52 protein-coding genes and 3 pseudogenes (1 of these 55 only partly in view) are annotated in these 56,938 nt (G+C 69.6%); 34 read left to right on the plus strand and 21 right to left on the minus strand.

All coding sequences use genetic code 11. From position 1 onward, the window contains the following. The first annotated feature begins 14 nt into the window (after positions 1–14). The 5 genes from rplM to B9D87_RS27260 all read left to right on the plus strand — a co-directional run bounded on the left by rplM (position 15) and on the right by B9D87_RS27260 (position 3,868). Positions 15–458, plus strand: coding sequence for a 50S ribosomal protein L13 (gene rplM / locus B9D87_RS23780; protein ID WP_007773455.1), 444 nt, complete (start codon positions 15–17; stop codon positions 456–458). A gap of 74 nt (positions 459–532) precedes the next feature. Further along, the gene (gene rpsI / locus B9D87_RS23785; protein ID WP_167540339.1) at positions 533–994 is read left to right on the plus strand and encodes a 30S ribosomal protein S9; all 462 of its coding nucleotides are present in this window, start codon (positions 533–535) and stop codon (positions 992–994) included. A 149-nt stretch (positions 995–1,143) separates the two neighbouring features. Then, positions 1,144–2,481, plus strand: coding sequence for a phosphoglucosamine mutase (gene glmM, locus B9D87_RS23790; protein WP_007773451.1), 1,338 nt, complete (start codon positions 1,144–1,146; stop codon positions 2,479–2,481). Positions 2,482–2,524: 43 nt separating this feature from the next. Continuing rightward, on the plus strand, positions 2,525–2,854 hold the full coding sequence (locus tag B9D87_RS23795) for a hypothetical protein (protein WP_007773449.1): 330 nt from the start codon (positions 2,525–2,527) through the stop codon (positions 2,852–2,854). Between the two features lie 3 nt (positions 2,855–2,857). Beyond that, on the plus strand, positions 2,858–3,868 hold the full coding sequence (locus B9D87_RS27260; protein WP_254425543.1) for a hypothetical protein: 1,011 nt from the start codon (positions 2,858–2,860) through the stop codon (positions 3,866–3,868). Positions 3,869–4,233: 365 nt separating this feature from the next. Here the strand turns inward: B9D87_RS27260 and B9D87_RS23810 are convergent, their stop codons facing one another. The 3 genes from B9D87_RS23810 to B9D87_RS23820 all read right to left on the minus strand — a co-directional run bounded on the left by B9D87_RS23810 (position 4,234) and on the right by B9D87_RS23820 (position 6,439). Further along, positions 4,234–5,274 carry an LLM class F420-dependent oxidoreductase gene (locus B9D87_RS23810; protein WP_007773447.1) on the minus strand — a complete coding sequence of 347 codons (1,041 nt, stop codon included), beginning with the start codon at positions 5,272–5,274 and terminating at the stop codon, positions 4,234–4,236. Positions 5,275–5,332: 58 nt separating this feature from the next. Then, on the minus strand, positions 5,333–6,172 hold the full coding sequence (locus B9D87_RS23815; RefSeq protein ID WP_007773446.1) for a dienelactone hydrolase family protein: 840 nt from the start codon (positions 6,170–6,172) through the stop codon (positions 5,333–5,335). A 69-nt stretch (positions 6,173–6,241) separates the two neighbouring features. Further along, positions 6,242–6,439, minus strand: a complete 198-nt coding sequence (locus tag B9D87_RS23820; protein WP_007773445.1) for an Rv1535 family protein — start codon at positions 6,437–6,439, stop codon at positions 6,242–6,244. 537 nt (positions 6,440–6,976) lie between these two features. Here B9D87_RS23820 and glmS point away from each other — a divergent pair. The 15 genes and pseudogenes from glmS (at position 6,977) to B9D87_RS23895 (ending at position 22,610) form a co-directional block, all read left to right on the plus strand. Continuing rightward, complete coding sequence (gene glmS / locus B9D87_RS23825; RefSeq protein ID WP_007773444.1) at positions 6,977–8,851, plus strand: glutamine--fructose-6-phosphate transaminase (isomerizing); 1,875 nt, start codon at positions 6,977–6,979, stop codon at positions 8,849–8,851. A gap of 120 nt (positions 8,852–8,971) precedes the next feature. After that, on the plus strand, positions 8,972–9,889 hold the full coding sequence (locus B9D87_RS23830; RefSeq protein ID WP_007773443.1) for a DUF4436 domain-containing protein: 918 nt from the start codon (positions 8,972–8,974) through the stop codon (positions 9,887–9,889). Between the two features lie 69 nt (positions 9,890–9,958). Continuing rightward, positions 9,959–10,675: a rhomboid-like protein gene (locus B9D87_RS23835; protein WP_372494557.1), complete on the plus strand. Its 717-nt coding sequence runs from the start codon at positions 9,959–9,961 to the stop codon at positions 10,673–10,675. A gap of 126 nt (positions 10,676–10,801) precedes the next feature. Then, on the plus strand, positions 10,802–12,223 hold the full coding sequence (locus B9D87_RS23840; RefSeq protein ID WP_007773439.1) for an NAD(P)H-hydrate dehydratase: 1,422 nt from the start codon (positions 10,802–10,804) through the stop codon (positions 12,221–12,223). A gap of 48 nt (positions 12,224–12,271) precedes the next feature. Continuing rightward, a pseudogene (gad, locus tag B9D87_RS23845) lies at positions 12,272–13,644 on the plus strand (glutamate decarboxylase). Positions 13,645–13,972: 328 nt separating this feature from the next. Further along, the gene (alr, locus tag B9D87_RS23850; RefSeq protein ID WP_007773437.1) at positions 13,973–15,139 is read left to right on the plus strand and encodes an alanine racemase; all 1,167 of its coding nucleotides are present in this window, start codon (positions 13,973–13,975) and stop codon (positions 15,137–15,139) included. A gap of 52 nt (positions 15,140–15,191) precedes the next feature. Beyond that, a complete protein-coding gene (locus B9D87_RS23855) occupies positions 15,192–16,241 on the plus strand; it encodes an alpha/beta fold hydrolase (protein WP_007773436.1) in 1,050 nt (349 codons plus the stop codon). Positions 16,242–16,284: 43 nt separating this feature from the next. Further along, positions 16,285–16,740, plus strand: a complete 456-nt coding sequence (gene tsaE, locus B9D87_RS23860) for a tRNA (adenosine(37)-N6)-threonylcarbamoyltransferase complex ATPase subunit type 1 TsaE (RefSeq protein ID WP_052002552.1) — start codon at positions 16,285–16,287, stop codon at positions 16,738–16,740. After that, positions 16,737–17,360 carry a tRNA (adenosine(37)-N6)-threonylcarbamoyltransferase complex dimerization subunit type 1 TsaB gene (tsaB, locus tag B9D87_RS23865; RefSeq protein WP_007773434.1) on the plus strand — a complete coding sequence of 208 codons (624 nt, stop codon included), beginning with the start codon at positions 16,737–16,739 and terminating at the stop codon, positions 17,358–17,360. Before tsaE ends, tsaB begins: the two co-directional genes overlap by 4 nt. After that, complete coding sequence (gene rimI, locus B9D87_RS23870; protein WP_007773433.1) at positions 17,357–17,824, plus strand: ribosomal protein S18-alanine N-acetyltransferase; 468 nt, start codon at positions 17,357–17,359, stop codon at positions 17,822–17,824. The genes tsaB and rimI overlap by 4 nt, the downstream gene beginning before the upstream one ends. Then, complete coding sequence (gene tsaD, locus B9D87_RS23875) at positions 17,821–18,858, plus strand: tRNA (adenosine(37)-N6)-threonylcarbamoyltransferase complex transferase subunit TsaD (protein WP_007773432.1); 1,038 nt, start codon at positions 17,821–17,823, stop codon at positions 18,856–18,858. The genes rimI and tsaD overlap by 4 nt, the downstream gene beginning before the upstream one ends. A 249-nt stretch (positions 18,859–19,107) precedes the next feature. Beyond that, positions 19,108–19,410 carry a co-chaperone GroES gene (gene groES, locus B9D87_RS23880; RefSeq protein WP_007773431.1) on the plus strand — a complete coding sequence of 101 codons (303 nt, stop codon included), beginning with the start codon at positions 19,108–19,110 and terminating at the stop codon, positions 19,408–19,410. Between the two features lie 135 nt (positions 19,411–19,545). After that, entirely contained in the window at positions 19,546–21,165 is a 1,620-nt protein-coding gene (gene groL / locus B9D87_RS23885) for a chaperonin GroEL (RefSeq protein WP_007773430.1), read from the plus strand. Next, the gene (locus tag B9D87_RS23890; protein ID WP_085382827.1) at positions 21,166–21,357 is read left to right on the plus strand and encodes a hypothetical protein; all 192 of its coding nucleotides are present in this window, start codon (positions 21,166–21,168) and stop codon (positions 21,355–21,357) included. Positions 21,358–21,401: 44 nt separating this feature from the next. Then, a complete protein-coding gene (locus B9D87_RS23895) occupies positions 21,402–22,610 on the plus strand; it encodes an FAD-dependent oxidoreductase (protein WP_274517474.1) in 1,209 nt (402 codons plus the stop codon). 7 nt (positions 22,611–22,617) lie between these two features. Here B9D87_RS23895 and B9D87_RS23900 read toward each other — a convergent pair whose 3' ends face one another. The 3 genes from B9D87_RS23900 to B9D87_RS23910 all read right to left on the minus strand — a co-directional run bounded on the left by B9D87_RS23900 (position 22,618) and on the right by B9D87_RS23910 (position 24,318). Further along, the gene (locus B9D87_RS23900) at positions 22,618–23,019 is read right to left on the minus strand and encodes a styrene oxide isomerase (protein ID WP_007773428.1); all 402 of its coding nucleotides are present in this window, start codon (positions 23,017–23,019) and stop codon (positions 22,618–22,620) included. A 148-nt stretch (positions 23,020–23,167) separates the two neighbouring features. Further along, positions 23,168–23,929 carry a superoxide dismutase family protein gene (locus B9D87_RS23905; protein WP_007773427.1) on the minus strand — a complete coding sequence of 254 codons (762 nt, stop codon included), beginning with the start codon at positions 23,927–23,929 and terminating at the stop codon, positions 23,168–23,170. 80 nt (positions 23,930–24,009) lie between these two features. Beyond that, complete coding sequence (locus B9D87_RS23910) at positions 24,010–24,318, minus strand: WhiB family transcriptional regulator (protein ID WP_007773426.1); 309 nt, start codon at positions 24,316–24,318, stop codon at positions 24,010–24,012. A 359-nt stretch (positions 24,319–24,677) separates the two neighbouring features. On the opposite strand from B9D87_RS23910, the gene B9D87_RS23915 reads away from it, so the two are divergent. The 3 genes from B9D87_RS23915 to B9D87_RS23925 all read left to right on the plus strand — a co-directional run bounded on the left by B9D87_RS23915 (position 24,678) and on the right by B9D87_RS23925 (position 26,928). Further along, the gene (locus B9D87_RS23915) at positions 24,678–25,502 is read left to right on the plus strand and encodes a hypothetical protein (protein ID WP_007773420.1); all 825 of its coding nucleotides are present in this window, start codon (positions 24,678–24,680) and stop codon (positions 25,500–25,502) included. 90 nt (positions 25,503–25,592) lie between these two features. Beyond that, positions 25,593–26,171, plus strand: coding sequence for a sigma-70 family RNA polymerase sigma factor (locus B9D87_RS23920; protein ID WP_040630965.1), 579 nt, complete (start codon positions 25,593–25,595; stop codon positions 26,169–26,171). Beyond that, on the plus strand, positions 26,158–26,928 hold the full coding sequence (locus tag B9D87_RS23925) for an anti-sigma-D factor RsdA (RefSeq protein ID WP_174320944.1): 771 nt from the start codon (positions 26,158–26,160) through the stop codon (positions 26,926–26,928). The genes B9D87_RS23920 and B9D87_RS23925 overlap by 14 nt, the downstream gene beginning before the upstream one ends. A gap of 1 nt (position 26,929) precedes the next feature. Here the strand turns inward: B9D87_RS23925 and B9D87_RS23930 are convergent, their stop codons facing one another. Further along, positions 26,930–27,343, minus strand: a complete 414-nt coding sequence (locus tag B9D87_RS23930; RefSeq protein WP_007773416.1) for a DUF5319 domain-containing protein — start codon at positions 27,341–27,343, stop codon at positions 26,930–26,932. A 151-nt stretch (positions 27,344–27,494) separates the two neighbouring features. Here B9D87_RS23930 and guaB point away from each other — a divergent pair, with 151 nt between their 5' ends. The 4 genes from guaB (at position 27,495) to B9D87_RS23950 (ending at position 33,112) form a co-directional block, all read left to right on the plus strand. Next, positions 27,495–29,090 carry an IMP dehydrogenase gene (gene guaB / locus B9D87_RS23935; protein WP_007773415.1) on the plus strand — a complete coding sequence of 532 codons (1,596 nt, stop codon included), beginning with the start codon at positions 27,495–27,497 and terminating at the stop codon, positions 29,088–29,090. Between the two features lie 7 nt (positions 29,091–29,097). Then, positions 29,098–30,225, plus strand: coding sequence for a GuaB3 family IMP dehydrogenase-related protein (locus B9D87_RS23940; protein ID WP_007773414.1), 1,128 nt, complete (start codon positions 29,098–29,100; stop codon positions 30,223–30,225). A 47-nt stretch (positions 30,226–30,272) separates the two neighbouring features. Then, positions 30,273–32,015 carry a GMC family oxidoreductase N-terminal domain-containing protein gene (locus B9D87_RS23945; protein WP_007773413.1) on the plus strand — a complete coding sequence of 581 codons (1,743 nt, stop codon included), beginning with the start codon at positions 30,273–30,275 and terminating at the stop codon, positions 32,013–32,015. 107 nt (positions 32,016–32,122) lie between these two features. Continuing rightward, complete coding sequence (locus B9D87_RS23950) at positions 32,123–33,112, plus strand: IS481 family transposase (RefSeq protein WP_007770691.1); 990 nt, start codon at positions 32,123–32,125, stop codon at positions 33,110–33,112. 52 nt (positions 33,113–33,164) lie between these two features. Here B9D87_RS23950 and B9D87_RS23955 read toward each other — a convergent pair whose 3' ends face one another. Then, a complete protein-coding gene (locus B9D87_RS23955) occupies positions 33,165–34,067 on the minus strand; it encodes a TauD/TfdA dioxygenase family protein (protein ID WP_007773412.1) in 903 nt (300 codons plus the stop codon). A gap of 60 nt (positions 34,068–34,127) precedes the next feature. On the opposite strand from B9D87_RS23955, the gene B9D87_RS23960 reads away from it, so the two are divergent. After that, the gene (locus B9D87_RS23960) at positions 34,128–34,703 is read left to right on the plus strand and encodes a TetR/AcrR family transcriptional regulator (RefSeq protein WP_007773411.1); all 576 of its coding nucleotides are present in this window, start codon (positions 34,128–34,130) and stop codon (positions 34,701–34,703) included. Here B9D87_RS23960 and B9D87_RS23965 read toward each other — a convergent pair. The 5 genes from B9D87_RS23965 to B9D87_RS23985 all read right to left on the minus strand — a co-directional run bounded on the left by B9D87_RS23965 (position 34,697) and on the right by B9D87_RS23985 (position 41,072). Next, complete coding sequence (locus tag B9D87_RS23965) at positions 34,697–37,078, minus strand: glycoside hydrolase family 65 protein (protein ID WP_007773409.1); 2,382 nt, start codon at positions 37,076–37,078, stop codon at positions 34,697–34,699. The genes B9D87_RS23960 and B9D87_RS23965 overlap by 7 nt on opposite strands. Next, the gene (locus B9D87_RS23970; RefSeq protein WP_040631117.1) at positions 37,075–37,815 is read right to left on the minus strand and encodes a beta-phosphoglucomutase family hydrolase; all 741 of its coding nucleotides are present in this window, start codon (positions 37,813–37,815) and stop codon (positions 37,075–37,077) included. The genes B9D87_RS23965 and B9D87_RS23970 overlap by 4 nt, the downstream gene beginning before the upstream one ends. 76 nt (positions 37,816–37,891) lie before the next feature. Continuing rightward, complete coding sequence (locus B9D87_RS23975) at positions 37,892–38,704, minus strand: class I SAM-dependent methyltransferase (RefSeq protein WP_007773405.1); 813 nt, start codon at positions 38,702–38,704, stop codon at positions 37,892–37,894. Next, positions 38,701–39,531, minus strand: a complete 831-nt coding sequence (locus tag B9D87_RS23980; protein WP_007773403.1) for a methyltransferase domain-containing protein — start codon at positions 39,529–39,531, stop codon at positions 38,701–38,703. Before B9D87_RS23980 ends, B9D87_RS23975 begins: the two co-directional genes overlap by 4 nt. Continuing rightward, a complete protein-coding gene (locus B9D87_RS23985) occupies positions 39,528–41,072 on the minus strand; it encodes an MFS transporter (RefSeq protein WP_007773402.1) in 1,545 nt (514 codons plus the stop codon). Before B9D87_RS23985 ends, B9D87_RS23980 begins: the two co-directional genes overlap by 4 nt. A gap of 81 nt (positions 41,073–41,153) precedes the next feature. On the opposite strand from B9D87_RS23985, the gene B9D87_RS23990 reads away from it, so the two are divergent. The 4 genes and pseudogenes from B9D87_RS23990 to B9D87_RS24005 all read left to right on the plus strand — a co-directional run bounded on the left by B9D87_RS23990 (position 41,154) and on the right by B9D87_RS24005 (position 45,944). Further along, on the plus strand, positions 41,154–41,792 hold the full coding sequence (locus B9D87_RS23990; protein WP_007773400.1) for a winged helix-turn-helix transcriptional regulator: 639 nt from the start codon (positions 41,154–41,156) through the stop codon (positions 41,790–41,792). 45 nt (positions 41,793–41,837) lie between these two features. Further along, positions 41,838–43,430 carry a glutamine-hydrolyzing GMP synthase gene (gene guaA / locus B9D87_RS23995; RefSeq protein WP_007773395.1) on the plus strand — a complete coding sequence of 531 codons (1,593 nt, stop codon included), beginning with the start codon at positions 41,838–41,840 and terminating at the stop codon, positions 43,428–43,430. Between the two features lie 192 nt (positions 43,431–43,622). After that, positions 43,623–44,363 (plus strand): DnaE2-dependent mutagenesis accessory factor ImuA', encoded by a 741-nt coding sequence (imuA', locus tag B9D87_RS24000; RefSeq protein WP_085382828.1) that lies wholly within the window; start codon positions 43,623–43,625, stop codon positions 44,361–44,363. A gap of 49 nt (positions 44,364–44,412) precedes the next feature. After that, positions 44,413–45,944, plus strand: a pseudogene (locus B9D87_RS24005) (DNA polymerase Y family protein). On the opposite strand, the gene B9D87_RS24010 reads toward B9D87_RS24005, so the two are convergent. From B9D87_RS24010 to B9D87_RS24025, 4 genes are all read right to left on the minus strand, one after another. After that, positions 45,935–47,113: an alpha-hydroxy-acid oxidizing protein gene (locus B9D87_RS24010; protein WP_007773392.1), complete on the minus strand. Its 1,179-nt coding sequence runs from the start codon at positions 47,111–47,113 to the stop codon at positions 45,935–45,937. The pseudogene B9D87_RS24005 and the gene B9D87_RS24010 overlap by 10 nt on opposite strands. 71 nt (positions 47,114–47,184) lie before the next feature. Next, positions 47,185–48,444: a 3-oxoacyl-ACP synthase KasB gene (gene kasB, locus B9D87_RS24015; protein WP_007773391.1), complete on the minus strand. Its 1,260-nt coding sequence runs from the start codon at positions 48,442–48,444 to the stop codon at positions 47,185–47,187. Positions 48,445–48,499: 55 nt separating this feature from the next. Further along, on the minus strand, positions 48,500–48,952 hold the full coding sequence (locus B9D87_RS24020) for a hypothetical protein (protein ID WP_007773389.1): 453 nt from the start codon (positions 48,950–48,952) through the stop codon (positions 48,500–48,502). Further along, positions 48,949–49,983, minus strand: a complete 1,035-nt coding sequence (locus B9D87_RS24025) for a nucleoside hydrolase (RefSeq protein WP_007773388.1) — start codon at positions 49,981–49,983, stop codon at positions 48,949–48,951. The genes B9D87_RS24020 and B9D87_RS24025 overlap by 4 nt, the downstream gene beginning before the upstream one ends. A 39-nt stretch (positions 49,984–50,022) precedes the next feature. On the opposite strand from B9D87_RS24025, the gene cmaA1 reads away from it, so the two are divergent. Continuing rightward, positions 50,023–50,910 (plus strand): cyclopropane mycolic acid synthase CmaA1, encoded by an 888-nt coding sequence (cmaA1, locus tag B9D87_RS24030; RefSeq protein ID WP_040631113.1) that lies wholly within the window; start codon positions 50,023–50,025, stop codon positions 50,908–50,910. Here the strand turns inward: cmaA1 and B9D87_RS24035 are convergent. After that, positions 50,911–52,916, minus strand: a pseudogene (locus B9D87_RS24035) (SDR family oxidoreductase). A 70-nt stretch (positions 52,917–52,986) separates the two neighbouring features. After that, positions 52,987–53,700: a histidine phosphatase family protein gene (locus B9D87_RS24040; protein WP_007773383.1), complete on the minus strand. Its 714-nt coding sequence runs from the start codon at positions 53,698–53,700 to the stop codon at positions 52,987–52,989. Between the two features lie 139 nt (positions 53,701–53,839). Between B9D87_RS24040 and B9D87_RS24045 the strand changes: the two genes are divergently transcribed. After that, complete coding sequence (locus B9D87_RS24045) at positions 53,840–54,712, plus strand: MaoC/PaaZ C-terminal domain-containing protein (RefSeq protein WP_007773382.1); 873 nt, start codon at positions 53,840–53,842, stop codon at positions 54,710–54,712. A gap of 24 nt (positions 54,713–54,736) precedes the next feature. Here B9D87_RS24045 and otsB read toward each other — a convergent pair whose 3' ends face one another. Both otsB and B9D87_RS24055 read right to left on the minus strand, forming a co-directional pair. Then, on the minus strand, positions 54,737–55,888 hold the full coding sequence (gene otsB, locus B9D87_RS24050) for a trehalose-phosphatase (RefSeq protein WP_007773378.1): 1,152 nt from the start codon (positions 55,886–55,888) through the stop codon (positions 54,737–54,739). 40 nt (positions 55,889–55,928) lie between these two features. Beyond that, positions 55,929–56,938, minus strand: partial view of a wax ester/triacylglycerol synthase domain-containing protein gene (locus tag B9D87_RS24055; RefSeq protein ID WP_007773375.1) — the 3' portion only. The gene runs 319 nt beyond the window's last position; only the last 1,010 of its 1,329 coding nucleotides appear in the window; its start codon lies off the right edge, out of view; the stop codon is at positions 55,929–55,931.

Below are 56,938 nucleotides of genomic sequence, written 5' to 3' on the forward strand. Positions count from 1 at the left end.
AGAAGGTAAGCGCTGTGCCTACGTACACGCCAAAGGCGGGTGACACCACGAGGTCGTGGCACGTCATCGACGCCACGGACGTGGTGCTTGGCCGCCTTGCCGTCGCGGCAGCCACCCTGCTGCGCGGCAAGCACAAGCCGACGTTCACCCCCAATGTCGACGGCGGTGACTTCGTCATCGTCATCAACGCCGACAAGGTCGCCTTCAGCGGCCAGAAGCTGGACAAGAAGCTGGCTTACCGCCACTCGGGGTATCCCGGCGGTCTGAGCAGCCGAACCATCCGCGAGCTGATGGACAAGCACCCCGACCGCGTCGTGGAGGACGCGATCGTCGGCATGCTGCCCAAGAACAAGCTGGCCCGCCAGATCGCGCGCAAGCTGCACGTCTACGCCGGCCCGACGCACCCGCACGCCGCACAACAGCCCGTTCCGTACGAGATCAAGCAGGTGGCCCAGTGACCGAAACGACCGAGGCCGTGGAGAACCCCGAGAACCCGGACACTCCAGAAGTCGCAGAGACCGTCGAGGAGACTGTGGCCGCCGCCGAGGAGACCGAAGCCCCGGTCGAGGCCGCCGCGGCTCCCGCGCCCGCCGAGCCGTTCGTGTTCGACCGGCCCATCCAGACCGTCGGCCGCCGCAAGGAAGCCGTGGTCCGGGTGCGCCTGGTGCCCGGCACCGGCAAGTTCAACCTGAACGGCCGCACCCTGGAGGGCTACTTCCCCAACAAGGTGCACCAGCAGCTCATCAAGGCCCCGCTGGTCACCGTCGACCGGGTGGACAGCTTCGACATCTACGCGCTGCTGCACGGCGGCGGCCCGTCGGGGCAGGCCGGCGCGCTGCGTCTGGGCATCGCCCGGGCGCTGATCCTGGCCCAGCCCGAGGACCGGCCCCCGCTGAAGAAGGCCGGCTTCCTCACCCGTGACCCGCGTGCCACCGAGCGCAAGAAGTACGGCCTGAAGAAGGCCCGCAAGGCGCCTCAGTACAGCAAGCGCTGATCAGCGATCGCTAACCGGCCACAACTTGGCATCACGGTGCACAAGTTGTGGCCGGTTGCGGCGTGTCTGCGCCCGGACGCAGCCCGTTTCGTCCACAAAGGAACGGGCACGTTAGGTGCTAGCCCGACAACTGTGAGAGGTTTGGTCGCATGGGTCGACTATTCGGCACCGACGGTGTCCGTGGGGTCGCCAATCGCGAGCTGACAGCCGAGCTGGCGCTGGCGCTGGGCTCCGCGGCGGCGCGGCAGCTGGCGAGCGCCCCGGCCCCGGGCCGGCGGGTAGCCGTGATCGGCCGCGACCCCCGGGCCAGCGGCGAAATGCTGGAGGCCGCGGTGATCGCCGGGCTGACCAGCCACGGCGTCGACGCGCTGCGCGTCGGGGTGCTGCCCACCCCCGCGGTGGCCTACCTGACCGGCGCCTACGATGCCGACTTCGGCGTGATGATCTCGGCATCGCACAACCCGATGCCCGACAACGGCATCAAGATCTTCGGCCCCGGCGGCCGCAAGCTCGACGACGGCACCGAGGACCAGATCGAGGCGCTGCTCGACATCGATCCCGCGCCGCGTCCGGTCGGCGCCGGGATCGGCCGGGTCATCGACGCCGAGGACGCGGACGACCGCTACCTGCGCCACCTGAGCAAGGCCAGCACGCTGCGCCTCGACGGGCTGACCGTGGTGGTGGACTGCGCCCACGGTGCGGCCTCCGCGGTGGCCCCGCGCGCCTACCGTGCCGCCGGCGCCCGGGTGATCGCGATCAACGCCGACCCCAACGGGCTCAACATCAACGACAACTGCGGCTCCACCCACCTGGATTCGCTGCGCGCGGCCGTCGTCGCGCACCGCGCGGACCTGGGCCTGGCCCACGACGGGGACGCCGACCGCTGCCTGGCCATCGATGCCGACGGCAACCTGGTCGACGGTGACCACATCATGGTGGTGCTCGCCCTGGCGATGCACGAGGCCGACGAGCTGGCGTCCAAGACGCTGGTCACCACCGTGATGAGCAACCTGGGGCTGCACCTGGCCATGCGCTCGGCCGGAATCACGGTGCGCACCACCGGCGTTGGCGACCGCTATGTGGTGGAGGAGCTGCGGGCCGGCGACTACAGCCTGGGCGGCGAGCAGTCCGGCCACATCGTGATGCCCGCCCTGGGCTCGACCGGCGACGGCATCGTCACCGGCCTGCGGCTGATGAACCGGATGGTGCAGACCGGCTCGTCGCTGGCCGGGCTGGCCTCGGCGATGCAGACGCTGCCGCAGGTGCTGATCAACGTCACCGTCGCCGACAAGGACACCGCCGCGTCTGCGCCCGCGGTGCAGACCGCCGTCGGGCAGGCCGAGGCGGAACTGGGTGACACCGGACGAATCCTGTTGCGCCCCTCGGGAACCGAGCCGATGATCCGCGTCATGGTGGAGGCGCCCGAAAAGGAGATCGCTGCGCGGATCGCCACCCGGGTCGCCGAAGCGGTCAGCGACGCGCTGTAGATCTGCCCGGAACCCCACCGCGCCCGCGGGCGTCGGATAAGGCATGAAATCCGTTGGGGGAACACGCCCGGTAGCCACCGCCGGCACGCAGATCGACGTGCCTGCGGCGCAGCGGGTCGCCAACCAATTCTCGATGGCGGCCGAATTCCTCGACCGCGCGGTCGGCGACCACCTGTGCCGGCTGGCCTTCGGCGGGGCCGGCGCCGGGCGGGCGCACGCCGCGCGCGGCGAGGCGCTGCGTGCGGAGTTGGAGCGGCTGGTGGCGCAGGTATCGCAGTGGTCGCGCGCGTCGGGCGAGATCGCGGCCGCGCTGCGGTCCAGCGCCGAACGCTACGCCGACGCCGAACTGTATGCCGCGGCGCGGATCGCCTAACCCATGGCCGACCGACTGGATGTCGCCGCGCGCCTCGCCGAGGGCCGGGCGGCCGTCGAGCACACCCAGGCCTACGTGCAGGCCTGTCATGCGTTGGGCTACCAAAACCCCGATCTGACAACGTATCCCGCACAAGTTCGCGAACTGTATGCGGCGGAGAACGGCCTGGACCTGCGTGCGCTAGACCGCGACTGCGCGGAGCTGCGCGCGGCGGGTGTGGTGGCGGCCGAAGCGCTGCGGATGCAGCGGGCCCAGGTGGCCGAGCTGGCCGCGGTGTGGACGGGGCCGGGCGGGGACGCCGCGGTGCAGCTGTTGCAGCGGCACTGCGACACCGCGGACGCCGTCGCCACCGAACTGCGCGCGGCGGCCCAACGCTGCGAGTCCCTGCGCGACAACCTGTGGTATCTGGTCGATTCGGAGGTGGCGACCGCCATCGCCGTCGACGACCGTGTGCGCGCTCAGCGGGTGGCGTGGCTGCCCGCCGCCGCCGCGGTCACGGCGGGAGACCGCGACCGCGCCGCCGACGTGGTGCGCGAGCAGGTAATGCCCTACGTGGACAACGACATTCGCAATGACTGGCTGACGGCGATGCGTTCCACCTCCGACGGGGTGGAGACGTCCTACGCCATGGTCATCGACAAGATGACCGCCGTCCCGACGGCGTGTTTCGAGTTTCCCGGTGATCTCGGGGCCGGCGTCGTGCCGATGCAGCTCGCCCCGCCGGTGGCCGCCGCGCCAATCCCGGCGGCCGCACCCGCGCCCACGTCGACGGCCGCCGTGCCCGGTCCGGTTGCTGCCGCGCCGCCCGCGGACTGGGGATCGACGCTCGGCGACGCGCTGGGCATGCCCGCGGGGATTTGGGTGCTGGACTCGGCGGTCTCGGGGGAGGCGATCTGGGCGGCGGCCTCGGCGGCCTCGGCGGCGGCGGGCTCGGAGGCGGCCTCGGCGGCGGCGGGCTCGGCGGTGGCCTGCTCGGGCTGGCGGGCCGGATCGTCGATGCGGTGGGCGGGCTGATCGGCTCGGCGGGCGACGGGCTGGACGGCGCGGACACGCTGGACGGTGGCGGGGATGCCTTTGACGAAAAGCCGTTCCGCGCAGACCATTCCGAGGACGAGGTCGCCGAGAAGACTGTCGATGACCCCGGCGATGCCGCCGAAGCCGATCAGGCCCGGCCGGTCGACGAACCCCAGCCGGGGCCCGACGGCGTCATCCAACCGGTCGGGACGCCCGCGCCCGCCGACACTCCAGCACCGGACTCGCCGCCGGCACCGGAACCGCCGCCCGCGGCCCCGTCGCCCAACCGGCCCCCGCGGCCGACCCGGCGAAAACGCCGTGCGAGATCGCCGCCGACCAGCTTCCGCAGGCGGGACAGTGAGACCTCAGGCCTTGAGCTTCAGGGCTTCCTCGACGAAGCGGATGGATTCGGCGCGGTCGGTGGACAGCGGGTTCACCAACAGGGTGGTTACTCCGGACTCGGCGAAGGCGGCCATGCGTTCGGCGACGTATCCGGGCGGGCCGATCAGCGACATGCCGCGCACCAGCTCGTCGGGCACCGCGTCGATGGCCTCCTGCTTGCGGCCGGACAGGTACAGCTCCTGAATGCGGTCGGCGACCTCACCGAACCCGTAGCGCGTCGCCAGATTGTGGTAGAAATTGCGGCCTTTGGCGCCCATCCCGCCAATGTAGAGGCCCAGCTGCGGCTTGACCCACGCCAGCCGCTCGTCGAGGTTCTCCCCGATGGCCAGCGACGCGTGCACCATCACGTCCAGCGGCCCCAGCGCGGGATCACGCTTGGCGGCACCGGCCGCCAGCGCCTCGCCCCAGATTGAATCAGCCTTGTCGGGCAGGTAGAACACGGGCTGCCAGCCCTCGGCGATCTCGGCGGTGAGTTCCACGTTCTTGGGGCCCAACGCGGCGATGCTCACCGGAATACGTTCGCGCACAGGGTGATTGATGAGCTGCAGCGACTTGCCCAGGCCCGTTCCGCGGTCCGCGGGCAACGGCAGCTGGTAGTGCTTGCCGTCGTATTGCACGCGTTCGCGGCGCCACACCTTGCGGCAGATCTCGACGATCTCGCGGGTGCGGCCGATCGGGGCGTCGAATTGAACGCCGTGGAACCCCTCGATCACCTGCGGCCCGGAGGTGCCGATGCCCAAACGGAATCGCCCGTCGGACACGTAATCCAGCCCGGCGGCGGTCATCGCCAGCAGCGACGGGGTGCGGATGTAAATGGGCAGCACGCCGGACGCCAACTCGACGGTGTTGGTCTTGGCGGCCAGATAACCCAGCTGGCTGATGGCGTCGAAGGCATACGCCTCGGCCACCACCGCGACCTCGATGCCGGACTTCTCGAGTTCGACCACGCGGTCCACGGCGTCGTGAAAGCCACCCGAATAATTCAGAGCGATCCCGATTCGCATCCATGACACTTACCACGCCGCCGCGCGGGCCGGGACCCTCAGCCCACGCGAAGCATGCTCACTTCAGCAGGGCGACGATCTTGTCCTCCAAGGGAATCGCCTCGGCCTCGGGGTCGATCGCGTCCGTGCCCGGCAGATGCGCGTGCGGGTCGGCGAAGTCGCGGTACTTCTTGTCGCCGCCCAGGGTGTAGAGCAGGTAGCCGGTCAGCAGCGCCCGAACCGACCGCTGGGTGCGCCGGTGCGGACCGGGCAGCCCCAATACCTTGGTCAGCCGTCTGCCCTCGACCAGGCCACCGGGCTCGGCCTTGCTGACGATGCGCAGCGTCGCCGCATCCCACGCCTCGGCGAGCGCCGACGCGTGCGAGTTCAGCGTCGTCGGATCGCCCGGCGCGGCGAAGACCACCCCGGGAACCTGCAGCGACGCGGCCGGCTCCTGGGCCGGCGGGCTGGTGACGCTCGGGAAGATCGCGGCCACCGCCGCGGGCTTGGCCGGCATCCCGGCCGCGGCGAACACCGCGGCCGAGCCGCCGAAGCCGTGACCGGCCACGCCGAGCTTGGCCGGGTGCACGCTGATCTTGCCGGGGCCCAGGCGCACGCCCGACACGATGTCCAGGGCGGTGCCCAGGTCGAAGGCGAAGTTCAACACCGAGGGGGCCACGCCGCGCTGGGTGTCGGGAGCGCCGGCCACGATGCCCCACGACGCCAGGTGCTCGAGCAGGTTCGCATACCGGGCCGCGCCGGCGAGCCAGTCGTGGCCGAACGCCACGCCCGGCAGGTTCAGCCCCTCCTCGGGGGTGTACACCACGCCCGGCAGGCCGGCGAAGGCCAGCTCACCACGCAAAACCCGATGCGGACCACGGCGGCTGAGAGCTGCGACGAGCTTGCGGATGCGGGCCACGCGTTGACGTTAGCGCATCGCAATCGGGCGCCGGGGGACAAGGAACGCCGGCCGCGGCGCGGGCGCTATCTAGCCCCTGACCTCGATGACACCCATCCGCCACAGCGCCGCGTAGAGCTGGTGCAGCGGGATGGACAGCAGCTGGGCGGTCATGTCCATCAACGGGTTGCCGGAACCGGCCGGCGCCTGCGGCCGGGCCTGGGGCACCCGCCGGGGCGCCGGCGCCAGGGGGGCGGGCACCACATCGTCGTAGCGAACTGCGGTCATGATTGCCTCCTCATGGCGCCCGGCGGGCGGTCCAGAAAGTTACGCATCTCAATACGACCCGTTGCACAATTCCCGGTTAACAACCACTGACGATAAGAATTCTTGGTTCGGCTAAAAGCGTGGTCCCAGGTAGCCAGAATATCTGTCCTATGCCCAATAACCACCGGATTGCTCATCGTTGACCACGGCTTTGTAGCTGATACGCTGTGTGATCGTGATCGGGCGGGCTTCAAGCAGCCCGTCCCTGCGCTGAATCCGGCCTTTTCCCAGTCTCTGCTGATATTTCGAATGTAATGCGACATGTCCGTCGTCCCTTGTTGCGACACGAAAACGTCGCAAATACATCAGATGAAAAACATTTCCGTCGTTTATGACGATTGAGTGAATGACGGAGGGTTCAGGACGCCGGGCCGGGACGCGTGGGATGCGGAATTGGCGCGGTAGGGGAAGCTCACAGTGGGCCTTTGCGCAGGTGGGCGGCCTAACCCCGACCGCGGAGTGCCGGGGCGGTGGTCCACCTGCACTACCCTGTTCAGAATGTGCGGAATCGTCGGCTATGTCGGGCAGCAGCCTGCCTGTGAGGTCGTCATGGCCGCGCTGCGCCGGATGGAGTACCGGGGCTACGACTCGTCGGGCGTCGCCCTGGTCAACGGGGACGGCACCCTGACGGTCAGCCGCCGCGCCGGCCGGCTGGCCAACCTGGAAGAGGCGGTCGCCGAGATGCCGGCGTCGTCGCTGACCGGAACCACCGGCCTGGGACACACCCGGTGGGCCACCCACGGACGTCCCACCGACCGCAACGCCCACCCGCACCGCGACGCCGCCGGCACGATCGCCGTGGTCCACAACGGCATCATCGAGAACTACGCAGGGCTGCGCCACGAGCTGGAGGCCGACGGCGTGGAATTCGCCAGCGACACCGACACCGAGGTGGCGGTGCACCTGGTGTCGCAGGCATACCGGCACGGCCCCACCGCGGGCGATTTCGCCGCGTCGGTGCTCGCGGTGCTGCGCCGCCTGGACGGCCACTTCACGCTGGTGTTCGCCAACGCCGACGACCCCGGCACCATCGTCGCCGCCCGCCGCTCCACCCCGCTGGTGATCGGCATCGGCGACGGCGAGATGTTCGTCGGCTCCGATGTGGCGGCGTTCATCCCGCACACCCGCAATGCCATCGAGCTCGGCCAGGACCAGGCCGTGGTGATCACCGCCAACGGCTACCGGATCACCGACTTCGACGGCAACGAGGACCTGGGGCCCGGGGCATACCGCGAGTTCCACATCGACTGGGACCTGGCCGCCGCCGAAAAGGGTGGCTACGAGTACTTCATGCTCAAGGAGATCGCCGAGCAGCCGGCCGCCGTGGCCGACACCCTGCTGGGGCACTTCGTCGACGGCCGGATCGTCCTCGACGAACAGCGGTTGAGCGATCAGGAACTCCGCGAGATCGACAAGGTTTTCGTGGTGGCCTGCGGCACCGCGTATCACTCCGGCCTGCTGGCGAAGTACGCGATCGAGCACTGGACGCGGCTGCCGGTCGAGGTCGAGCTGGCCAGCGAATTCCGGTACCGCGACCCGGTTCTGGACCGCAGCACCCTGGTGGTCGCCATCTCGCAGTCCGGCGAGACCGCGGACACCCTCGAAGCGGTCCGGCACGCCAAGGAGCAGAAGGCCAAGGTGCTGGCGATCTGCAACACCAACGGCTCGCAGATCCCGCGCGAGTGCGACGCGGTGCTGTACACCCGCGCCGGCCCGGAGATCGGGGTGGCCTCCACCAAGACGTTCCTGGCGCAGATCACCGCCAACTATCTGGTCGGGCTGGCGCTCGCGCAGGCCCGCGGCACCAAGTACCCCGACGAGGTGTGGCGCGAATACCACGAGCTGGAAGCGATGCCCGACCTTGTCGCGCGGGTCATCGCGACGATCAAGCCGGTGGCCGCCCTGGCGTATCAATTCGCCCAGTCCCCGACGGTGCTGTTCCTGGGTCGCCACGTCGGATACCCGGTGGCGCTGGAAGGCGCGCTGAAGCTCAAGGAACTGGCGTACATGCACGCCGAGGGATTCGCCGCCGGCGAGCTCAAGCACGGCCCCATCGCGCTGATCGAAGACGATCTGCCGGTCATCGTCATCATGCCGTCGCCCAAGGGGTCGGCCGTGCTGCACGCCAAGTTGCTGTCCAACATCCGCGAGATCCAGGCCCGCGGCGCGATCACCATCGTCATCGCCGAGGAGGGCGACGACACCGTGCGGCCCTACGCCGACCACCTGATCGAAATTCCCTCTGTGTCAACACTTCTGCAGCCGCTACTGTCGACCATCCCGCTTCAGGTGTTCGCGGCGTCGGTGGCGCAGGCCCGCGGCTACGACGTCGACAAGCCGCGAAACCTGGCCAAGTCCGTCACCGTCGAATAGCCGGCGAACAGCCTGCGCCGCTTCGCCCGGATACCCGGCGGACGCGCGGCTGATCCATTACATTGCCCTGGGACAGCATTTGCGGCAGGTGGGTTGGGCTCAGTCGGTACGGGAGGAAGTATGCGATCGGCCGGCACGAAATTCGGTGTCGTGGGACTCGTTGTCCTCGTCCTCGCGGCGTACGTGGTAGCGGTCGGCTTGTACGCGCAAAGCGGTACCGGCCGGCGTCTGGACGCGAGCGCCCAGACCGCCGACGGCGACAAGCCGTCGGCGACGATCAACGTCGAAGACATCCAGTCCAACAACAGCGTGCTGGCGGTCAATCTGGCGTTCAATCCCGGATCGGCGTTGCTGGACCCGAAAACCCACCACCTCAAGGACGATCTCAGCCTGCGCGTCAGGTCCTCCGCGATGCCGTCCCGGCACACCTGGACCAAGGGCATGCTTCCCGGCCTGATGGCCGTCCCGCTGACCATCGCCGGCCAGATCGAGCGGTGGCCCTTCGACCAATACCGCTCGGGGCCGATCGAAGTCGAGATCTTCTACGGACCCGACACCGACCGGGCGCCCGACCACGTGCCGGTCACCTTCGTCGATCACCTTTCGGGGTGGCGGCTCTCCGCCACCAGAACCCAGGCGGACGGTCCCTACCGGCTGAACGTGCACCGCTCGCTGAGCACCGCGGCGTTCGCGATCGTCATCCTCGGTGTGCTCATCACGATCGCCAGTCTGGCTCTGGTGGTTGCGATCCAGACGGCGCGCGACCGGCGGCCGTTTCAGCCCCCGATGACCACGTGGTACGCGGCCATGCTGTTCGCGGTGGTGCCGCTGCGCAACGCGCTGCCCGGCTCGCCGCCGTTCGGCAGCTGGGTCGACATCACCGTCGTCATCTGGGTGCTGGTCGCGCTGGCGGTCTCGATGATTCTCTACATCGGATGCTGGTGGCGGCATTTGAATCCGGTGCCCGCCCCCGCACCGGCGCAACCCGTGCCGGCGCCGGAACCCGCCCCCGCATCGGAACCCGCGCCGTCGAAGTAGCCGATCGCCGGCGGCGTGTTTGCCACCGAAGTTGTCCGGCGCCCCGTCGCGCGTGCGAAGGTTGATGTCGTGGCGCATCCCTCAGTTCGCAGACGAGTGCGCAGCATGACGCTGGCGGTCTGGCATTTCGTCATCAGCGCGCCGCTGACGTACGGCTGGCTGTTGGTGCTGATGATCACGACGATCATCCAGACCCATCTGACCGGCCGCGAGCTGCACTCGGTACTGCTGCACCGCTCCACCAACATTCACGAGCTGGGCCGGGATCCGCTCGACGTCCTGTTCTCCAGCCTGCTGTGGATCGACGGCAAAAACTTCGAGCCCTACCTGCTGCTGTTCACCCTGTTTCTCGCGCCGGCCGAACACTGGCTCGGCCAGCTGCGCTGGCTCACTGTGGGATTGAGCTCGCACATCCTCGCCACCTACATCAGCGAAGGCATCCTCTACTTCGCGATCGAGGAACACGACGCCTCGCAGCGGCTGGTGCACGCCCGCGACATCGGGGTCAGCTATTTCCTCGTCGGCGTGATGGCCGTGCTGGCCTATCACATCGCCCCGCCGTGGCGCTGGGGCTATCTCGGGGTGCTGTTCATCATCTTCGGTTTCCCGCTGATCACGATGGGCAGCGAACTGAACTTCACCGCGATCGGGCACTTCACCTCGATCCTCATCGGCTTGTGCTTCTACCCGATGACGCGTACCCGCTCCAAAGGCAGCCGGCAGCTGAGTCCGGCGCGCCTGCGGGCGATGGTGCGACGCAATGTGCCGCCGGAGACGCCGACCTGATGCCGGCGCCGGCCGGCACCGAAAGACTCTGGGCGCCAAGGCGCTTTCTTGCGGTGCGCGCCGTGCGGCATGTCGTTGCGGCGAGCGCGGCTGTACACGGCGACGCTGACACGTAATCTGACTCTGATGCGGCATTACTACTCCGTAGACGCGATCCGCCAGGCCGAGGCGCCGCTGCTGGCCAGCCTGCCCGACGGCGCGCTGATGCGGCGCGCGGCCTACGGGCTGGCCGCCGAGATCATCGGCGAGTTGGCCGCCCGCACCGGCGGGGTAGCCGGGCGGCGTGTGTGCGCGGTCGTCGGCTCCGGAGACAACGGCGGTGACGCGCTGTGGGCGGCCACCTTCCTGCGCCGGCGCGGCGCGGCCGCCGACGCGATCCTGCTCAACCCGGAGCGCACGCACCGCAAGGGGCTGGCGGCGTTTCGCAAGGCGGGCGGTCGCGTCGTCGAAAGTGTCTCGCCGGCAACCGATCTCGTCATCGACGGCGTGGTGGGCATCTCCGGCTCCGGGGCGCTGCGACCCGCGGCGGCCGAGGTGTTCGCCGCGGTCGACCACGCGAGAATCCCGGTGATCGCCGTCGACATCCCCAGCGGCATCGACGCGGCGACCGGGGCGACGAGCGGTCCCGCGGTGCACGCCGTGCTCACCGTCACCTTCGGTGGGCTCAAGCCCGTGCACGCCCTGGGCGACTGCGGGCGGGTGAGGCTGATCGACATCGGGCTGGACCTGCCCGACACCGACGTGCTGGGGTTCGAGGCCGCCGACGTGGCCGCCCGCTGGCCGGTGCCCGGGCCGCACGACGACAAGTACACCCAGGGCGTCACCGGGGTGATGGCCGGCTCGTCGACGTATCCCGGGGCCGCGGTGCTGTGCACCGGGGCCGCCGTCGCGGCGACCTCCGGCATGGTCCGCTACGCCGGCAGCGCGCACCGCGAGGTGCTCGCGCACTGGCCCGAGGTGATCGCCTCGCCCACCCCCGCGTCGGCCGGGCGGGTGCAGTCCTGGGTCGTCGGGCCGGGATTGGGCACCGACGACGCCGGGGCCGCGGCGCTGTGGTTCGCGCTGGAAACCGACCTGCCGGTGATCGTGGACGCGGACGGGCTGACCATCCTGGCGGCACATCCCCAGCTGGTGGCCGACCGCGCCGCACCGACGGTGCTCACTCCGCACGCGGGTGAATTCGCCCGGCTGGCGGGTAACCCTCCCGGTGATGACCGGGTGGGTGCGTGCCGCAAGCTGGCGGACGCGTTTGGCGCCACGGTGCTGCTCAAGGGCAACGTCACGGTCATCGCCGACCCGGGCGGCCCCGTCTATCTCAATCCGGCCGGACAGTCGTGGGCGTCCACCGCCGGCTCCGGCGACGTGTTGTCCGGCATGATCGGCGCGCTGCTGGCGTCGGGCCTGCCACCGGCCGAGGCGGCAGCCGCCGCGGCCTTCGTGCATGCGCGCGCGGCGGCCGCCTCGGCCGCCGACCCTGGCCCGGGCGAGGCGCCGACCTCGGCATCGCGCATGGTGCCGCACATCCGGGCCGCCCTGGCCGCCCTGTAGCAGCAGTAGACCTTCAGAAAGGATCTCGTTGTGCCGCAACACCCTTCCATGCCCGCGCACTCCATCGCACCCGCCTACACCGGCCGCCTGTTCACCGCGCCGGTGCCCGCCCTGCGGATGCCCGACGAGTCGATGGATCCCGACGCCGCCTACCGCTTCATCCACGACGAGCTGATGCTCGACGGGAGTTCGCGACTGAACCTGGCCACCTTCGTCACCACCTGGATGGACCCCCAGGCCGGGCGGCTGATGGCCGAGACATTCGACAAGAACATGATCGACAAGGACGAATACCCGGCGACGGCCGCCATCGAGCAGCGCTGCGTGTGCATGGTGGCCGACCTGTTCCATGCCGACGGCCTGCGCGACGACGACCCGTCCAGCGCGTGCGGGGTGTCCACCATCGGGTCCAGCGAGGCGGTGATGCTGGGCGGCCTGGCGATGAAATGGCGCTGGCGCGAGAAGGTCGGCTCCGGAAAGGACGGCTGGAAGGCGCGCACCCCGAACCTGGTGATGGGCTCCAACGTCCAGGTGGTCTGGGAGAAGTTCTGCCGCTACTTCGACGTCGAACCGCGCTATTTGCCCATGGAGGAGGGGCGCTACGTCATCACCCCCGAGCAGGTCCTCGACGCCGTCGACGAGGACACCATCGGTGTGGTGGCGATCCTGGGCACCACCTACACCGGTGAGCTCGAGCCGATCGAACAGATCTGTGCGGCGCTGGACAAGCTGGCCGCCGGGGCGGGGTGGACGTCCCGGTGCACGTCGACGCCGCCAGCGGGGGCTTCGTGGTGCCGTTCCTGCACCCCGAGCTGAAGTGGGACTTCCGGCTGCCCCGGGTGGTCTCGATCAACGTCAGCGGCCACAAGTACGGGCTGACCTATCCCGGCGTCGGATTCGTGGTGTGGCGCAGCAAGGAGTACCTGCCCGAGGACCTGGTATTCCACGTGAACTACCTCGGCGGCGACATGCCGACCTTCACGCTGAACTTCTCCAGGCCCGGCAACCAGGTGGTCGGCCAGTACTACAACTTCCTGCGGCTCGGCCGCGAGGGCTATACGCAGGTGATGCAGACGCTGTCGTCGACCGCGCGGTGGCTGGGTGAACAGTTGCGGACCGGCGAGCATGCCGAGTTGATCTCTGACGGTTCGGGCATCCCGGTGGTCAGCTTCCGGCTCGCCAAGGACCGCGGCTACACCGAGTTCGACGTCTCCCATGAGCTGCGCGGCTACGGCTGGCAGGTGCCGGCGTACACCATGCCCGACAACGCCACCCACATCTCGGTGCTGCGCATCGTGGTGCGCGAGGGCCTGTCCGCGGACCTGGCCCGGGCCCTGCACGACGACGCCCGCAGCGCGCTGGCGTCGCTGGACAAGCTCAAGCCGGGCGGGCACTACCGGGCCGAACACTTCGCGCACTAGCCCGGATTTTGTCACGCCGGGGGCTTTGTCACGCCGGCAACACCGGCCACACTGGTCCCGCGCCGCGGAGGCATGTGCGTGATGCCCGCCTCATAGCGACAACGCGGTTCCCTGGAGGCGGACCTCGGGCCGAGGCGACGGTTTGTCGCTGAAAGGCGGGCAATTCTGCCTCCACCTGCGGCCCGGGCGCGTGTGGCGGCTGTGACCATTGCGGCAACGCCGCCCCGGGTGTGAGCGGTCCGCCCGCCGTCGGCGAACGGGGTATCCGGCCGGTTCTGGGACAATGGCTGCTGCGAACTGACAGACATACGAGTGGAGCGCAACTTCCTTGGCCGTTACGCCGATATCCCTGACACCGGGCGTCCTCGCCGAGGCCCTGGTCGACCTGGGCGCGATTGAGCACAACGTGCGGCTGCTGTGCGAGCAGGCCGGCGGCGCGCAGGTGATGGCCGTGGTCAAGGCGGACGGCTACGGCCACGGCGCCCCGAGGACGGCGCGCGCCGCGCTGGCGGCGGGCGCCACCGAGCTGGGCGTCGCCACCGTCGCCGAGGGTCTTGCGCTGCGCGCGGCCGGAATCACCGCTCCGGTGCTGGCCTGGCTACACCCGCCCGGCATCGACTTCGGGCCCGCGCTGCTGGCCGACCTCCAGATCGCCGTGTCGTCGGAACACCAGCTCGACGAGCTGCTGGACGCGGCCCGTCGCACCGGCCGGACCGCGACGGTGACCGTCAAGGTCGACACCGGGCTGAACCGCAACGGGGTACCGCCGGGGCAGTATCCCGCGATGCTGACTGCGCTGCGCAAGGCGGTCGCCGAGGAGGCCATCGTGCTGCGGGGTCTGATGTCGCACATGGTGTACGCCGACCAGCCCGCCAATCCCGTGAACAACCTTCAGGCCCAACGATTCAGCGACCTGCTGGCCCAGGCGCGCGAGCAGGGTGTGCGGTTCGACGTGGCGCACCTGTCGAACTCGTCGGCCACCATGTCGCGTCCCGACCTGGCCTTCGACATGGTGCGCCCCGGCGTCGCGATCTACGGGCTGAGCCCGGTCCCCGAGCGCGGCGACATGGGACTGATCCCCGCGATGACGGTGAAATGCACTGTGGCGCTGGTAAAGTCGATTCGCGCGGGGGAGAGCGTGTCCTACGGCCACACCTGGACCGCGCAGCACGACACCAACCTCGCGCTCATCCCGGTCGGCTATGCCGACGGCGTCTTCCGGTCGCTGGGCGGCCGGCTGGAGGTGTTGATCAACGGCAAGCGGCGACCGGGCGTCGGGCGGATCTGCATGGACCAGTTCGTCGTCGACCTCGGCCCGGGCCGCACCGACGTCGCCGAGGGCGACGAGGCGATCCTGTTCGGGCCGGGCGCCAGTGGCGAGCCCACCGCGCAGGACTGGGCCGATCTGCTCGGCACCATCCACTACGAAGTGGTGACCAGCCCCCGCGGGCGGATCACCAGGACTTACCGCGAGGCGCACACCGTTGACTCCTGAGGAATCCCGCAGGCGCCGCAGGGGCAGGGCCTGGCTTGCGGGAGGTGCGGGGGTGACCGCCGTCGCCACCATCATCGGAGCCTCGGCCCGCCGGTCGATGACCCAGCGCGCCACGGTCGAAGACCCTTATGCCGATGAGGATTTCAACCGGCTCGAGGACGACGCCAGCCTGGTGGTGACCACGCCCGACGGGATACCGCTGGCGGTCCGCGAGGCCGGCCCGGCCGATGCGCCGCTGACCCTGGTGTTCGTGCACGGATTCTGCCTGCAGATGGGCGCCTTTCATTTCCAGCGCACGCGACTGCCCGATCAGTTGGGCCCCGACGTGCGAATGGTCTTCTACGACCAGCGCGGGCACGGCAGGTCCGGCGAGGCCGACCCGGAGACCTACACGCTGACCCAGCTCGGCCGGGACCTGCAGACCGTGCTGAACGTGGTGGCTCCGCGCGGGATGGTGGTGCTGGTGGGCCATTCGATGGGCGGCATGACGGTGTTGTCCCATGCCCGCCAATTCCCCGAGCAGTACGGGCGCCGCATCGTGGGCGCCGCGCTGATTTCCTCGGCGGCCGAGGGCGTTTCGAGGTCGCCGCTGGGTGAAATCCTGAAAAACCCTGCGCTGGAAGCCATCCGGGTCGCCGCCCGGTCCGCGCCCAAGCTGATGCACCGCGGCCGCAACGTGTCCCGCTCGTTGATCGGCCCGGTGCTGCGGGCCGCCTCGTACAGCGACCTACAGGTCAGCCGCAGCCTGGACGCGTTCTCCCAGCGGATGATGAACAGCACCCCGATCCCCACCATGGTCGGCTTCCTCGACGCGCTGGAAAACCATGACGAAACCGCCGGGCTGTGGACGCTGCTGCGCGTCCCGACCCTGGTCGCCTGCGGGGACCACGACCTGCTCACCCCGGGCGAGTACTCACGAAAGATGGCCGCCAGCCTGCCGCAGTCCGAGCTGGTCATCGTCGCCGGGGCCAGCCACCTCGCGCTGCTGGACAAGCCCGACGCCATCAACGGCGGACTGGTCCGGTTGATCAGGCGGGCCACCCCGAGCAAGACGGCGCTGCGGATACGGCGGATGCGAGAAAGGTTGCGCCGCCGTGGTTGAGGTTGATGGCGGCACCGCGACGCTGGAGCGGGTCGAGGACACCATGGCGCTGGGGTCGCGGCTGGGCCGGCACCTGCGGGCGGGTGACGTGGTAGTGCTCTCCGGCCCGCTTGGTGCCGGAAAGACCGTGCTGGCCAAGGGAATTGCCGAGGCGATGGATGTCGACGGGCCGGTCACCTCGCCGTCCTACGTGTTGGCGCGGGTGCATCCGCCGCGGCGCCCAGGCGCCCCGACCATGATCCACGTCGACATGTACCGGCTGCTCGACCACACCGGCAACCAGGGCGCCGACCTGCTCGGCGAACTCGATTCACTGGACTTGGACAGCGATCTCGACGACGCTGTGGTCGTGGTGGAATGGGGCGAGGGCCTGGTCGAGCGGCTCGCCGAGCGTCACCTGGACATCCGGCTGGAGCGCGTCACCAACTCCGACGTGCGGATCGCGACCTGGCGGTGGGCCGACAACGCCGACAACGCCGACAGCGAGGGCCATTCGTGAGTATCGTCCTCGCCCTGGATACCTCCACCCCGGCGGTGACGGCCGGCCTGGTGCGCCGTGACGACCTGAGCGTGCTGGCCGAGCGCGTCACCGTCGACCCGCGCGCCCACGCCGAACGGCTCACCCCGAATGTCGTTGCCGCCCTTGCCGATGCGGGGTTGACAATGGCCGACCTGGACGCCATCGTGGTGGGCTGCGGCCCGGGCCCGTTCACCGGCCTGCGCGCGGGGATGGCCACCGCCGCCGCCTACGGGCACGCGCTGGGCATCCCGGTGCACGGCGTGTGCAGCCTGGACGCCATCGGCGTGCGAACCACCGGGGACGCGCTGGTGGTCACCGACGCCCGTCGCCGCGAGGTCTACTGGGCCCGGTATCGCGACGGCGTGCGCACCCACGGTCCCGCGGTCAGCGCCCCGGCCGATGTCGACCCGGGCACCGCATCGGCCGTCGCCGGCTCGCCCGAACACGCCGGCCTGTTCGGCCTGCCGGTGCGCGAGCCCGGCTGCCCGACGGCGGCCGGATTGGTTGCGGCGGTTGCCCATTGGTCCGCCGATCCCGAACCGCTGGTGGCCCTGTATCTGCGCCGGCCCGACGCCAAACCGTTGGCGGCACGCCAATGACCGCCCACAGCGAGGCCGTCACCGTGGGCGGCCTGACCCGGGCCGACGCGCGGCGCTGCGCCGAGCTGGAGGCGCAGCTCTTCGACGGCGACGACCCCTGGCCGGCGGCGGCGTTCCACCGCGAATTGGCCAGTGCGCACAATCATTACGTGGGCGCCCGGGTCGGCGATACGCTGGTCGGCTACGCCGGCATCTCGCGGCTGGGCCGCACCCCGCCGTTCGAGTACGAGGTGCACACCATCGGCGTGGATCCCGCATACCAGGGCCGCGGCATCGGCCGCCGGCTGCTCGACGAGCTGCTGACCTTCGCCGACGGCGGCGCGGTGTACCTGGAGGTCCGCACGGACAACGAGGCGGCCATCGGGCTGTACGAGAGCGTCGGGTTCGAGCGGATCGGCCTGCGCCGCCGCTATTATCGTGTCAGCGGCGCCGACGCCTACACGATGCGGCGGGAGCCCACATGACAACCATCCTCGCGATCGAAACCTCTTGCGACGAAACGGGAATCGGTATCGCACGGCTGGACGCCGACGGTACCGTGACGCTGCTGGCCGACGAGGTGGCGTCCAGCGTCGACGAACACGTGCGGTTTGGCGGCGTGGTACCCGAGATCGCCTCGCGTGCGCATCTGGAGGCGCTGGGCCCCGCCATCCGCCGCGCGCTGTCGACCGCCGGGCTGGACGGGCCCGACCAAAAGCCGGACATTGTGGCGGCCACCATCGGGCCCGGGCTGGCCGGCGCCCTGCTGGTGGGAATCGCTGCGGCCAAAGCGTATTCGGCCGCCTGGGGCGTGCCCTTCTACGCGGTGAACCACCTGGGCGGGCATCTGGCCGCCGACGTCTACGAGCACGGGCCGCTGCCCGAGTGTGTGGCGCTGCTGGTCTCCGGCGGCCACACCCACCTGCTGCACGTGCGCTCGCTCGGCGAGCCGATCGTCGAGCTGGGCAGCACCGTGGACGACGCCGCCGGCGAGGCCTACGACAAGGTGGCACGCCTGCTGGGGCTGGGCTACCCGGGCGGCAGGGTGCTCGACGAGCTGGCCCGGACGGGCGATCGCGACGCGATCGCCTTCCCGCGCGGCATGACCGGGCCGCGCGACGACCCGTACGCCTTCAGCTTCTCCGGGCTCAAGACGGCCGTCGCGCGCTATCTGGAAAGCCACCCCGACGCCGTCAACGCCGACATCGCGGCCGGGTTCCAGGAGGCCGTCGCCGACGTGCTGACCAGGAAGGCGGTGCGCGCCGCCACCGCGCTCGACGTGCAGACCCTGCTGATCGCGGGGGGAGTGGCCGCGAATTCTCGGTTGCGCGAGCTGGCGGAGGAGCGCTGCGCGGCGGCCGGGCTGACGCTGCGGATCCCGCGGCCGCGGCTGTGCACCGACAACGGGGCGATGATCGCCGCCTTCGCCGCGCACCTGGTGGCCGCCGGGGCGCCGCCCTCACCGCTGGACGCCCCCAGCGACCCGGGCCTGCCCGTGGTCAAAGCACAGGTGAGCTGACGTTCGCTGAGCGCGGACACGCCAACCGGGAAGAAGCAGCAGGGCGCCCTTGAGTGCTAGCACTCGCATGTATAGAGTGCTAGGTGGCAATCGGCCAAGCCCTGTGTCGGCACCCGCGACGACGGCGCTCGGGCACGGACGGATGCCGAACACCTGATAACCCGGACGGTTCGGGCTCAACCCGTACCGTCCGTCAACTCCGGTCCGGGGACGTCCCGGACCCGACCCAAACACTGGAGGGCTCCAATCGTGGCGAAGGTGAAGATCAAGCCACTCGAGGACAAGATTCTCGTGCAGGCCAACGAGGCCGAGACCACGACCGCGTCTGGTCTGGTCATTCCTGACACCGCCAAGGAGAAGCCGCAGGAAGGCACCGTCGTCGCAGTCGGCCCCGGCCGGTGGGACGAAGACGGCGCGAAGCGCATCCCGCTGGACGTCTCGGAGGGCGACACCGTCATCTACAGCAAGTACGGCGGCACCGAGATCAAGTACGGCGGCGAGGAGTACCTGATCCTGTCGGCACGCGACGTGCTGGCTGTCGTCTCCAAGTAAGAACCGTGTACCGCCCCGGCGATCCCCGCGTCCCGCGCGGGTGATTTCCGGGGCGGCATGCGTTTGGACTAGTGGCGATCGCAAGCGCGGCGAAGCCGGGCGAAGCGGGTCGCCACCATTCACGCAAGGAGCCTGATGAGCAAGATCATTGAGTACGACGAGACCGCGCGTCGCGCCATCGAGGCGGGCGTGAACACACTCGCCGACGCCGTGCGGGTGACGCTCGGTCCGCGCGGCCGGCATGTGGTGCTGGCCAAGGCATTCGGTGGCCCGGCGGTCACCAACGACGGTGTGACCGTCGCGCGCGAGATCGACCTGGAAGACCCGTTCGAGAACCTGGGCGCCCAGCTGGTGAAGTCGGTGGCGACCAAGACCAACGACGTCGCCGGCGACGGCACCACGACGGCGACCGTGCTGGCGCAGGCGCTGGTCAAGGGCGGCCTGCGACTGGTCGCGGCCGGCGCCAACCCCATCGAACTGGGGGCGGGCATCAGCAAGGCCGCCGACGCGGTGTCCGAGGCGCTGCTGGCGTCGGCCACCCCGGTCTCCGGCAAGGACGCGATCGCGCAGGTGGCGACCGTGTCGTCGCGCGATCAGCTGCTGGGTGAACTGGTCGGCGAGGCGATGACCAAGGTCGGCACCGACGGCGTGGTCAGCGTCGAAGAATCCTCGACGCTGAGCACCGAGCTCGAATTCACCGAGGGCGTCGGCTTCGACAAGGGCTTCCTGTCGGCGTATTTCGTCACCGACTTCGACGCCCAGCAGGCCGTGCTGGACGACCCGGTGATCCTGCTGCACCAGGACAAGATCAGCTCGCTGCCCGACCTGCTGCCCATGCTGGAGAAGGTCGCCGAATCGGGCAAGCCGCTGCTGATCATCGCCGAGGACATCGAGGGCGAGGCCCTGGCGACCCTGGTCGTCAACTCCATTCGCAAGACGCTCAAGGCCGTCGCGGTCAAGGCGCCGTTCTTCGGTGACCGCCGCAAGGCGTTCCTGGAGGACCTGGCGGTGGTGACCGGCGGCCAGGTGATCAACCCCGACGCGGGCCTGCTGCTGCGCGAGGTCGGCACCGACGTGCTGGGCTCGGCCCGCCGCGTGGTGGTCAGCAAGGACGACACCGTGATCGTCGACGGCGGCGGCTCCAAGGATGCGGTGGCCAACCGCATCAAGCAGCTGCGCGCCGAGATCGAGGCGAGCGACTCCGACTGGGACCGGGAGAAGCTGCAGGAGCGGCTGGCCAAGCTGGCCGGCGGCGTGGCCGTGATCCAGGTGGGCGCGGCGACCGAGACCGCGCTCAAGGAGCGCAAGGAAAGCGTCGAGGACGCCGTCGCGGCGGCCAAGGCCGCGGTCGAGGAGGGCATCGTCGCGGGCGGCGGCTCGGCATTGCTGCAGACCCGCAAGGCGCTGGAAAAGCTCCGCGCATCGCTGAGCGGCGACCAGGCGCTGGGCGTCGACGTCTTCTCCGAGGCGTTGGCGGCGCCGCTGTACTGGATCGCCACCAACGCCGGGCTCGACGGCGCGGTCGCGGTGCACAAGGTGACCGAGCTGCCCAACGGTCACGGCCTGAACGCCGACAAGCTGACCTACGGCGACCTGATCGCCGACGGCGTCATCGACCCGGTCAAGGTCACCCGCTCGGCGGTGCTCAACGCGGCCTCGGTGGCCCGGATGGTCCTCACCACCGAGACGGTGGTGGTCGACAAGCCGGCCGAGGAGGCCGATGACCACGGTCACGGTCATCACCACCATCACTGAGTGAGCAACGGCAAGCGCCCCCGGCCGCCTGGCCGGGGGCGCTTGTTTGTTTGCCGACCCCGCCAGACCGTCGACGCGCTGAGCGATCGGCCAATCAGCTTGACGGACAGGGGATTTCACGCGCTGAAGGGCAAGTCGGCGCAGGTACTGGTCTTCGGCATCGGCGAAGACGTCGCAGTCGATGTCGGTTAGGTAGTCTGCACTCGTATTCCGTACTCCACGAGGAGTGGCAGAACGTGACCCAAGTGATGGAAACCCAGGTCTGCGTCGCCGGCGGCGGGCCCGCCGGCATGGTTCACGCCCTGCTGCTGGCGCGGGCCGGAATCCGGGTGGTGGTCCTGGAGAAGCACAACGACTTCCTGCGCGACTTCCGCGGCGACACCGTGCACCCGAGCACCCTGCGCATCATGGACGAGCTGGGGTTCATCGACGAGTTCCTGCGACTGCCGCACACCAAGATCGACCGCGTCGCCTTCGACACCGACGGCTCGATTCGCACCTTCGGCAACTTCAAGGTGCTCAGGCGACTCGGTTTCAGACAGCCCTATATCGCCATGATGCCGCAGTGGGACTTTCTCGACTTCCTCGCCGAAAAGGCTTCCCGTTACCCCGAATTCACCCTGATCCGCAACGCGGAGGTCACCGGCCTGCTGTCCGACGGCGATCGGGTGACCGGGGCGTGCACGCCGAATCTTCAGGTGCGCGCCGAGCTGGTGATAGCCGCGGACGGACGCAAATCCGCGGTGCGCGCGGCCGCGGGGCTGCAGACCGCAGCAGCGCACTCCCCGATGGACGTGCTGTGGTTCCGGCTGAAATGGCGCCCCGGCGACCCCGAGGAACTGTTCGCGGTGCTGCGCAAGGGCCTGATGATGGCCATGATCTACCGGGGCGACTACTGGCAGATCGCCTATCTGATGCCGAAGGGATCGAACCCCCGGGACGGATCCCTGGAGGAGTTCAAGGAGCGGATCGTCACCGCGCAACCGCGGCTGCGCGAGCACGTCAACGACCTGAACTCGTGGGACGACACCAGCGAGCTCGACGTGCGGGTGGACCGGCTCGACACGTGGTGGCGGACCGGCCTGCTCTGCATCGGCGACGCCGCGCATGCCATGTCGCCGGCGGGCGGCGTCGGCATCAACCTCGCCGTCGCCGACGCGGTGGCCGCCGCCAACGCCTTGTGCGCCCCGCTGCGCGACGGACGGCTGACCGACAACGACCTCGCGAAGGTGCAGCGGCGGCGCGAGCTGCCCACCCGGATCGTCCAGGCATTCCAGGTGCTGATGCAAGACAACGCGATCGCGCCCAATCTGAGCGGTGACCTTTCCCCGATTCGCGTGCCCAAGATCGTGGGTTTTGGTCCGCTGCAAGCGATTCCGCCGATTTTCGTCGGGCGGGGTTTCCGGCCCGAGCATGTCCGCACGCCGGACGTACACGCGCGGTAGCGCGCCGTCAGAGCCCGACGATGACGATCACGACGCCGGCCACCATCGCCAGCGACAGCGATATCAGCAAAAAGTTGACGAGCCCCTCTTTGCCCGCCGACGCCTCGTGGTCGCCGGTCGCGATCGGCGCGAACCTGCGGCCGGCGCCCCATGCCGCCGCCAGCAGCGTCGCCAACCAGTTCGCGTAGCCGGCGTAGGCGACGAGTGCGACCGCCGCGACCCCCCACGCGTAGGGCAACCGAAGGTGTGGCCAGAGCAGGCCGAGGAGCACGAGGAACATGCCGTTGAGCACCGCCTCGAGGTGGCTCGACAGGGCCATCCGTGGGTTCTTCAGTGCGGGCACGGCCAGCCCGGTGAGCAGCCCGAGCAGGAACAACACCAACCCGAGCGCGAACAGCAGCGTCTGCATGTCAGCACCCTAGGGACGGCAGACCGGGCGCGCCCCGAAATGACCGTTTTCGGGTGGCGGCCGCCCTAGCCGCCGTCGGGCAGGCGGTGCGAAACACCCCCGTTCCTTTGCGGATCGGGGGTGCTCCCTTTCATGGTGGTCTGGCGCCTCAGCGGCCCGGTGGATAGTACGGCGGGGTCGTGACGGTCGTGGTCGGTGCCGACGTCACGGTCGGGGTGCTGGTGACCGTGACGGTGCTGGTGCTCGTGCTCGTCGACGCCGGAGGCACCACGGTGGTGGTGGTGCTCGTCGTGACGCTGGTGGTCGACGAGGTCGTGGTCGCCGACGACGCCGCAATCACACCGCACGCCAGCCGCTTGCCCGATTCACCCGTCGGAGCGGTGGTGCCCAGATTGTCCGCCGTCTGGTGGATGATCAGCGCGGTACCCGAGCTGTTCCTCAGGTCGGCGGAGGTGAACGCGTTACTGGTCGTGACGAGTTTCGCCGAGCCGTCGGAGCGCACCTGCAGCGCGGTCAGGTCTCCGCTGGCGGGGTAGCTCGTGTGGTCGGCCGCCTGATAGACGCTTCCGGCGGAGTCGAAGTCTCCGGTCGAGCCCCCGTTGGGCGCAGAGGAATTGGGCTCGCATTTGCCCACGGCGTGGATCTGCAGGCCGTGGAAGCCGGGGCTGAGCACCTGGTTGGGGCCGGCTTCCACGGTCACGGTGGCGTAGCCGTTGGCGAATTCGAAGGTCGCGTTGGCGACCGGACTGCCGTCGGCCGTCTTCAGTTGGGTCGTCAACCGCTCCGCCCCGGGCGTCGAGCTGGTCAGCGGCGAGGTGTTGGGCTGGCTGCCTTGCTGATTCGAGCATGCGGCGAGCGGTGCAACGGTCGCGGTAAGCGCCGCGACCGCAAAGCATGCGGCCTTGTTCATTTGCGGTGCCTACCCACATCGACTCACGCCGAAACGGCGGTGGGTATCCGCCTACGCCGTGCGGCCCAGGCCGGGCGTCCTCAGGCCGAGCGGCGGATGGTGCGGCCGCGGCCGATGTCGCCCTTGAGCAGCAGGTCGCGCTCGGACTCCGACAGGCCGCCCCAAACCCCGTAGGGCTCACCGACTTCGAGGGCGTGCGAGCGGCACTCCTGGATCACCGGGCACTGCCGGCACATTTCCTTCGCGCGCTGCTCGCGTTGCATGCGGGCCCGGCCACGTTCACCGTCGGGGTGGAAGAACATCGATGAGTCAACGCCGCGGCACACGCCCTGCAGTTGCCAATTCCAGATGTCGGCGTTGGGTCCAGGTAGCTGTTCCGGCTGTGGCATTGGTTCGTTCCCTCTCTGCACCGCTCGCTCGAGGTCAGGATCGTGAAAGCGGTTGGGTGCAACTTAAATTAAGTGGAGTGGGGTCACCGATGACTACCCGTCATGCGTAGACGTTAGGGGGGACGATGAATTTCCGTCAATAGCCACTTAGCCCGACAAAGTATGTGCCCGTTGGAGCAGAATTAACTTTACGTTCACCTCGACGGAAATGGCGAAACCCATGCCGTGCTACCAGGCAGTTGGCCGAAACGAGATTTCCCAGCTCAGCGCCTAGGAGGGGGATAAGGCGAATTTATCCATGGGCTATAGTGATTAACGATTCGGTAACATGAAGACCACAAAGTGTTTACTACATCATTGTGATTGAAACTCGTCACACTTCCGTGATTGGACGCCAGCTCGCCGACGCCGCCTTCGGGGATCGGCCCGGCAGCTGGCCGCTGCCGTCGGCGACGACGCCGGCCCAACTGTGGCTGCGCGCCGTCGCGGCCGGCGGGCAGGGCCGCTACGGCGCCGCCTTCCGCGACCTCGCGGTGCTGCGGCGCAGCGCGCCGGCCGGCCGGCTCGCCTCGTTGGGCATGAGCACGCACGGGTCGTTCCTGCGCCAACTCGGTTGGCACGCCGTGGCCCGTGGCTGGGACGGGCGCGCCCTCGCGCTGTCCGGCGGCGACCCCGAGGCGGCCGCCGACGCCCTCATCGGGCTGGCCGCGGACGCGTTGGGCGTCGGGCGCTTCGCGGCCGCCGGGGCGCTGCTGGCGCGGGCCGACCCGCTGCTGGCGTCGTCGAAATCCGTGGTGCCCGACCGGCTGCCGGTGCGCCGGCGGTGGGTGGCCGCGGAGCTCGCGATGGCCCGCGGCGACGGCGACGCCGCCGTCCGGCACGCCGGCGAAGGCGTCGAGCTGGCGGCGGCCATGGCCGTCGCGTCGCCGCGGCACCGGGTCAAAAGCGACGTGGTGCTGGCCGCCGCGCTGTGCTGCGCGGGCAACCTCGAGCGCGCCCGCGCGGTCGCCGACGCCGCGCTGGCGACCACCGGCCAATTAGGGCTACTACCACTTCGTTGGGCGCTGGCCTGCTTGCTGATTGATATCGAAAGTGTCACGTTCCCAGCACATCAGCTGCACGAAATACGAGATGTCTGCGCAGGCCACGTGCGGCGCGCCGGTGGAACGTGGCGTTCCGCTTGAAACGGCCCTCCGCCCGTTATTGTCATTTCGTTAGTTAGCCCAGTTGGCCCGCGATGTGTCCGCTTCGTAACGTTGGAGATATCACCGTCGATGACAATTCCAGCAGGGGAACGTCTCGACGCTGTGGTCGCCCAGGCCGTCACCGGAGACCACAACGCATTGAGGGAGGTGCTGGAGACCATCCGTCCGATCGTCGTGCGATATTGCCGGGCGCGTGTCGGCACCGTCGATCGGGGTGGCCTGTCAGCGGATGACGTGGCACAGGAGGTGTGCTTGGCGACTATCACGGCGCTGCCGCGCTATCGCGATCGCGGGCGTCCATTCCTGGCCTTCCTGTACGGCATCGCGGCCCACAAGGTCGCTGACGCCCACCGGGCCGCGGGGCGCGACCTCGCGTATCCCACCGAAACGATCCCCGACCGTTGGTCGAACGACGCGGGGCCCGAACAGCTTGCGATCGAAGCGGATTCGGTGAGCCGGATGAGCGAACTGCTCGAGATTCTGCCCGCCAAGCAGCGCGAGATCCTGATTTTGCGCGTCGTCGTCGGGCTGTCCGCCGAGGAGACCGCCGCCGCGGTCGGCAGCACCACCGGGGCGGTCCGAGTCGCCCAGCACCGCGCGCTGTCGCGGCTGAAGTCCGAGATGATCGCGGCAGGTGACTGTGCCTGACTCACTGGATGAATTCGCCCGCACCGACCTGCTGCTCGATGCGCTCGCCCAGCGCCGGCCGGTGGACGTCGAAGACCCCGACGTCGACGTGCTGACCAACCTGCTGGAGGACTGGCGCGACAACCTGAGGTGGCCGCCGGCCAGCGCGCTGGTGACGCCCGAAGAGGCCGTGCACGCGCTGCGCACCGGATTGGCCGAGCGCCGCCGCGGCAGCCATCGTGGCCTGGCCGTGGTCGGCTCGGTCGCCGCGGCGCTGATGCTGCTCAGTGGATTCGGCGCCATGGTGGTCGAGGCCCGGCCCGGCGGCACCCTGTACGGGCTGCACGCGATGTTCTTCGACCAGCCGCAGGTCCACGAAAAGCAGGAGATGCTGGCCGCGAAGGCCGATCTGGCCAAGGTGCAGGAATCAATCGACCGCGGTCAGTGGGACCAGGCCCGCAGTCAGCTGACCGAGGTGAGCAGCCTGGTGCAGTCCATCGACGACCCGGCCAGCAAACAAGAGCTGATGAATCAGCTGAAGCTGTTGAACGCCAAGGTCGATGCGCGTGACCCGAACGCCACGTTGCCGGTCGCTTCGCCGCCGGCGGCGACACCCGGCCCGGCCACCGCGATTCCGGCGGCCCCGCCCGCCGCCTCGGTCGCGCCGTCGAAGGATGCGACGCCGGCACCGCTGAGCCCGCCGAGTCCGTCAGTGGGCAAGCATCACCATCACGGCCAGACGCCACCCCCGGTGGCGCCGTTGACTCCGAATCAGTGAATCAGTGCCGGCGGTGGAAACCGTCGGCGTCCGACGTCGCCTCGTTGAGTGAGGCGTCGGCGTAGCCCCGGCAGTAATCCCACGTGACGTAGGCATCCGGCTCGGGGTCATAGGCGGGCTCGTGCGGACGCACGGTGCCGTCGATCAGCAGCTGCAGCAGGTTGGCGCGCAGCATGTCCCAGTCGTGGTAGTGATCCTGCTGACATTCGTCGCAGCACACCACGAGTCCGCGAATACCCTTGTGCGCCAGCAGAGCTTCGTACACGGCCAGATCGGCAAGGTCGGCCTCGACGGCCATCCGCTCTTGCTGATCCAGGGGTTGGCCCGGCTCGACGGCTTCCAGTGCCGCCGACGGATCACAGGGGTCGTCGGCGAAAGGGTCGGGCGGCAAACCCGGTGGGAGGTGGTCGCGCACGCCCTCTAGCCTACGCAGCCCGCCCGGGATAACGCCAGCAGGGAGCCGCGCGCCGTTTGGTGTGCGCGGCGCGCCCGAGCAAGCGAACGACTGCGGGAGGCGAGCCGATAGGATGGGTTTCTCACGCCGCATCGTATGGAGGGCGCAGGAGATGACCCGTGGCACGTCCCACCTGGAGGACAGCTCTGACCTCGTCGGCAGCGCGTATGTACGGGTGGGTGGCCTGATCGACGACCCGGTGCCCACCGGAGGCGACAACCCGCACAAGATCGCCATGCTCGGGCTGACGTTCGACGACGTCCTGTTGCTGCCCGCGGCCTCCGACGTCGTCCCGGCAACCGCGGACACCTCCAGCCAGCTCACCAAGAAGATCAGGCTCAAAGTGCCGCTGGTGAGTTCGGCGATGGACACCGTCACCGAGTCGCGGATGGCCATCGCGATGGCCCGGGCCGGCGGAATGGGCGTGCTGCACCGCAACCTGCCGGTCGCCGAACAGGCCGGGCAGGTCGAGATGGTCAAGCGCTCGGAGGCCGGCATGGTCACCGACCCCGTCACCTGCCGTCCGGACAACACCCTGGCCCAGGTCGACGCGATGTGCGCGCGGTTCCGGATCTCCGGCCTGCCGGTGGTGGACGAGTCGGGCGCGCTGGTCGGCATCATCACCAACCGCGACATGCGGTTCGAGGTCGATCAGACCAAGAAGGTCGCCGAGGTGATGACCAAGGCCCCGCTGATCACCGCGCAGGAGGGCGTGTCCGCCGACGCGGCGCTGGGCCTGTTGCGGCGCCACAAGATCGAGAAGCTGCCCATCGTCGACGGCCACGGCCGGCTGACCGGCCTGATCACCGTCAAGGATTTCGTCAAGACCGAACAACACCCGCTGGCCACGAAGGACAGCGACGGCAGGCTGCTGGTCGGCGCCGCCGTCGGCGTCGGGGGTGACGCCTGGGTGCGCGCCATGATGCTGGTGGACGCAGGCGTGGACGTGCTGATCGTGGACACCGCGCACGCGCACAACCGGCTGGTGCTCGACATGGTCGGCAAGCTCAAGGCCGAGGTAGGCGAGAAGGTCGAGGTGATCGGCGGCAACGTGGCCACCCGGTCGGCGGCCGCGGCCCTGGTCGCCGCCGGCGCCGACGCGGTGAAGGTGGGCGTGGGGCCCGGCTCGATCTGCACCACCCGGGTGGTGGCCGGCGTCGGCGCACCTCAGATCACCGCGATCCTGGAGGCGGTGGCGGCGTGCGGCCCGGCGGGTGTGCCGGTGATCGCCGACGGCGGGCTGCAGTACTCCGGCGACATCGCCAAGGCGCTGGCCGCCGGCGCGTCGACCGCCATGCTGGGCTCGCTGCTGGCGGGCACCGCCGAGGCCCCCGGCGAGCTGATCTTCGTCAACGGCAAGCAGTTCAAGAGCTACCGCGGGATGGGGTCGCTGGGCGCCATGGCCGGCCGCGGTTCGGGCGGCGGCAAGTCGTACTCCAAGGACCGCTACTTCGCCGACGACGCGCTCTCGGAAGACAAGTTGGTGCCGGAGGGCATCGAGGGCCGGGTGCCCTTCCGCGGCCCGCTGTCCTCGGTGATCCACCAGCTGACCGGCGGCCTGCGCGCGGCGATGGGCTACACCGGCTCGCCGAGCATCGAGGCGCTGCAACAGGCGCAGTTCGTCCGGATCACCGCGGCCGGCTTGCGGGAAAGCCACCCGCACGACGTCGCCATGACGGTCGAAGCCCCCAACTACTACGCACGCTGAGGCCCACATGGTCGAGATCGGGATGGGCCGCGTCGCCCGTCGCAGCTATGAACTGAGCGAAGTCAGCATCGTGGCCTCGCGGCGCACCCGCTCGTCGCAGGACGTGTCGACCGCCTGGCAGCTGGACGCCTACCGGTTCGAGATCCCGGTGCTGGCGCATCCGACCGATGCGCTGGTGTCGCCGGAGTTCGCGATCGAGCTGGGCAAGCTCGGCGGCCTGGGGGTGCTCAACGGCGAGGGGCTGATCGGGCGGCACGCCGACGTCGAGTCCAAGATCGCGCAGCTGGTCGAGGCCGCCAGCAAGGAGCCCGAGCCGTCGGCGGCGATCCGGCTGCTGCAGGAGTTCCACGCCGCCCCGCTCAACCCGGACCTGCTGGGCTCCGCGGTCGCGCGGATCCGGGAGGCCGGGGTGACCACGGCGGTGCGGGTCAGCCCGCAGAACGCCCAGGCGCTGACGCCGGTGCTGGTGCAGGCCGGCATCGACCTGCTGGTCATCCAGGGCACCATCGTCTCGGCCGAGCGGGTGGCCAGCGACGGCGAGCCGCTGAACCTCAAGACCTTCATCTCCGAGCTCGACGTGCCGGTGGTCGCCGGCGGCGTGCAAGACCACCGCACCGCCCTGCACCTGATGCGCACCGGCGCCGCCGGCGTCATCGTCGGCTACGGCGCGACCAGGGGGGTGACCACCAGCGACGAGGTGCTGGGCATCAGCGTGCCGATGGCCACCGCGATCGCCGACGCCGCGGCCGCGCGCCGCGAGTACCTGGACGAGACGGGCGGCCGCTACGTGCACGTGCTGGCCGACGGCGACATCCACACCTCGGGCGAGCTGGCCAAGGCGATCGCCTGCGGTGCCGACGCGGTGGTGCTCGGTACGCCGCTCGCCGAGGCCGCCGAGGCGCTGGGCGAGGGCTGGTTCTGGCCGGCCGCCGCGGCGCACCCGTCGCTGCCGCGCGGGGCGCTGCTGCAGATCGCCGTCGGCGAGCGCCCGCCGCTGCACCAGGTACTCAACGGCCCGTCCGACGATCCGTTCGGCAGCCTCAACCTGGTCGGTGGGCTGCGCCGGTCGATGGCCAAGGCGGGCTACTGCGACCTCAAGGAGTTCCAGAAGGTCGGCCTGACCGTCGGGAGCTGACTCCGGGCCGCTGGCTTGTTACCAGCGGGTAAGGCCATACTGGTGCGATGAAGCCGGATTTCGACGTACTGATCATCGGTTCGGGTTTCGGGGGAAGCGTCAGCGCGCTGCGGCTGACCGAAAAGGGCTACCGCGTGGGCGTATTGGAGGCCGGGCGACGGTACTCCGACGAGGATTTCGCCGAAACCTCCTGGGATCTGCGTAAGTTTTTGTGGGCGCCGAGGCTGGGCTGCTACGGGATTCAGCGCATCCACCCGCTGAAGAACGTGTTGATCCTGGCCGGCGCCGGGGTGGGCGGCGGCTCGCTGAACTACGCCAACACCCTGTACGTGCCGCCCGACCCGTTCTTCAACGACCCGCAGTGGAAGCACATCACCGACTGGCGCGACGAGCTGATGCCGCACTACGACCAGGCGCGACGGATGCTGGGCGTGGTCGAGAACCCGACGTTCACCGACGCCGACCGGATCGTCAAACAGGTCGCCGACGAGATGGGCTGCGGGGACACGTTCGTGCCGACCCCGGTCGGGGTGTTCTTCGGCCCGGACGGCACCAAGGCCCCGGGCAAGACGGTGGCCGACCCGTACTTCGGTGGCGTCGGACCGGAGCGCACCGGCTGCCTGGAGTGCGGGTGCTGCATGACGGGCTGTCGCTACGGCGCCAAGAACACCCTGCTGAAGAACTACCTCGGCCTCGCGGAATCGGCTGGCGCACAGGTGATTCCGATGACCACCGTGAAGCGCTTCGAGCAGCGTCCCGACGGCGTGTGGGAGGTCCGCACGGTGCGCACCGGAAGCTGGTTGCGCCGCGACCGGCGCACCTACACCGCCAAGCACCTGGTCCTGGCCGCGGGAACCTGGGGAACCCAGCACCTGCTGTTCAACATGCGCGATCAGGGTCTGCTGCCCCGGCTGTCCAAGCGCCTCGGCGTGCTCACCCGCACCAACTCCGAGTCCATCGTCGGCGCGGGCAAGCTCGAGGTCGACCCGAACCTCGACCTGACCCATGGCGTGGCGATCACGTCGTCGATCCACCCGACGCCGGACACGCACATCGAGCCGGTCCGCTACGGCAAGGGTTCCAACGCGATGGGGTTGCTGCAGACGCTGATGACCGACGGGGCCGGTCCCGAGGGCACCGACGTGCCGCGCTGGAAGCAGCTGTTGGACCAGGCGCGCGACGACCCGCGCCGCATGATGCGGTTGCTCAACGTCCACCAGTGGAGCGAACGCACGCTGATCGCCCTGGTGATGCAGCACCTGGACAACTCGATCACCACCTACACCAAGCGCGGCAAACTGGGCATCCGCTGGTACACCAGCAAGCAGGGGCACGGCGAGCCCAACCCGACGTGGATCCCGGTCGGCAACCAGGTCACCCGGCGCATCGCGGACAAAATCGACGCCGTGGCCGGCGGCACCTGGGGCGAGCTGTTCAACATCCCGCTGACCGCGCACTTCCTCGGCGGCGCGGTGATCGGCGACAACGCCGACCACGGCGTGATCGACCCGTACCACCGGGTCTACGGCTACCCGACGCTGTTCGTGGTGGACGGCGCGGCCATCTCGGCGAACCTGGGCGTCAACCCCTCGCTGTCGATTACCGCCCAGGCCGAGCGGGCCGCGTCGCTGTGGCCGAACAACGGCGAGAACGATCAGCGCCCGATGCAGGGCGAGCCGTATCGCCGGCTGGAACCGATCGCGCCCAAGGCGCCCGTGGTGCCGGCCGAGGCGCCCGGCGCGCTGCGCTGGCTGCCGATCAATCCGGTCCGCACCGCGGACGCGGGCTAGCTGTACTGACCACGGACGTTGGTGACGGCGTGGCGTGGTGACATGACGAAGACCTCCGAGTGAAGTGCGAGCTGTCGAGGAACGCACTGCTCACTTCGGAGGTCTTCGTGTCCCACCGTAATGCTCCATTGTCAGAAACCGGCCGTCTGCGGCTGGCTCGTTGTGTTGTCGAGGATGGATGGCCGCTGCGGCGTGCCGCGGAACGGTTCCAGGTGTCAGCAACGACGGCGTGGCGGTGGGCCGACCGGTACCGCACGTTGGGGGCTGCGGGCATGGTCGACCGCAGTTCGCGCCCGCACCGCAGCCCACAGCGGACTCCGACTCGTACCGAGCGTCGCATCATCAAAGTCCGCGTCCTGCGGCGCTGGGGGCCCGCACGGATCGGGTATCTGCTGGGCATTCATCCCTCCACGGTGCATCGGGTACTGACCCGCTACGGGATGGCCAAATTACGGTGGTTGGACCGCTGTACGGGCCGCGTTGTCCGTCGGATGGAGCCCGCCAGCTGCGGTGACATGGTGCATGTTGACGTCAAAAAGCTTGGCAAAATCCCGGCTGGCGGCGGCTGGCGGATGTTGGGCCGCATCGCCGGTAACCACAACACCAGAGCCGACAAGAGTTCAGGCCAGCGCAGCAAGCATGGTGATCCGCTCCACGGCCACCACTTTCTGCATACCGCGATCGATGGCTACTCACGGTTGGCCTACAGCGAACTGCTCAGCGATGAGCGCCAGCACACCGCCGCCGCGTTTTGGGCGCGGGCCAACGCCTGGTTTACCGAGTGCGGCATCACCGTCCGCAAGGTGTTGACTGACAATGGTTCCTGCTACCGCTCCCACACCTTTCGAGAGGCCCTGGCAGGCATCGAACACCGACGCACCCGGCCCTACCGGCCCCAGACCAACGGCAAAGTCGAGCGATTCCACCGCACCCTGGCCGATGAATGGGCCTACGCACGGCTCTACCGCAGCGATACCGAACGCTGCGAAGAATTTCCCCGGTGGCTACACACCTACAATCACCATCGCGGCCACACCGCACTCGGCGGCCAACCACCCGCCAGCCGCGTACTTAACCTCTCAGGTCAGTACAGCTAGCTCGCGTGACGATCGCGAGCGCGGCGAAGCCGGGCGCTGCGGGTCGTCACCATCAGCTGGCGAGTGCCTGCAGCGGTGCGCCGCTGACCACCCGGCTGCGCTCGCCGCGCACGTTGACCGGTACATCGCCCATCAGGGTGATGCGGTGCATCAGGCGGGGCTCGTCGTCGTAGTCGTCGACCGCCCGGTGCTGGGTGGCGCGGTTGTCCCACATCGCGACGTCTCCGTGCGCCCAGCTCCAGCGAATAGTGTTCTCCGGCAATGTGATTCGGCGCTGCAGTAGTTCCAGCAGGGCGCTGGACTCGTGACTGTCCAGGCCGACGAAGCCGCGCACGAAGTCACCCGCGAGCAGGGTGCGCTCACCGGTCTCCGGGTGCACCCGCACCACCGGGTGCTCGGTGCGAAAGTCCGGCTTTTCGAACGCCTTTCGGAACGACCGCTGCGCGTCGCTCATCGCCGAGGCCGCTTCGGGGTCCACGTAGTCGTAGCGGTTGGTGTGCAGGGCCCAGAGATTTTCCACCAGGCATTTGAGTGGTTCGGGCAGGTGCTCATAGGCCGCGACGGTCGAGGCCCACAGCGTCGAACCGCCATAGGTCGGGAGCTTGACCGCGCGCAGGATCGACGCCGCCGGATAGTTGGCGGCGAACGTAACGTCGGTGTGCCAGCGGTTCGCCTTGCCGTATTCGGAGTCGATCGGGGTGATCACCGGGACGTTCCTGGCGGCCAGGGCGCCGGCGGCCGGGTGGCCGATGGGCGTGCCCAGCAGCTCGGCGAACGCGAGCTGCTGGGAGTCGTCGAGGTGGTGCTGGTGACGGAAGAAGATCACCTTGTGGGCCAACAGCGCCCGGCGGATCTCCTCGACCGCGTCCTCGTCGAGGTCGCCGCCGAGGCGAACCCCGTCCACGCGGGCGCCGATCCGGCTGCCCAGCCTGGTGACGGTTATCTGACCTGTCATTGTCGTTTCCTTGGCTCAAAACGGGTGTAGTCAACTGACTACATTTGGTAGTGTAGTCAGATGACTACAACTTCCGCAACGGGCCGCGGGAAAATGCCCACCGGGCGCGCGGAAGTGGCCGCGGCGATCCTCGAGGCCGCCACCGACCTGTTCGCCGAGCGCGGTCCGGCCGCGACGTCCATCCGTGACATCGCCGCGCGCTCCAACGTCAACCACGGACTGGTGTTCCGCCACTTCGGCACCAAGGAGCAGCTGGTCGGCGCCGTGCTCGACCACCTGGGTGCCAACCTGAGCGCCCTGCTGGGCACCGACGCGCCCGCGGCCGTGCTGCAGAGTTCCCTGGACCGGCAGATGCGGGTGATGGCCCGCACCGTCCTCGACGGCTATCCGGCCGGTCAGCTACAGAAGCGCTTTCCCAACATCGCGACGCTGCTGGACGGGGTGCGGCCGCTGTACGACGACGAGGTCAAGGCACGGCTCGCGGTCGCCAATGCCCTTGCCCTGCAATTCGGTTGGCGGCTGTTCGCGCCAATCCTGCGCTCTGCCACCGGGATCGAAGACCTGACGGACGACGAGATACGGGAGGCGGCCGGCGCCGAGGTGCAGCGGATTCTCGGGCCCGGCGAACCTCAGTGATCCCCGGCCACGGTGGCCCGGGACAGCGCCCGTCGGTGCATGGGCTCGCGGCCCGCCGGCTGCTGCGGCGGCGGCAGCAGCGGCTTGCGGGGCCGCACCGCGACCGTGGTGGTGGATTCGGTGCTGAGCTCCAGCTCCTCGCCGGAGTGCCGAATCGTCAGCTCGCCGCCGGGCCCGTCGCGCAGCGTGTAGGTGACGTCGGCGTGGTTGACGTCGACGGTGACCCGGAAGTCGCGCCACCGCAGCCGGAACCGTAGCCGCGAAATGCCATCGGGCAGTTGGGGATCCAGCGACAGGATGCCCTCGTCGTCGCGCAGGCCGCCGAACCCGGACACCAGCGCCGTCCAGGCGCCGGCGAGCGAGGCCATGTGCAGGCCGTCGCGGGTGTTGTGGTGCAGGTCGCGCAGGTCGATCAGCGCGGCCTCATAGGCGTAGTCGTGGGCCAGCTCCAAATGCCCGACCTCGGCGCACATCACCGCCTGCGTGCAGGCCGACAGCGAGGAGTCGCGCACCATGCGCGGCTCGTAATAGTCGACGTTGCGGGCCTTCTGCTCGGGCGTGAACGCGTGACTCTGCCAGTGCATCGCCAGCACCAGGTCGGCCTGCTTGATCACCTGCGCGGGGTACAGGCGCACATAGGCCTCGTGCAACAGCAGCGGGTAGGTGGTGTTGCGTTCGAAGTCCCATTCGGCGTAGGTGGTGAACCCCTCGCACTGCTGATGGACCTCGAGGCCCGAGTCGTACGGAATGTTGGCCGCGTCGGCCGCATCGCGCCAGGCCGCCGCCTCCTCGGTGGTGACCCCCAGCGCCTTGGCCACCTCGGGGTGGCGGTTGCACGCGTCGGCGGCGACGTGCAGGTTGTGCGCGGCCATCAGGTTGGTGAAGGCGTTGTCGCGCACCACCGCCGTGTACTCGTCGGGCCCGGTGACACCGTCGAGATGCCAGACGCCGTGCCGGTCGTGATGGCCGAGGGACATCCAGAGCCGGGCGGTCTCGACCAGCACCTGCAGGCCGCAGTCGGCTTCCAGGTCGTCGTCGCCGGTGACGATGCGGTAGCGCTCGAAGGCCATCGCGATGTCGGCGTTGATGTGCCACGCCGCGGTCCCGGCCGGCCAGTACGCCGAACACTCCTGCCCGCGGATGGTCCGCCACGGGAAGGCGGCGCCCTCCAGGCCCAGCTCGGCCGCCCGCTCCTTGGCCAGGTCCAGGGTGGACGCCCGCCAGCGCAGCGCGTCGGCCACGGTGTGTGGAGCGGTGTAGGTGAGCACCGGCAGCACGTAACCCTCGGTGTCCCAGAAGGCGTGGCCGTCGTAGCCGGTTCCGGTGAGCCCCTTGGCGGCGATCGCGCGGCGCTCGGCGCGGGCGCTGGCCTGCAGCAGGTGGAAGAGCCCGAATCGCACCGCCTGCTGGGATTCGGGGTCGCCCTCGACCTCGACGTCGGCGCAATCCCAGAAATTGTCCAGGTACTTGCGTTGCGAATCCAGCAGCCCCTGCCAGCCGCTGTAGCGGGCGCTGTGCAGCGCGGCGGCCACCTGATCGCGCAGCGCCGGGCGCGACCGCATGCTCGACCAGCCATACGCCAGGTACTTGACGATGCGCAGCCGCTGCCCCGCGCGCAGCCCGCAGATCACGGTGGTGCGCGCCAGGTCGGCGCGGGCATCGGTGCCGACCTCGACGCGCCCCTCGACGTCGACCTCGTGGTCCATGCCGGCGGCCATCATCAGCGCGCTGCTGCGCGTGCGATGCATGAGAACCGCTCCGGTATCGGTCTTTTCGTGATCCACCTCTTCGAGCGGATTCTCCAGGATGGCCGACACCCGCGGGTCGCCGGAGGTCTCGGGCTGGTCCTCGTTGGTGACCAGCTCGGACTGCACCGTCACCCGGGCGAACTCGCCGACCGCCTCGACGCAGTATTCGATGGCGGCGACGCCGCGCTGCGCCAGCGACACCAGCCGGGTGGAGGTCACCTTGACCTCCTTGCCCGCGGGTGAGCGCCAGTGCGCCGTGCGGGTCAGCGTCCCGGCGCGCAAATCCAGATCCCGCTCGTGGGAGATCAATTCGCCGTAGCGGACGTCGAACGGCTCGTCCTCGACCAGCAGCCGGATGATCTTGCCGTTGGTGACGTCGACGAGCGTCTGGCCGGCTTCGGGGTAGCCGTAACCGGCCTCTGCATAGGGCAGCGGACGGATCTCGTAGAAGGAGTTCAGGTAGGTGCCCGGCAGGCCGTACGGCTCGCCCTCATCGAGGTTGCCGCGCAGCCCGATGTGCCCGTTGGACAGGGTGAACAGGGATTCGGACTGGGCCAGCAGGTTGAGGTCGAGCTGGGTCTCGCGCACGTGCCAGGGATCGACGGGAAACGATTCGTCGGTGATCATGACTGCAGCAGCTCGGCGAGGTCGGTGACCACCACGTCGGCGCCGTTGCGGCGTAAGTCCTCGGCTTGGCCCACTCGGTCGACGCCTACCACGAACCCGAAGTTACCGGCTCGGCCCGCGGCCACGCCCGACAGGGCGTCCTCGAACACCGCCGCGCCGTCGGGGGGGACGTCGAGCAGCTGGGCCCCGCGCAGGTAGGAGTCGGGGGCGGGCTTGCCGGCGATGTGTTCGTCACGCAGGGTGATGCCGTCCACTCGTTTGTGCACGAACCGGTCCAGGCCGGTGATCTCGAGGACGTCGCGGGTGTTGGCGCTCGACGACACCACGGCGACGCCCAGCCCCGCGGCCGAGACCGCCTCGAGGTAGCGCCGCGATCCGTCGAACACCTTGACGCCGTCCTCCTTCAAGACCTTCTGGAACATGTCGTTCTTGCGGTTGCCCAGGCCGTAGATCGTTTCGGCGTCGTCCGCGTCGTCGGGGCTGCCGTCGGGCAGGTGGATGTCGCGGCTCTCCAAGAACGAGCGGACGCCGTCCTCGCGCTTCTTGCCGTCGACGTATTTGCGGTAGTCGGCGGCCTCGTCGAAGGGAACGAATTTGTCGCCCGTGCGTTTGGCGCGGTCCGACAGAAAGGTGTCGAACATGGCCTTCCAGGCCTTGGTGTGCACACTGGCGGTGTCGGTGAGCACGCCGTCGAGGTCGAACAGGCAGGCACGCACTTTCTCTGGTAGACCCAGCACGGGCACTCGCTCTCTGGTGTCGGGGGCTGCTTAACCGATACCCACTCCACCATGCCCGGCATGCGTGTCGCCAGATTTACGCCCCGATTGCCACCGCGATCGCCTGGATCGCGCGCAGTCGCCCGTCGGCCAGCGCCCGGGTGAGGTTTTCGGCCTTGCGCGCAAAGTCGGTGACGAACGCGTGCAGGCCCAGTGGTTGGGGCGGCTGGGCGAGCAACACCTGCATGAGCGAGCTCGCGGTCTCGGTGAGGTCGTTCCAGTGCCGCACCGTGAACCCGGCGGACTCGACGGCACCGCGGAGTTCGTCGGGGGTGACCAGATGGCTGCGGTCGGGGTGATCTGCCCATGGCAGGGGATAGTCGAGTTGGTCGTGATTCCCAATCGTGATGTCCCACAGGGCAAGCCGACCGCCGTCTTTCAGCACCCGGCGAGTTTCGGAGTACAACCGCGCCTTATCGGCCACGTTCATCTGGACGTGCTGGCTGATCGCGACGTCGAAAGCGCGGTCGGCGAAGGGGAGTTCGGTGACGTCCGCCTGGCGAACCGCGATGAGGCCGTCGAGGTCGACGAGCCGGTTGAGCCAGTCGTTCGTCGCGCAGTACTCGTCGGTGAGGTCCACGGCGGTGACCCGGCAGCCGTAGCGGTCGGAGACGTAGCGGGCCGTGCCGCCGACCCCGCTTCCGGCGTCGAGCACCGCGCTCGCGTCGGTGATTCCGGCCAGCTCCACCAGCTGCGCGGTGGCGATGCGGCCCATGGTGTGGAAGTCCTCCAGCAGGGCCAGGTCGGCGGGCGCAAGGTGGTCGAGGTCTTTCCCGGCGGCGATCAGCGCCCGTTCGATGTTTCGTCGCGAAAGCCCGGTGGCGTACTGGTTTTCGACGGTCTCGCTCATTTGTGCACCTGCGCCCATGCGGTGATGAGAGGGGGCATCGCGATCAGCGCGTTGACCGCCCGCGCCTCCTGACGGAATCGGGGCACGAACTCGTCGATGTCGGCGAGCTCGTCGATGGCGAAGCCCCCCTGTTCGGCGACGGGGGAGACCAGCCGCCAGACCTCGGCGAGGTAGGCCAGGATGTCGGTGTCGGCGGCCGTGCCGATCGGCGTGCCGAGGGTCAGCCGCGGCGCGCCCAGGCCGGCGTCGGCGAAGACGGTGTGCAGCGTGGTGCCGAACCGCGGGCTGAGCCCCATGGCCTCGAAGGCGCGAACGATCCCCCCGGTCACCCGCCGGAACAGCGGCGTGTCCGGAACGCCGTGCGCACCGGTGATGTCGTTCTCGGAGAACGCCACCACCCCGCCCGGACGCACGAAGGAGACGAGGTGCCGCAGCGTGGCGGCCGCGTCGTGCAAGTGCATGAGGATCAGCCGGCCGATGACGGCGTCCACCGGTTCGTCCAGCGTGATCGCGTCGATCGCGGACCGCATGAAACGCACTGTGGACAAGCCCTTTTCGCCGGCGCGGGCGCGCGCGAGCTCGACCATCGCGGGTTCGGCGTCGACGCCGAGAACGGTCCCGGTGGGGCCGACCAACCCGGCGGCGACGAACGAGACGTCACCGGGCCCGGATCCGATGTCGAGCACCCGCATGCCCGGCCGCAGCCCGGCGAGCCGCAACGCGTGCTCGGTGTAGTCGTCGTAGAGACGTCCCTGCAGGAGGAGCCGCTGCACCTCCGCGTCGGCGTGGCCCAGGACGTAGGTGCTGCCCTGTGGTGTGGTGCTCATCGCAGTGTCCTTTCTTGTTGAAGCTCTTGTTGAAGCGCCGGTTCCCTGGCCGGGAGGAGCCAGCCGACGACGATCGCCGCGCCCAGCGCGATGCCGGCGCACACCAGCGAGCTGACCCGCAGCCCGTCCAGGAACGCACGGTCGACCGCGGCGCGCACATGCCCGGCTTGCTGCGCGGGCAGCTGCCCAATGACTGTGTGCGCCACGGCCATCGAACGGCGCATCGCGTCGGCGGGCAATCCCGTCAACGCCGCTGCACCGAGATGGCCCGAGTAGACCGAGGCGAAGATGCTGCCGGCGATGGCCACGCCGAGGGTGCCCCCCAGTTCGCGCGTGGTGTCGTTGACGGCCGAGCCCACCCCGGCCTTGTCGACGGACAGCGATCCCATGATCGCCTCCGTGGCCGGCGAAAAGGTGAGGCCGAGGCCGCCGCCGAGCAGCAGCATCTGGGTGGCGATCTGGATGTAGGGCGTCGCCGCGTCGACGGTGGACGCCCACGCCAGGCCGGCGGCGAACACCGCCAGGCCGGTGGCGACGACGGCGGTGGTGCCGATCCGTTCGACCAGACGGGGGCCCGCAACGCTGGCCAGCGCGATCGACGCGGCGACCGGCAGCAGTCGCACACCGGCCTGAAACGCCGTGTAGTCCTTGATGAATTGGAAGTACTGCGTGATGACGAAGATGAAGCCGAACAGCGTCAAAAACCCCGCCGTCACCGCCAGGCTGCCGCCGGAGAACCGGCGGTTGGTAAAGACCGAGACGTCGAGCATCGGATGGGTGCTGAGCCGTTCGCAGCGTGCAAATGCGGCTAGAACGATTGCGGCGCAGAAGAATCCGGCTATGGTCCGGCCTTCGGTCCATCCCCAGGTGGGCGCCTCGATGACCGTGTAGACCAGCGTCGTGATCCCGGTCGCGGACAGGAGTAGCCCGGGCACATCGACGCGGGGGGCGGCGGGGTCGCGCGAGCTCGGAACGAACAACGTGGCCCCGATGATGGCCAGCGCCGCGACCGGAATGTTCACCATGAAAATCGAGCCCCACCAGAAGTGTTCGAGGAGCCATCCGCCGCTGATCGGTCCCACCGCCACCCCGACGCCGACCATGGCCGCCCACAGCCCGATCGCCTTGGCCCGCGGCACCGGGTCGGTGAAGATGTTGGTGATCAGGCCCAGGGTGGTCGGGAAGATCACCGCCGCGCCGACCCCCATGGCCGCGCGCGCCGCGATCAGCTGATCGGCGGAATTCGCCTGTGCCGCAATCGCAGACGTCAACGCGAACAGCGCGAGTCCGGCATTCAGCCAGCCTCGCCTGCCATAGCGGTCGGACAGGCTGCCCGCCGAGAGCAGCAGGCCGGACATCACCAGCGTGTAGGCATCGACGATCCATTGCAGCTGCGCGGTGTCGGCGCCGAGTTCACGCGACAGCGTGGGCAGCGCAACGTTGACGATGGTGGCGTCGACGCTGATGACGAAGACGCCCAGGCAGATGACGGCGAGCGCGGCGATCGGATGACTCCGGGAGAACACGGGTGCGGTCTTCATGTGACAAGACAGTAAAGCTACTAGACAAATAAATCAAGTAATAAGTTGAAAAAGATATCCGCCGCGGGTTAAGCTGGCCGGGTGCCGGTCCGGAACTACAACCAGAACTGCCCGATCGCGCGCAGCCTCGACGTGCTGGGCGAACGGTGGACGTTGCTGATCCTGCGCGAGCTGGTCGGCGGGGCCCGTCGCTATGGCGACCTGCGTGCCGAGTTACCAGGCATCGCAACCAATCTGCTCGCGCAGCGGCTCAAAGAGCTGCAGGATGAGGGACTCGTCGAGCGGGCCGACCTGCCGGCGCCGATCGGTCGCACCGTCTACACGCTCAGCGACCTGGGTTGGCAGCGGGTGCTGCCCATCCTGCAGAGCTTCGCGTGGTTCGGCCTGGACCGGCTGGACCCGATCGGCGACGCGCCGGTGTCGCCGCTCAACGGGTTCCTGGCCGGGATTCTGCTCGGCTTCAACCCCGGTTGCGCGGCGGGCCTGGAGGCGACATGCCGTGTCGAGATCGACGGTCGCCGTTTCGAATTCGCCGTCACGCAGGGCCGCCTGGGCGCGGGGCGCGGCGAACCCACGGTGACGATCACGGCCTCGGCGGCGGATCTCGTCACCGCCCGGCTCGGGGCCGACGAGGGCGAGCGCGACGCCGCCCTGCGGCGAATCGAGTTTCACGGCGACGCGGCCGCCGTGACCGCGGTGCGCACCGCGTTTGCGCTGTAACCCTGCGGGGCGGAGGCGGCGCGGGCAGCCACTAGACTCGCGTGCGTGGCGGACCCCACCGAAACCCTTGAAACCGATGCGTCCGGATCGCCGGCCCGGCCGGTGCTCGTCGTGGACTTCGGCGCGCAGTATGCGCAGCTGATCGCCCGTCGCGTCCGCGAGGCGCGAGTGTTCTCCGAGGTGATCCCGCACACCACCACGGTCGAGGAGATCAAGGCCCGCGACCCGCTGGCGCTGGTGCTCTCCGGCGGCCCGTCCAGCGTGTACGCCGACGGCGCGCCCCAGATCGATCCGGCCCTGTTCGATCTCGGGGTTCCGGTGTTCGGCATCTGCTACGGGTTTCAGGCCATGGCGCAGGCGCTCGGCGGGACCGTCGCGCACACCGGCACCAGTGAATACGGCCGCACCGAACTGAAAGTGATTGGCGGCGAACTGCATTCGGGACTGCCGAGTTCGCAGCCGGTATGGATGAGCCACGGCGACGCGGTCACGGCCGCACCGGACGGGTTCGAGGTGGTGGCCAGCAGCCCGGGCGCGGCGGTGGCCGGCTTCGAGAACCGGCAGCGCCGGCTGGCCGGTGTGCAGTACCACCCGGAGGTGATGCACACGCCGCACGGCCAGCAGGTGCTCAGCCGATTCCTGCACGACTTCGCCGGGCTGGGCGCGGACTGGACGGCCGCCAACATCGCCGAGGTGCTGATCGAGCAGGTGCGCACCCAGATCGGTGACGGCCGGGCGATCTGCGGTCTGTCGGGCGGGGTGGATTCCGCGGTGGCGGCCGCGCTGGTCCAGCGCGCCATCGGTGACCGGTTGACTTGCGTGTTCGTCGACCACGGCCTGCTGCGCGCCGGCGAGCGCGCGCAGGTGCAGCGCGACTTCGTCGCCGCCACCGGGGCCAATCTGGTCACCGTCGACGCGGCCGACACCTTCCTGGACGCACTCGCAGGCGTGACCAATCCGGAAGGCAAGCGCAAGATCATCGGCCGCCACTTCATCCGGGCCTTCGAGGGCGCGGTGCGAGACATCGTGGGAGACGGGGATTCTCACGTCGATTTCCTGGTGCAGGGCACGCTGTATCCGGACGTGGTGGAGTCCGGCGGCGGCAGCGGGACCGCGAACATCAAGAGCCACCATAACGTCGGCGGCCTGCCCGACGACCTGAAGTTCACACTCGTCGAGCCGCTGCGGCTGCTGTTCAAGGACGAGGTGCGCGCGGTCGGCCGCGAGCTGGGTCTGCCGGAGGAAATCGTTGCGCGCCAACCCTTTCCGGGCCCCGGCCTGGGGATCCGGATCGTCGGCGAGGTCACCGCGCCGCGGCTGGAGACCCTGCGTCGTGCGGACTCGATCGCCCGCGAGGAACTCACCGCGGCCGGCTTGGACAGCCTGATCTGGCAGTGCCCGGTGGTGCTGCTGGGCGACGTCCGCTCGGTCGGGGTGCAGGGCGACGGTCGCACCTACGGACACCCGATCGTGCTGCGCCCGGTGTCCAGCGAGGACGCCATGACCGCCGACTGGACCCGGGTGCCCTACGAGGTGCTGGAGCGCATCTCGACCCGCATCACCAACGAGGTGGCCGAGGTCAACCGCGTGGTGCTGGACATCACCAGCAAACCGCCCGGCACCATCGAATGGGAGTAGCCGGCCCCGCCTAGTTGCCGGGGAAATTCGGCCACATCGCGCCCATCAGCCACACCAGCACCGATCGCATAACACTGTCCCTCACGTCGCTTGACGGTTGTCAGAGGGCGGGTGTTTACTTCGAAATGTATCGAACATACATTCGAATACACCACCCGGTAGGCCCCGGAAAGCTGGTGATAGGAGGCTGTCATGACCGCGGCTTTTGCCTCCAGTCCCCACCAGGAAACCCGTGCTGAGCAGCTGGAATCGCTTCGTCGCCAGATGGCGAGCATCTCCGGGAGGAAAGTCGGGCCGTCCGCCGCCGCGCCCGCCGGGGACCTGCTGCCGGACTCGGAGGCCCAGCTGGCCCTCCCGCCGTGGCTGGCCGACCTGCTGCCCGCCCCGGTGCCGCGGGGAACGGTCGCGGTGCTCTCGGGTGCCCGGTCGCTGCTGCTGAGCATGGTGGCCGCCGTCACGGCGGCCGGTGGCAACGCGGCCATCGTCGGCCAGCCGGACATCGGGCTGCTGGCCGCCGCCGAGATGGGGGCGGACCTGAGCCGGCTCGCGGTGATACCGGATCCCGGCACCGATCCGGTGGAGGTGGCCGCCGTGCTCGTCGACGGCATGGACCTGGTGGTCCTGGGGCTGGGCGGGCGCCGGGTGCCGCCCAGCCGGGCGCGGGCGGTGGTGGCCCGCGCCCGGCTGGGCGGGCGCCGGGTGCCGCCCAGCCGGGCGCGGGCGGTGGTGGCCCGCGCCCGGAACAAGGGCTGCACCCTGCTGGTCACCGGCGGCGATTGGCAGGGGGCGCCGACGCGCCTCGCCGCCCGGGTCTGTGGCTATGACATCACCGCGGACAGCCGCCCCGGATTCGGCCGGATCGGCGGGGTGCGGCTGCAGGTCAGCGGGACGTGCGCGGGACGACGGGTGCTGCCCCAGGCGCGGGCCGGGTGAAATTTCGGTGGTAACACCTTCTCGCTCACGGGTTTTGGCGATCTGGTGCATGGATTGGCCCGCGGTCGCTGCGGCGACGGCCGCGGGCCTGTCCGCGACCGCCCCGATCGCGGTCACGCTGGCCAACCGGGTGATCGCCTGCTCGTCGGCGGCCCGGGCGGCGGGCGTGCGGCGGGGCTGCGGCGCCGGGAGGCGGCGGCCCGGTGCCCGCAACTGCACGTCACCACCGCCGACGCGGACCGCGACGCCCGCTTCTTCGAGGCGGTGATCGCGGCGGTGGACGACCTGGTGCCCCGCGCCGAGGTGCTGCGGCCCGGTCTCCTGGTGCTGCCGGTGCGCGGGGCGGCCCGTTACTTCGGGTCCGAGGCCACCGCCGCAGAACGGCTGATCGATGCGGTCGCCGTGGCCGGCGCCGAGTGTCAGGCCGGGGTCGCCGACCAGCTGTCCACCGCGGTCTTCGCGGCGCGGGCGGGCCGCATCATCGAGCCGGGGGGTGACGCGAAGTTCTTGTCGGTGCTGTCCATCCGGCAACTTGCCACCGAGCCGAGCCTGTCCGGCACCGGCCGCGAAGAGCTGACGGACCTGTTGTGGCGGATGGGGATTCGCACCATCGGGCAGTTCGCCGCGCTGTCGCGCAGCGACGTGGCTTCCCGGTTCGGCGCCGACGGGGTGACCGCGCACCGGTTGGCCCGCGGCGAACCCGAGCGGCCGCCGTCCGGCCGGGAGCCGCCGGCCGAACTCGAGGCCGTGCTGGATTGCGATCCGCCGATCGACCGGGTCGATGCCGCGGCGTTCGCCGGGCGCTCACTGGCCGGCAGGCTGCATCAGACGCTGATGGCCGCCGGCGTGGGATGCACCCGGCTGGCCATCCACGCCGTCACCGGCAACGGCGAAGAACTGCACCGGGTGTGGCGGTGCGCCGAGCCGCTGACCGAGGACGCCACCGCCGACCGGGTGCGCTGGCAGCTGGACGGATGGCTGAGCAGCCGCACCGTGCACAATCCGCGTCCCACCGCCGCGGTGACGCTGTTGCGGCTGGGCGCGGTGGAGGTGGTCTCCGCCGAGGCGCTGCAGCTGCCGCTCTGGGGCGGACTGGGCGAGGAGGACAGGCTGCGGGCCCGCCGGGCGCTGGTGCGGGTGCAGGGCCTGCTCGGCCCGGAGGCGGTTCGCGTGCCGGTGCTGTCCGGTGGGCGCGGGCCGGCCGAGCGCATCACGCTGATCCCGCTCGGCGACGAGCCGGTGCCGCGGGCCGATCCCGATCCGCCGTGGCCCGGCCGGCTGCCCGAACCGTCACCGGCGGTGCTGCTGGACGACCCGGTGGAACTGCTTGACGCCCAAGGAAACCCGATACGGGTGACCATCAGGGGGCTGTTCTCCGCCGACCCCGCACGCATGATCGGCGGGGGTTGCGACGAGCGGCTGTGCTGGTGGTCCGGGCCCTGGCCGGTCGACGAGCGATGGTGGGATCCGGAATTGAGTAAGGGCCGCACCGCCCGCGCCCAGGTGTTGCTGGAGAGCGAGCGCGCGCTGCTGCTGTGCTATCGCCAGCGGCGCTGGTATGTGGAGGGGAGTTACGAATAGTCCCGCGGTACAGCGTATTCGACGCGCCGCAACGCGTCGGGCGTCAGGTCCTTGAGCGACGGATAGCCGTCGACGGCCATGATCAGGTCCGCTTCGGCCAGCAGCGAGCGCAGCACGTGCACGATGCCGTCGACGCCACCGAGGGCCAGCCCGTAGGCGTAGGGGCGGCCGATCCCCACGGCGGTCGCGCCCAGCGCCAGCGCCTTGATGATGTCGGCACCACCGCGCACGCCCGAGTCGAACAGCACCGGCAGCCCGTCGGCGGCCTCGATGACCGCGGGCAGACAATCCAGGCAGGGCAGCCCGCCGTTGGCCTGCCGGCCACCGTGGTTGGAGCAGTAAATGCCGTCCACGCCAATCTCTTTGGCGCGGCGAACGTCGTCGGGGTGGCAGACGCCCTTCACCATCAGCGGCAGGTCGGTCTCCGCCCGCAGCCATTCCAGGTCCTCCCACCGGAACGGCCCACCGAAGATCGGCAGCTTGCGCACCGCCGCCTCGGTGGCGTCTTCGCCCCGGCTCAGGTTGGCGCGAAAAACCGGATCGCTGGTGTAGTTGGCCAGGCAGCCGCTGGGCACCTGCGGATAGTTCCCGCCCAACAGGTCGCGGGGCCGCCAGCCGGTGACCCACGTGTCCAGGGTGACGGCGATGCCCTTGAAGCCGGCCGCCTCGGCGCGGTGCACCAGGCTGGCGGCCATCTTGCGGTTCGGCGGCGTGTAGAGCTGGAAGAACGCCGGGTTATCGCCGAGCTCGGCGGCGATATCTTCCATCGGGTCCGAGGTGAGCGTGCCCACGAAGAACGGGACGCCGGTGCGGACGGAGGCGCGGGCGCAGAGCATGTCCCCGTGGCCGTCCGGGTCACACACCCCGATGACGCCGATGGGTGCCATGAAGATCGGCGACGGGAACCTGATGCCGAACAGCTCGACCGACATGTCGCGCTCCTCGGGGGCGACGCCCATCCGCGGGTACAGGCCCCAGCGCTTGAACGCCTCGCAGTTGGCGCGCTGGGTGTGTTCGTCGCCGGCGCCGCCCGCGACGTACTGGAGCACCTTCGGTGTCATCGCCGCCGACGCCTTGGCCTCCAGCTCCTCGAACCTGATCGGGTATTGCGGCTGATTGCCGTGCAGCGACTGGTCGTACAGCTCGTTTTGATAATCGGCGAAAGCCATAGTCGCTGACTTCCCCGTGCCTGGAACACCAAACGAGCGCCGGGGAATGCGGCACCCGGTCGACGCCGCCGTCAGTAGCGCCCGAAGGCGATGGCCACGTTGTGTCCGCCGAAGCCGAATGAGTTGTTGATGGCGTATTCGTAGTTGCCCGGGCGTGGCTTGCCGGCCACCACGTCGAGGTCGATGTCGGGGTCGAGGTTTTCCAGGTTGAGGGTGGGCGGTATGACCTGGTCGCGCAGGGCGAGCACGGTCAGGATGGATTCCACGGCGCCCACGGCGCCCACCGAGTGGCCGAGTGCGGCTTTGGGGGCGTAGACGGCGGCGTTTCCGCCGTGCGGGCCCAGGGCGTTGTTGATGGCCTTGGCCTCGGCGACGTCGCCGACCGAGGTGCCGGTGGCGTGGGCGTTGACGTGGTGGATGTCGGACGGGCTGAGCCCGGCGAGCTGGATGGCCCGGCTCATGGCGTGTCCGGCGCGTAGGCCGTTGGGGTCGGGGGCGACCATGTGGTAGCCGTCGGAGGTGATGCTGGCGCCCATGATGCGGGCCAGGATGTTGGCGCCGCGGGCTTTGGCGTGTTCCTCGGTTTCGATGACCAGCAGGGCGCCGGCCTCGCCGAACACGAAGCCGGTGCGGTCGCGGTCGAACGGGCGGCAGGCGCCGGCCGGGTCGTCGTTCTTGGTCGACATCACGATGCGCATCTGGGCGAACGCCGCGATCGCGACCGCCTCGATTCTGACCTCGACGCCACCGCAGATCGCCACGTCGGCCTCACCGAAGACGATGTTGCGCCAGGCCTGGGCCACCCCCTCGGAACCCGACGCGCACGCCGACACCGGGGTGATGACCCCGGCCTTGGCGCGCCGCTCCAGGGCCACCGCGACGGCAGCGCCGTCGGGCATGTACTTCGACACGGCCAGCGGCGAGACGCCGGCGATGCCCCGGGCGCGCAGATCGTCATAGCTGAACACGATCTGCTCGGCGGACCCCAGCCCGGTGCCGATGGACACCATCAGGCGGTTGGGGTCGACCTCGGGGGAGCCGGCGTTCTCCCAGACCCGCCGGCTCAACACGGCCGACATCCGCTGCAGGTAGCCCATCCGGTGGCGTTCGGCGCGGGTCAGCCCGCCGTCGAAGTCCTCCAGCAGGTGCCCGCCGATGCGCACCGGCAGGTCAAACTCCTCGACGAACGAATCTTCCAGCTTGCGGATACCACTTTGCTTGTCCAACAACAGCTTCCAGGTGGTTTCGGCATCAGTTGCCACCGCGGTCGTCATGGCGACGCCAGTGACGACCACGTTCGGCAACGTTTTCCCGGTAACCAACTCCGTCATGACTCGCGAAACCTTTCATCTGACCCTTTTGCGGATACCGTACGCTCGCCGGGCGTTATCCGGCACGCACCTCCGCCGCCCGCGCCATCAGCCCGCGGCCACCGGGCAGGGCGCCCACCACGGTGCGGGCCAGCCGGTCGCGGCCGCGCAGACCGTCCGTCCTGGCCTTTCCGGCGCGCAGGTGGCGCCAGCCCAACCCGGCCCAGGACGCCGCGACGACGGCGTCGGTCAGCCCACCGCGAGCGCGCCGCCGGTCGACCACGGCCAGACCGAGCGCGGTCGCCGAGTGCACGGTGTCGACCCAGACCCCGGCCGCGAGCACCTCCGGGCCCGGGTTGACCCCCGACAGCAGCGCCTGGGTCAGGTGGCGCGCGCCCAGAATCCGGGTGACCACCAGCGCCTTCCGATCGACCTGCACCCCGTGGATGTGGTCGAGCACCTCGTTGGGGGCGATCAGCAGCACCGCACCCCAACCCGCCCGGATCAGCTCGATCGCACGAATCTTCATCCGTCACCCCCTATTTGGCGAGCAAAAGGCCCCACTCGTTCGATGAACCGGTCGAAGAAGGCCGCCGCATCGACGTCAATCCCGATGAGCGCGTTGGGTTCCCGACGGTCCGACCAGTCGGTCACCGTCATGGCGCGGGTCAGGGTTCCGGTCAGCTCGATGCCCACCGTCGCCGGACGCGTCGTGACCAGTTCGGGATCCAGGGCGACGGCGGCGGCCAGCGGATCGTGCAGGTGCGCCTGGTACCCATGGCCGAGTTCGTGGTAGGCCTCCAGGTAGAACCGCATCGCGTCCTCGATCACCCGGATCAGCGGGTTGGACGCCGTCGACCGGGTTCCGGCGGGGTCGTGTTCGCTCAGCCGTGTGGTCGTCGACTGCGCCGCCGCGGCCAGCCGCGCCAGATGATCGGGGGTCATTGCCACCTTGCGGGTCAGATCCAGGCCGCACAGAATCGGGAGACGTTGGCGCCCAACGTTTTCCGGGCACCACGCGGCCAGCACCTCGGCCGCAGCCTCCGGATCCACGCTGATGTTCCACTCCGCCACCGCGGTGGTGTTGCCCCGGTGGTCGTAGGAGCCGCCCATGATGACCAGCCGTTTGAGCAGCGCCGGCAGTTCTGGCTCGGCGCGCAGCGCCAGCGCCAGGTTGGTGAGCGGGCCGGTCGCCACGCCGATCAGCTCGCCGGGGCGGGCGCGCGCGGCGCGCACCCACGCGTCGGCCGAGTCGTAATCGGTGAGCCGGCCCGAGCCCGGCGGCAGGTCGGCGTAGCCCAATCCCCTGGGGCCGTGGACTTTTGACGGCAGCCGCATCGGCCCGGTCAGGGTTTCCCCGGAACCCTTGGAGACCGGTACGTCGGTGCGCTCACACAGCGCCAGCAAACCCAGGTTGTTCTCGCAAACCTGGTCCACCCCAACGTTTCCCCCGGTCGATGCGATGCCGATCACTTCGGCGTCCGGGCTGGCGAACAGGTACATCAGCGCCAGCGCGTCATCCACGCCGGTATCGACGTCGACGAAGACGGGGGAGTTCATCGGTTCCAAGATACTCAATTCGGCGACTAGGCTGACATGATGCCAACCACGTCGGAGCCCCCCGAGGGGACTGATTTAACGCCGCACTTCGACGATGTGCAGGCCCACTACGACCTGTCGGACGAATTCTTCCGGCTATTCCTCGACCCGACCCAGACCTACAGCTGCGCCTACTTCGAGCGCGAGGATATGACGCTGGAAGAGGCGCAGATCGCCAAGATCGACCTCGCCCTCGGCAAACTCGGGCTGCAGCCGGGCATGACGTTGCTCGACGTCGGCTGCGGCTGGGGCGCCACCATGATGCGGGCGGTGCAAAAGTACGACGTCAACGTCGTCGGCCTGACCCTGAGCCGCAACCAGGCCGAGCACGTCGAGCAGCTGATCGCGAACTCCGGGAGCCCCCGCTCGGCGCGGGTCCTGCTGGAGGGCTGGGAGAAGTTCGACGAGCCGGTCGACCGCATCGTCAGCATCGGGGCCTTCGAGCATTTTGGCCACGAGCGCTACGACGCGTTCTTCACCATGGCCCACGACCTGCTGCCCGACGACGGGGTCATGCTGCTGCATACCATCACCGGGCTGCATCCCAACGAGATGGTCGAGCGCGGGATGCCGATCTCGTTCACGTTCGCCCGATTCATCAAATTCATTGTCACCGAGATCTTTCCGGGTGGGCGGCTGCCGTCGATACCGATGGTGGAAGAGCGTGCCACCGCGAACGGTTTCACGGTGAGCCGGGTGCAGTCGCTGCAGCCGCACTACGCGAAGACCCTCGACATCTGGGCCGCGTCGCTGCAGGCCCATAAGGACGAGGCCATCGCGGTGCAGTCCGAGGAAGTCTACGAGCGGTACATGAAATACCTGACCGGTTGCGCCGACGCGTTCCGGGTCGGATACATCGACGTCAACCAGTTCACGCTGCAGAAATGACTACCAGTGCACCCCGGGCACCAGGCGGACCAGCCGCTTGACCGGACGCGGTGTCCGGAGGCCCCGGGTGACGGCGCGCACCGGCCGGCTGGGCTTGCGGCGGGCGGTCCGCGGGCCGCGGCGGGCTCGGTGGTTTGCCCGCGCGCCGCGGCCGAATCCGGATAGCCGAGGTAGAGCTGGTGCAGCACGCGCCGCGAGGTCCGCGGGGCGAAGTAATTGCCGGCCTCGGCGAGCGTGCCCAGCGGCGTGTCGATGCGGGCCGGCTTGTCCACCAGCCCGCGCACCACCATCGCCGCCGCGCGCTCGGGGCTGATCGCCGGCACCGGGTTGAGCCGGTGCGACGGCACGATCATCGGGGTGCGCACCAGCGGCATGTGGATGTTGGTGAACGTGATGTGGTCGGACAGCACCTCCGAGCCCACCACGTCGGAGAACGCGTCCAGCGCGGCCTTGCTCGGCAGGTAGGAGCTGTACTTGGGATTGCGGGCCTGCACGCCTGCGCTCGACACGTTGACGACGTGACCGAACCGGCGCTCGCGCCAGTGCGGTAGCAGCGCCAGCACCATCCGCACCGCGCCGAAGTAGTTGACCGCCATAACCCGTTCGTAATCGTGCAGCCGGTCGGTGGAGTTGACCACCGAGCGGCGGATCGAGCGGCCGGCGTTGTTCACCAGGTAGTCGACGTGGTCGAAGCGGCCCAGGATGTCCTTGACCGTATGTTCCACCGACGCGGAATCGGTGACATCGCAGGTAAAGGCATGGGCCACACCGCCATTGGCGCGGATCTCGTCGACCAGCGCATCGAGCGCCGCGCCGTTGCGGGCCAGCGCGAACACGGTGGCGCCCCGCTCGGCGATCGCGATGGCCGCGGCCCGGCCGATGCCGCTGGACGCGCCGGTGATGATGACGTGGCGGCCCTGCAACGGTCCCTGCGGATCGTCGCGGCGCGCGCGATCGGGATCGAGGTGCTCCGCCCAGTACCGCCACAGCTTGGGCGCGTAGTCGGCGAACTCCGGAACGCTGATCCCGGTGCCCTGCAAGGCGTTTCGTGTCTTCTCGCTGACAAAGGTGGGCGCCAGGTCGACGACGTCGAGCACCTCGGCGGGGATGCCGAGCTGGGTGGCCGCCATGTTGCGCACCACCCTGGCGCGACCGCGCACCTTGAGCACCGGGGCGGCCACCGCGCGGGGCAGCGACCCGCGCAGCGGCGGCAGCCCGGCCGCCTTGGCCACGCCGCGGTAGATGCCGCGCAGGCCGATCGTCTTCTCCGCGGTCAGGTGGAACGTCTGCCCGTCCCGACCCTCGGCATGCATCAGCGCGACCAGGGCGTCCACCACGTAGTCGACCGGCACGATGTTGGTGCGGCCGGTGTCGGGCAGCAGCATCGGGGTCAGCCGGGGTAGCACCGCCAGCTTGGCCAGCACGCCGAAGAAGTAATACGGGCCGTCCACCTTGTCCATCTCGCCGGTGCGTGAATCGCCCACCACCACGGCCGGGCGGTAGATGCGGTGCCGCAGCCCGGGCGCCGAGCGCACCAGCAGCTCGGCCTCGAACTTGGTCTGGTGATAGGGCGTCGGCAGCTGCTGGCCGACGTCGAAGTCGTCCTCGGTGTATTCGCCGGCGAAATCGCCGGCCACGGCGATCGACGAGACGTGGTGCAACGTCGCGTCCAGCCGCTGCGCCAGGCCGATCACCGCGCGGGTGCCCTCGACGTTGCTGGCCCGCTGCTCGGGCTCACCGGCGGTGATGTCGTAGATCGCCGCGCAGTGCACCACGTGATCGATGTCGCCCAGCTCGGCGAGGACCTCGTCGCTCAGGTCCAGCTCCGGAAGGCCGCCGACCAGGGGTTTCACCCGGTCGCCCCAGCGTTCCGCGAGCCGCTCGAAGCGGCCCAACGACTGCCGTCGCACCAGCACCCACACCTGCGCGTCGGGGCGGGATTCCACGAGACGTGACACGACTCGGCGGCCAATAAACCCGGTACCGCCGGTAACGACATACCGCATGAAGACATGGTGGCGGTGGCAGCCGCGCACGTCAACTGCCGATCTTGCGCGGGGCGTTGCGCGCGGGAGGTCAGTTGCGGAAGTCGCGGATCCCGTCCCAGTCGACCAGCGTCCAGCCGGTCATCGGGTTACCGCTGATCACCACGCGGCCCGTGTTGGGAATCGGGTGGCTGTCCATCAGGCTGTCCTTGGCGTTCTGCGCGTTCATCAGCGTCCACACCATGATCGAGTTCCGGTGTGAGAACACCACCGGGTTGCGGTGGCCGCTGTTGTAGATCTTGTTGATGGCCGCAGTGAACTGGTCGTTGAACTCCTTGCCGCTGACCGAGCCGGGGATGCTGTCGGACACGTCGCCGTTGATCCAGTTGACCGGCGCCAGCATGTACGTCGACTTCGCCATGGACTCGGGCTTGCCGTTGAACCAGCCCGCGTTGATCTCCTGGATGCCGGGCAGGACCTCGACCTGCTTGCCCAGCTCGGCGGCCAGCGGTGCGGCGGTTTGCTGGGTCCGGGTCATGGTGGAGGCGTAGACGCTGTCGTAGTCCTTGCGGCCGAGTTGGTGCGCGAGCTGCTCGGCCTGCCCCTTGCCCTCCGGCGTCAGGCCCGGGCCCGGCACCTCGGTGTCGATGGTGCCGCTGGCGTTGGCCTCGGACTGGGCGTGGCGGATGAACGTCACCGTGATGGACCGCGCCTGCGGTGAGCCGCCGCAGCCGGCGACGACCATCGTTGCGGTGAGCGCGGCGAGCGCCATCGTGGCTTTCCGGATCATGCTGCGCTGGGGCATGTCGATTAGCCTGCCTTGCCGACGGCTCCGGTGGGAAGGGTTTGCGACGGTTTGTTACCGCGCGGCCCCGGGGAGATCGCCGTTTCGCCGGATGCCAGAGTGGACTTCAGGATCACTACTCAACGATCGGGAGACTTCCATGGCGATTGATCCGAGTGCCGTCGGCGCGGTGACCGAACCCATGCAGTTCGAATGGACCGACAGGGACACGCTGCTCTACGCGCTCGGTGTCGGCGCCGGGATCGACGACCTGCCGTTCACCACCGAGAACAGCCATGACATCGACCAGCAGGTGCTGCCCACATATGCGGTGATCTGCTGCCCGGCGTTCGGCGCGGCCGGCCTGGTCGGAAAGTTCAACTGGGCCATGCTGTTACACGGATCGCAGAGCATCCGGCTGCACGCGCCGCTGCCGCCCGCGGGCAAGCTCTCGGTGGTGTCCGAGGTCGCCGACATCCAGGACAAGGGCGAGGGCAAGAACGCGATCCTGGTGTTGCGCGGCCGGGGCACCGAGCCGGATTCCGGCCAGCTGATCGCCGAGACGCTGACCACCCTGGTCATCCGCGGCGAGGGCGGCTTCGGGGGCATGCCGGGCCAGCGGCCCGTCGCGCCGGAATTCCCGGACCGCGAGCCCGACGCCCGGATTCCGCTGCCCACCCGCGAGGACCAGGCGCTGATCTACCGGCTCTCCGGTGATCGCAACCCGCTGCACAGCGACCCGTGGTTCGCCCGGGAGCTGGCCGGCTTCCCCAAGCCGATCCTGCACGGCCTGTGCACCTACGGGGTGTCGGGCCGCGCGCTGGTGTCCGAGCTCGGCGGGGGCGTCGCGGCCAACGTCACCTCGATCGCCTCGCGGTTCACCTCGCCGGTGTTCCCCGGCGAGACGCTGACCACGCTGATCTGGCGCACCGAGCCGGGCAAGGCGGTGTTCCGCACCGAGGCGTCCGGCGCGGAGGGGTCCGGCCCCCGGGTGGTGCTCGACGACGGCGCGGTGGAATACGCGACAGGCTAAGGGCGGCGCGCCGCTAGCCCGAAGTTACGAGAGCTGATCCGCCAGCCGGCCGGTGAATTCGGCTGCCCGCGTGGGACTGTCGAGCGCGAAGAGCGCGGCGGTGGCGCGGTCGCCGTCGTCGCCGTGCCGCACCAGGATCGGCACGCCCCGGACGGTCCCCGCGCGCACCGCGTCGAACGCGTCCTCGTCGGTGATGTCGTCGCCGAGGTAGACCGGCGTCAGCGGACCCGACCCCGCCTCGTGCAGGTGATCGATCACCCAGCGCAGCGTCTTGCCCTTGTCCCAGTCGAGGTCCGGGCGCAGCTCGATGACCTCGCGGCCGGTCGTGACCCGGAGTTCGTCGCGGCGGCCCGCGGCGCGCACCGCCGCCAGCACCTCGCCCACCCGGTCACGTTCGGCGTTGCGGTAGTGCACGGCCACCCCGAACCGCTTGTGCTCCACCACAACACCGGGAATTCCGGCGAGCCGGTCGCGCAGCTGTCCGGCCGCCTGCTCGAGCACCGGGATGGCGGCGGCCGCGTCGTCGTTCTGGTGGTGGGTCCCGTCGGGCGCGGTCAGCTCGAAGCCGTGGCTGCCGGCATACCAGATTCCTTTCACCCCAACGCGTTTCGTGACATCAGCGAGGTCACGGCCGGACAGCACCGCCACCGGGCACCGTGCGGCCAGCCGGTCCAGCGCCTCGGTGGCCCCGTCGACGGGCCGCGCCGTGTCCGGATCGTCCACGATGTCCGAGAGCGTGCCGTCGAAGTCGAAGAACACGGCCGGTTGCCGGTCGGCGAGCCCATCGGCCAAGGCCTGCAACGCATCGGGCAGCTGCGACATGCGGAGGTCGCCGGTCCGCACGGTGACGTCGCGCAGGGCGTCGACCACCACGTCGGCGCCCGCCTCGCACAACGTCTCGCCGTGCCCGGCCGGGTCGACGGCGATCACCAGCGCGAACCCGGCGGCGCGTGCGGCCTCGATGCCGGCGGCGTCCCCGGCGACCACGACGCAGCGTCCGGGGCGCACCTGCAGCCGGTCGGCCGCCTGCGCCGGGTCGTGCGCCGCGATGACGGCGGTGCCCAGGCCGGTTTCGCGCAGCCGGACGGCCAGGGTGGATCCCAGCGCGGCCTCGTCGTCGAACAGCACCGCGTCATGGCGGCGCGGATCGATGACGGCCGGCCCCGACTTGCCCATGACCAACCTTCTCACGGTGGTCGGTCGGCGGGAGAGCGGGTCAGCGACGGGCGTGGCCCGGCGCCGACGGGTGGGTCGGCGGGACCGGGCGCACCACCGGGCGGGTGGGACGCCTGCGGCTGAACAGCAGCACGGAATCCTCGCCGAGGGCGACCAGTCGCGCCATGCCCAACTCGATGCCCGCGGCCAGTTGCTTGACGTCGAACGCGTCGCCGTGTTCGGCGGTGATGCCGAAGACCAGTTCGTCGCCGTAGCTCAGCACCGCGACGCCGGTGTGCAGCGACGCGGCCGTCGGGGGGATCGGCAGCAGCCGCTCCAGGGTCTGTCCCATCACCCGTAGCCGCCGGCGCGGCCCGGGCACGTTGGTGGCCAGCGTGACGATGGCGCGCTGCGGAAGGCGGGAGAGCAACTGTAAGACGTTGCTGCGCAACACCGTCGGCAGAAAACCGATCGCCGACTCCACGATGCCGGGTGGCTGGGCGGTCAGCTTGGCCTTCCACCTGGTGTGCACCGTCAGTAACCGGCGCACCGGGTCGTCGTGTTCGACGGGCAGGTGCGAGAGCATCGCCGAACGGACCGGCATCGGCACCAGGGTGCGCAGCGAGTCGGCCCGCGGTTCCTCGCCGCGGCCGAGCAGTGCCGTGCGGAATCCCTCGGTGATGGCGGCGAGCGCGACGTCGTTGGCGCTGACGCCGAACTTGCGGCAGACGCTGTCGACGTCGGCGATCGGGACCCGCACCGTGCTGTAGCGCCGCGAGGCGGTGGCCGCGTCGGTGCGCACGGTCGGCCACATGGCGCCGACCAGGGCGCCGGCGGCCGACGAAGTCCGCCACAGCGCGTCGAGCCAGCCCGGTTTGCCCGCGGCGGTCGGCGAAACCGGTTTGGCCGCAGCGCCGTTGGCGAAGGTGTCCGCGTCGGCGTCGTCGCAGAGCCGGCTGATCAGGCGCGCGGCCGAGTTGCCGTCGAGCAGGCCGTGATGGGTCTTCATCAGGATCGCCCACCGGTTGCCCTTCAGGCCCTCGATGACCCAGCACTCCCACGGGGGGCGGT

This window comes from Mycobacterium colombiense CECT 3035, from assembly GCF_002105755.1.
In the GTDB taxonomy this organism is placed as follows: Bacteria; Actinomycetota; Actinomycetes; order Mycobacteriales; family Mycobacteriaceae; genus Mycobacterium; species Mycobacterium colombiense.

Bases quoted from the DNA above. Each gene is read 5' to 3' on its own strand.
- glmM (WP_007773451.1), top strand. From the start codon at position 1,144: ATGGGTCGACTATTCGGCACCGACGGTGTCCGTGGGGTCGCCAATCGC.
- B9D87_RS23795 (WP_007773449.1), top strand. From the start codon at position 2,525: ATGAAATCCGTTGGGGGAACACGCCCGGTAGCCACCGCCGGCACGCAG.
- B9D87_RS27260 (WP_254425543.1), top strand. From the start codon at position 2,858: ATGGCCGACCGACTGGATGTCGCCGCGCGCCTCGCCGAGGGCCGGGCG.
- B9D87_RS23810 (WP_007773447.1), bottom strand. From the start codon at position 5,274: ATGCGAATCGGGATCGCTCTGAATTATTCGGGTGGCTTTCACGACGCC.
- B9D87_RS23820 (WP_007773445.1), bottom strand. From the start codon at position 6,439: ATGACCGCAGTTCGCTACGACGATGTGGTGCCCGCCCCCCTGGCGCCG.
- glmS (WP_007773444.1), top strand. From the start codon at position 6,977: ATGTGCGGAATCGTCGGCTATGTCGGGCAGCAGCCTGCCTGTGAGGTC.
- B9D87_RS23830 (WP_007773443.1), top strand. From the start codon at position 8,972: ATGCGATCGGCCGGCACGAAATTCGGTGTCGTGGGACTCGTTGTCCTC.
- B9D87_RS23840 (WP_007773439.1), top strand. From the start codon at position 10,802: ATGCGGCATTACTACTCCGTAGACGCGATCCGCCAGGCCGAGGCGCCG.
- tsaE (WP_052002552.1), top strand. From the start codon at position 16,285: ATGGCGCTGGGGTCGCGGCTGGGCCGGCACCTGCGGGCGGGTGACGTG.
- rimI (WP_007773433.1), top strand. From the start codon at position 17,357: ATGACCGCCCACAGCGAGGCCGTCACCGTGGGCGGCCTGACCCGGGCC.
- tsaD (WP_007773432.1), top strand. From the start codon at position 17,821: ATGACAACCATCCTCGCGATCGAAACCTCTTGCGACGAAACGGGAATC.
- groL (WP_007773430.1), top strand. From the start codon at position 19,546: ATGAGCAAGATCATTGAGTACGACGAGACCGCGCGTCGCGCCATCGAG.
- B9D87_RS23900 (WP_007773428.1), bottom strand. From the start codon at position 23,019: ATGCAGACGCTGCTGTTCGCGCTCGGGTTGGTGTTGTTCCTGCTCGGG.
- B9D87_RS23905 (WP_007773427.1), bottom strand. From the start codon at position 23,929: ATGAACAAGGCCGCATGCTTTGCGGTCGCGGCGCTTACCGCGACCGTT.
- B9D87_RS23910 (WP_007773426.1), bottom strand. From the start codon at position 24,318: ATGCCACAGCCGGAACAGCTACCTGGACCCAACGCCGACATCTGGAAT.
- B9D87_RS23920 (WP_040630965.1), top strand. From the start codon at position 25,593: ATGACAATTCCAGCAGGGGAACGTCTCGACGCTGTGGTCGCCCAGGCC.
- guaB (WP_007773415.1), top strand. From the start codon at position 27,495: ATGACCCGTGGCACGTCCCACCTGGAGGACAGCTCTGACCTCGTCGGC.
- B9D87_RS23940 (WP_007773414.1), top strand. From the start codon at position 29,098: ATGGTCGAGATCGGGATGGGCCGCGTCGCCCGTCGCAGCTATGAACTG.
- B9D87_RS23945 (WP_007773413.1), top strand. From the start codon at position 30,273: ATGAAGCCGGATTTCGACGTACTGATCATCGGTTCGGGTTTCGGGGGA.
- B9D87_RS23955 (WP_007773412.1), bottom strand. From the start codon at position 34,067: ATGACAGGTCAGATAACCGTCACCAGGCTGGGCAGCCGGATCGGCGCC.
- B9D87_RS23960 (WP_007773411.1), top strand. From the start codon at position 34,128: ATGACTACAACTTCCGCAACGGGCCGCGGGAAAATGCCCACCGGGCGC.
- B9D87_RS23965 (WP_007773409.1), bottom strand. From the start codon at position 37,078: ATGATCACCGACGAATCGTTTCCCGTCGATCCCTGGCACGTGCGCGAG.
- B9D87_RS23975 (WP_007773405.1), bottom strand. From the start codon at position 38,704: ATGAGCGAGACCGTCGAAAACCAGTACGCCACCGGGCTTTCGCGACGA.
- B9D87_RS23980 (WP_007773403.1), bottom strand. From the start codon at position 39,531: ATGAGCACCACACCACAGGGCAGCACCTACGTCCTGGGCCACGCCGAC.
- B9D87_RS23985 (WP_007773402.1), bottom strand. From the start codon at position 41,072: ATGAAGACCGCACCCGTGTTCTCCCGGAGTCATCCGATCGCCGCGCTC.
- imuA' (WP_085382828.1), top strand. From the start codon at position 43,623: ATGACCGCGGCTTTTGCCTCCAGTCCCCACCAGGAAACCCGTGCTGAG.
- B9D87_RS24010 (WP_007773392.1), bottom strand. From the start codon at position 47,113: ATGGCTTTCGCCGATTATCAAAACGAGCTGTACGACCAGTCGCTGCAC.
- kasB (WP_007773391.1), bottom strand. From the start codon at position 48,444: ATGACGGAGTTGGTTACCGGGAAAACGTTGCCGAACGTGGTCGTCACT.
- B9D87_RS24020 (WP_007773389.1), bottom strand. From the start codon at position 48,952: ATGAAGATTCGTGCGATCGAGCTGATCCGGGCGGGTTGGGGTGCGGTG.
- B9D87_RS24025 (WP_007773388.1), bottom strand. From the start codon at position 49,983: ATGAACTCCCCCGTCTTCGTCGACGTCGATACCGGCGTGGATGACGCG.
- cmaA1 (WP_040631113.1), top strand. From the start codon at position 50,023: ATGCCAACCACGTCGGAGCCCCCCGAGGGGACTGATTTAACGCCGCAC.
- B9D87_RS24040 (WP_007773383.1), bottom strand. From the start codon at position 53,700: ATGCCCCAGCGCAGCATGATCCGGAAAGCCACGATGGCGCTCGCCGCG.
- B9D87_RS24045 (WP_007773382.1), top strand. From the start codon at position 53,840: ATGGCGATTGATCCGAGTGCCGTCGGCGCGGTGACCGAACCCATGCAG.
- otsB (WP_007773378.1), bottom strand. From the start codon at position 55,888: ATGGGCAAGTCGGGGCCGGCCGTCATCGATCCGCGCCGCCATGACGCG.